The 54,963-nt window shown below is 71.0% G+C and carries 54 protein-coding genes (2 of these 54 cut by a window edge); 29 read left to right on the plus strand and 25 right to left on the minus strand.

Annotated features, from left to right (window positions below; genetic code table 11):
- The 5 genes in view from KAK03_RS09210 to KAK03_RS09230 are tightly spaced (each overlapping or abutting the next) and all read left to right on the plus strand, a layout consistent with a single transcriptional unit that may run on beyond the window.
- Nucleotides 1-1,617, plus strand: partial view of a sigma-54-dependent Fis family transcriptional regulator gene (locus KAK03_RS09210; RefSeq protein WP_210853636.1) — the 3' portion only. Its footprint begins 393 nt before the window's first position; 1,617 of the gene's 2,010 nt are visible here — the last part of the coding sequence; its start codon lies off the left edge, out of view; it ends in the stop codon at nucleotides 1,615-1,617.
- Nucleotides 1,550-2,230: a flavoprotein gene (locus KAK03_RS09215; RefSeq protein ID WP_210853638.1), complete on the plus strand. Its 681-nt coding sequence runs from the start codon at nucleotides 1,550-1,552 to the stop codon at nucleotides 2,228-2,230. Before KAK03_RS09210 ends, KAK03_RS09215 begins: the two co-directional genes overlap by 68 nt.
- Nucleotides 2,209-3,612 carry a DUF6513 domain-containing protein gene (locus KAK03_RS09220; RefSeq protein ID WP_210853640.1) on the plus strand — a complete coding sequence of 468 codons (1,404 nt, stop codon included), beginning with the start codon at nucleotides 2,209-2,211 and terminating at the stop codon, nucleotides 3,610-3,612. The genes KAK03_RS09215 and KAK03_RS09220 overlap by 22 nt, the downstream gene beginning before the upstream one ends.
- Nucleotides 3,605-4,180, plus strand: a complete 576-nt coding sequence (locus KAK03_RS09225) for a DUF447 domain-containing protein (protein WP_210853642.1) — start codon at nucleotides 3,605-3,607, stop codon at nucleotides 4,178-4,180. Before KAK03_RS09220 ends, KAK03_RS09225 begins: the two co-directional genes overlap by 8 nt.
- A complete protein-coding gene (locus tag KAK03_RS09230) occupies nucleotides 4,177-4,878 on the plus strand; it encodes a (5-formylfuran-3-yl)methyl phosphate synthase (protein ID WP_210853644.1) in 702 nt (233 codons plus the stop codon). The genes KAK03_RS09225 and KAK03_RS09230 overlap by 4 nt, the downstream gene beginning before the upstream one ends.
- On the opposite strand, the gene KAK03_RS09235 is transcribed toward KAK03_RS09230, so the two are convergent.
- From KAK03_RS09235 to KAK03_RS09245, 3 genes are read right to left on the minus strand one after another with little or no spacing between them, the layout of a single operon-like run.
- On the minus strand, nucleotides 4,869-5,450 hold the full coding sequence (locus tag KAK03_RS09235) for an amino acid kinase family protein (RefSeq protein WP_210853646.1): 582 nt from the start codon (nucleotides 5,448-5,450) through the stop codon (nucleotides 4,869-4,871). The two genes, KAK03_RS09230 and KAK03_RS09235, sit on opposite strands and share 10 nt — an antisense overlap.
- A gap of 11 nt (nucleotides 5,451-5,461) precedes the next feature.
- Nucleotides 5,462-6,523, minus strand: a complete 1,062-nt coding sequence (locus KAK03_RS09240) for a hydantoinase/oxoprolinase family protein (RefSeq protein WP_210853648.1) — start codon at nucleotides 6,521-6,523, stop codon at nucleotides 5,462-5,464.
- Nucleotides 6,516-7,472 (minus strand): ATP-grasp domain-containing protein, encoded by a 957-nt coding sequence (locus KAK03_RS09245; RefSeq protein ID WP_210853650.1) that lies wholly within the window; start codon nucleotides 7,470-7,472, stop codon nucleotides 6,516-6,518. The genes KAK03_RS09240 and KAK03_RS09245 overlap by 8 nt, the downstream gene beginning before the upstream one ends.
- 21 nt (nucleotides 7,473-7,493) lie before the next feature.
- Between KAK03_RS09245 and KAK03_RS09250 the strand changes: the two genes are divergently transcribed.
- From KAK03_RS09250 to KAK03_RS09295, 10 genes are all read left to right on the plus strand, one after another.
- Complete coding sequence (locus KAK03_RS09250) at nucleotides 7,494-8,237, plus strand: HisA/HisF-related TIM barrel protein (RefSeq protein ID WP_210853652.1); 744 nt, start codon at nucleotides 7,494-7,496, stop codon at nucleotides 8,235-8,237.
- Between the two features lie 208 nt (nucleotides 8,238-8,445).
- Nucleotides 8,446-9,624: a molybdopterin-binding domain-containing protein gene (locus tag KAK03_RS09255; RefSeq protein WP_210853654.1), complete on the plus strand. Its 1,179-nt coding sequence runs from the start codon at nucleotides 8,446-8,448 to the stop codon at nucleotides 9,622-9,624.
- On the plus strand, nucleotides 9,621-11,300 hold the full coding sequence (locus tag KAK03_RS09260; RefSeq protein ID WP_210853656.1) for a formylmethanofuran dehydrogenase subunit A: 1,680 nt from the start codon (nucleotides 9,621-9,623) through the stop codon (nucleotides 11,298-11,300). The genes KAK03_RS09255 and KAK03_RS09260 overlap by 4 nt, the downstream gene beginning before the upstream one ends.
- Nucleotides 11,297-12,208: a formylmethanofuran--tetrahydromethanopterin N-formyltransferase gene (gene fhcD, locus KAK03_RS09265; protein WP_210853657.1), complete on the plus strand. Its 912-nt coding sequence runs from the start codon at nucleotides 11,297-11,299 to the stop codon at nucleotides 12,206-12,208. The genes KAK03_RS09260 and fhcD overlap by 4 nt, the downstream gene beginning before the upstream one ends.
- A complete protein-coding gene (locus KAK03_RS09270; RefSeq protein ID WP_210853659.1) occupies nucleotides 12,205-13,023 on the plus strand; it encodes a formylmethanofuran dehydrogenase subunit C in 819 nt (272 codons plus the stop codon). Before fhcD ends, KAK03_RS09270 begins: the two co-directional genes overlap by 4 nt.
- 45 nt (nucleotides 13,024-13,068) lie before the next feature.
- Nucleotides 13,069-13,602 carry a formaldehyde-activating enzyme gene (gene fae / locus KAK03_RS09275; protein ID WP_210803350.1) on the plus strand — a complete coding sequence of 178 codons (534 nt, stop codon included), beginning with the start codon at nucleotides 13,069-13,071 and terminating at the stop codon, nucleotides 13,600-13,602.
- Nucleotides 13,589-15,505, plus strand: coding sequence for an aminodeoxychorismate synthase component I (pabB, locus tag KAK03_RS09280; RefSeq protein WP_210853661.1), 1,917 nt, complete (start codon nucleotides 13,589-13,591; stop codon nucleotides 15,503-15,505). Before fae ends, pabB begins: the two co-directional genes overlap by 14 nt.
- A 318-nt stretch (nucleotides 15,506-15,823) precedes the next feature.
- Nucleotides 15,824-16,261, plus strand: coding sequence for a hypothetical protein (locus KAK03_RS09285; protein ID WP_210853663.1), 438 nt, complete (start codon nucleotides 15,824-15,826; stop codon nucleotides 16,259-16,261).
- Between the two features lie 67 nt (nucleotides 16,262-16,328).
- Complete coding sequence (locus KAK03_RS09290; protein ID WP_210853665.1) at nucleotides 16,329-16,781, plus strand: GFA family protein; 453 nt, start codon at nucleotides 16,329-16,331, stop codon at nucleotides 16,779-16,781.
- A 51-nt stretch (nucleotides 16,782-16,832) separates the two neighbouring features.
- On the plus strand, nucleotides 16,833-17,507 hold the full coding sequence (locus KAK03_RS09295; RefSeq protein WP_210853667.1) for a hypothetical protein: 675 nt from the start codon (nucleotides 16,833-16,835) through the stop codon (nucleotides 17,505-17,507).
- 70 nt (nucleotides 17,508-17,577) lie between these two features.
- Here KAK03_RS09295 and KAK03_RS09300 read toward each other — a convergent pair whose 3' ends face one another.
- Nucleotides 17,578-18,186, minus strand: coding sequence for a response regulator transcription factor (locus KAK03_RS09300; RefSeq protein WP_210853669.1), 609 nt, complete (start codon nucleotides 18,184-18,186; stop codon nucleotides 17,578-17,580).
- 181 nt (nucleotides 18,187-18,367) lie between these two features.
- On the opposite strand from KAK03_RS09300, the gene KAK03_RS09305 reads away from it, so the two are divergent.
- The 3 genes from KAK03_RS09305 (at nucleotide 18,368) to KAK03_RS09315 (ending at nucleotide 25,033) form a co-directional block, all read left to right on the plus strand.
- Entirely contained in the window at nucleotides 18,368-19,141 is a 774-nt protein-coding gene (locus KAK03_RS09305) for a hypothetical protein (RefSeq protein WP_210853671.1), read from the plus strand.
- 17 nt (nucleotides 19,142-19,158) lie between these two features.
- Nucleotides 19,159-21,459: an ATP-binding response regulator gene (locus KAK03_RS09310; RefSeq protein ID WP_210853672.1), complete on the plus strand. Its 2,301-nt coding sequence runs from the start codon at nucleotides 19,159-19,161 to the stop codon at nucleotides 21,457-21,459.
- Nucleotides 21,460-21,565: 106 nt separating this feature from the next.
- A complete protein-coding gene (locus tag KAK03_RS09315; RefSeq protein WP_210853674.1) occupies nucleotides 21,566-25,033 on the plus strand; it encodes a coiled-coil domain-containing protein in 3,468 nt (1,155 codons plus the stop codon).
- 43 nt (nucleotides 25,034-25,076) lie between these two features.
- Here KAK03_RS09315 and KAK03_RS09320 read toward each other — a convergent pair whose 3' ends face one another.
- Entirely contained in the window at nucleotides 25,077-25,835 is a 759-nt protein-coding gene (locus KAK03_RS09320) for an IclR family transcriptional regulator (protein WP_210853676.1), read from the minus strand.
- Between the two features lie 103 nt (nucleotides 25,836-25,938).
- On the opposite strand from KAK03_RS09320, the gene KAK03_RS09325 reads away from it, so the two are divergent.
- From KAK03_RS09325 to KAK03_RS09340, 4 genes are read left to right on the plus strand one after another with little or no spacing between them, the layout of a single operon-like run.
- Nucleotides 25,939-26,925 (plus strand): Bug family tripartite tricarboxylate transporter substrate binding protein, encoded by a 987-nt coding sequence (locus tag KAK03_RS09325; RefSeq protein WP_210853678.1) that lies wholly within the window; start codon nucleotides 25,939-25,941, stop codon nucleotides 26,923-26,925.
- Entirely contained in the window at nucleotides 26,922-27,707 is a 786-nt protein-coding gene (locus KAK03_RS09330; RefSeq protein WP_210853680.1) for an enoyl-CoA hydratase/isomerase family protein, read from the plus strand. The genes KAK03_RS09325 and KAK03_RS09330 overlap by 4 nt, the downstream gene beginning before the upstream one ends.
- Before the next feature lie 5 nt (nucleotides 27,708-27,712).
- Nucleotides 27,713-28,936, plus strand: a complete 1,224-nt coding sequence (locus tag KAK03_RS09335; RefSeq protein ID WP_210853682.1) for a CaiB/BaiF CoA transferase family protein — start codon at nucleotides 27,713-27,715, stop codon at nucleotides 28,934-28,936.
- A gap of 39 nt (nucleotides 28,937-28,975) precedes the next feature.
- A complete protein-coding gene (locus KAK03_RS09340; protein ID WP_210853684.1) occupies nucleotides 28,976-29,944 on the plus strand; it encodes a phosphotransferase enzyme family protein in 969 nt (322 codons plus the stop codon).
- Between the two features lie 23 nt (nucleotides 29,945-29,967).
- On the opposite strand, the gene KAK03_RS09345 is transcribed toward KAK03_RS09340, so the two are convergent.
- Nucleotides 29,968-30,225, minus strand: a complete 258-nt coding sequence (locus KAK03_RS09345; RefSeq protein WP_210853687.1) for a MoaD/ThiS family protein — start codon at nucleotides 30,223-30,225, stop codon at nucleotides 29,968-29,970.
- Nucleotides 30,222-31,361: a glycosyl hydrolase gene (locus KAK03_RS09350; protein WP_210853689.1), complete on the minus strand. Its 1,140-nt coding sequence runs from the start codon at nucleotides 31,359-31,361 to the stop codon at nucleotides 30,222-30,224. The genes KAK03_RS09345 and KAK03_RS09350 overlap by 4 nt, the downstream gene beginning before the upstream one ends.
- 242 nt (nucleotides 31,362-31,603) lie before the next feature.
- Between KAK03_RS09350 and KAK03_RS09355 the strand changes: the two genes are divergently transcribed.
- A complete protein-coding gene (locus tag KAK03_RS09355; protein ID WP_210853691.1) occupies nucleotides 31,604-32,401 on the plus strand; it encodes a substrate-binding periplasmic protein in 798 nt (265 codons plus the stop codon).
- Nucleotides 32,398-34,521 carry a diguanylate cyclase domain-containing protein gene (locus tag KAK03_RS09360; RefSeq protein WP_210853698.1) on the plus strand — a complete coding sequence of 708 codons (2,124 nt, stop codon included), beginning with the start codon at nucleotides 32,398-32,400 and terminating at the stop codon, nucleotides 34,519-34,521. Before KAK03_RS09355 ends, KAK03_RS09360 begins: the two co-directional genes overlap by 4 nt.
- A 25-nt stretch (nucleotides 34,522-34,546) precedes the next feature.
- Here the strand turns inward: KAK03_RS09360 and KAK03_RS09365 are convergent, their stop codons facing one another.
- The 13 genes from KAK03_RS09365 to tsaE all read right to left on the minus strand — a co-directional run bounded on the left by KAK03_RS09365 (nucleotide 34,547) and on the right by tsaE (nucleotide 45,922).
- Nucleotides 34,547-35,092, minus strand: a complete 546-nt coding sequence (locus tag KAK03_RS09365) for a thioredoxin domain-containing protein (RefSeq protein ID WP_210861822.1) — start codon at nucleotides 35,090-35,092, stop codon at nucleotides 34,547-34,549.
- Nucleotides 35,089-35,931: a quinoprotein dehydrogenase-associated SoxYZ-like carrier gene (locus tag KAK03_RS09370; RefSeq protein WP_210853700.1), complete on the minus strand. Its 843-nt coding sequence runs from the start codon at nucleotides 35,929-35,931 to the stop codon at nucleotides 35,089-35,091. The genes KAK03_RS09365 and KAK03_RS09370 overlap by 4 nt, the downstream gene beginning before the upstream one ends.
- A 13-nt stretch (nucleotides 35,932-35,944) precedes the next feature.
- Nucleotides 35,945-36,934 (minus strand): MBL fold metallo-hydrolase, encoded by a 990-nt coding sequence (locus KAK03_RS09375; RefSeq protein ID WP_210853702.1) that lies wholly within the window; start codon nucleotides 36,932-36,934, stop codon nucleotides 35,945-35,947.
- Nucleotides 36,935-36,944: 10 nt separating this feature from the next.
- Nucleotides 36,945-37,487: an SRPBCC family protein gene (locus KAK03_RS09380; RefSeq protein WP_210853704.1), complete on the minus strand. Its 543-nt coding sequence runs from the start codon at nucleotides 37,485-37,487 to the stop codon at nucleotides 36,945-36,947.
- Nucleotides 37,487-38,473: a YncE family protein gene (locus KAK03_RS09385; RefSeq protein WP_210853706.1), complete on the minus strand. Its 987-nt coding sequence runs from the start codon at nucleotides 38,471-38,473 to the stop codon at nucleotides 37,487-37,489. Before KAK03_RS09385 ends, KAK03_RS09380 begins: the two co-directional genes overlap by 1 nt.
- Nucleotides 38,470-39,333, minus strand: a complete 864-nt coding sequence (locus tag KAK03_RS09390) for a quinoprotein dehydrogenase-associated SoxYZ-like carrier (protein WP_210853708.1) — start codon at nucleotides 39,331-39,333, stop codon at nucleotides 38,470-38,472. Before KAK03_RS09390 ends, KAK03_RS09385 begins: the two co-directional genes overlap by 4 nt.
- Before the next feature lie 8 nt (nucleotides 39,334-39,341).
- Nucleotides 39,342-39,704 (minus strand): hypothetical protein, encoded by a 363-nt coding sequence (locus tag KAK03_RS09395; RefSeq protein ID WP_210853710.1) that lies wholly within the window; start codon nucleotides 39,702-39,704, stop codon nucleotides 39,342-39,344.
- On the minus strand, nucleotides 39,701-40,465 hold the full coding sequence (locus tag KAK03_RS09400) for a hypothetical protein (RefSeq protein WP_210853711.1): 765 nt from the start codon (nucleotides 40,463-40,465) through the stop codon (nucleotides 39,701-39,703). Before KAK03_RS09400 ends, KAK03_RS09395 begins: the two co-directional genes overlap by 4 nt.
- 17 nt (nucleotides 40,466-40,482) lie before the next feature.
- Nucleotides 40,483-41,340 carry a substrate-binding domain-containing protein gene (locus KAK03_RS09405; RefSeq protein WP_210853712.1) on the minus strand — a complete coding sequence of 286 codons (858 nt, stop codon included), beginning with the start codon at nucleotides 41,338-41,340 and terminating at the stop codon, nucleotides 40,483-40,485.
- Nucleotides 41,337-41,735, minus strand: a complete 399-nt coding sequence (locus KAK03_RS09410) for a c-type cytochrome (RefSeq protein ID WP_210853713.1) — start codon at nucleotides 41,733-41,735, stop codon at nucleotides 41,337-41,339. Before KAK03_RS09410 ends, KAK03_RS09405 begins: the two co-directional genes overlap by 4 nt.
- Nucleotides 41,736-41,876: 141 nt before the next feature.
- Nucleotides 41,877-43,682, minus strand: a complete 1,806-nt coding sequence (gene xoxF, locus KAK03_RS09415) for a PQQ-dependent ethylene glycol dehydrogenase XoxF (RefSeq protein ID WP_210853833.1) — start codon at nucleotides 43,680-43,682, stop codon at nucleotides 41,877-41,879.
- Between the two features lie 408 nt (nucleotides 43,683-44,090).
- Nucleotides 44,091-45,440 carry an N-acetylmuramoyl-L-alanine amidase gene (locus KAK03_RS09420; RefSeq protein ID WP_210853714.1) on the minus strand — a complete coding sequence of 450 codons (1,350 nt, stop codon included), beginning with the start codon at nucleotides 45,438-45,440 and terminating at the stop codon, nucleotides 44,091-44,093.
- A complete protein-coding gene (tsaE, locus tag KAK03_RS09425) occupies nucleotides 45,437-45,922 on the minus strand; it encodes a tRNA (adenosine(37)-N6)-threonylcarbamoyltransferase complex ATPase subunit type 1 TsaE (protein WP_210853834.1) in 486 nt (161 codons plus the stop codon). The genes KAK03_RS09420 and tsaE overlap by 4 nt, the downstream gene beginning before the upstream one ends.
- 114 nt (nucleotides 45,923-46,036) lie before the next feature.
- Between tsaE and queG the strand changes: the two genes are divergently transcribed.
- Nucleotides 46,037-47,044, plus strand: coding sequence for a tRNA epoxyqueuosine(34) reductase QueG (queG, locus tag KAK03_RS09430; RefSeq protein WP_310738541.1), 1,008 nt, complete (start codon nucleotides 46,037-46,039; stop codon nucleotides 47,042-47,044).
- Here the strand turns inward: queG and KAK03_RS09435 are convergent, their stop codons facing one another.
- Entirely contained in the window at nucleotides 47,045-47,953 is a 909-nt protein-coding gene (locus KAK03_RS09435; protein ID WP_210853716.1) for an AEC family transporter, read from the minus strand.
- A gap of 131 nt (nucleotides 47,954-48,084) precedes the next feature.
- On the opposite strand from KAK03_RS09435, the gene KAK03_RS09440 reads away from it, so the two are divergent.
- Both KAK03_RS09440 and xerD read left to right on the plus strand, forming a co-directional pair.
- On the plus strand, nucleotides 48,085-49,062 hold the full coding sequence (locus KAK03_RS09440) for a tripartite tricarboxylate transporter substrate binding protein BugE (protein ID WP_210853717.1): 978 nt from the start codon (nucleotides 48,085-48,087) through the stop codon (nucleotides 49,060-49,062).
- Entirely contained in the window at nucleotides 49,059-49,964 is a 906-nt protein-coding gene (xerD, locus tag KAK03_RS09445; RefSeq protein WP_210853718.1) for a site-specific tyrosine recombinase XerD, read from the plus strand. The genes KAK03_RS09440 and xerD overlap by 4 nt, the downstream gene beginning before the upstream one ends.
- 94 nt (nucleotides 49,965-50,058) lie before the next feature.
- On the opposite strand, the gene KAK03_RS09450 is transcribed toward xerD, so the two are convergent.
- Entirely contained in the window at nucleotides 50,059-51,012 is a 954-nt protein-coding gene (locus tag KAK03_RS09450) for a porin (protein ID WP_210853719.1), read from the minus strand.
- 216 nt (nucleotides 51,013-51,228) lie between these two features.
- On the opposite strand from KAK03_RS09450, the gene KAK03_RS09455 reads away from it, so the two are divergent.
- Nucleotides 51,229-51,828 (plus strand): MarC family protein, encoded by a 600-nt coding sequence (locus KAK03_RS09455; RefSeq protein WP_210853720.1) that lies wholly within the window; start codon nucleotides 51,229-51,231, stop codon nucleotides 51,826-51,828.
- Between the two features lie 46 nt (nucleotides 51,829-51,874).
- Here the strand turns inward: KAK03_RS09455 and KAK03_RS09460 are convergent, their stop codons facing one another.
- The 3 genes from KAK03_RS09460 to KAK03_RS09470 all read right to left on the minus strand — a co-directional run bounded on the left by KAK03_RS09460 (nucleotide 51,875) and on the right by KAK03_RS09470 (nucleotide 54,437).
- Nucleotides 51,875-52,627 carry an amino acid ABC transporter permease gene (locus KAK03_RS09460; protein WP_210853721.1) on the minus strand — a complete coding sequence of 251 codons (753 nt, stop codon included), beginning with the start codon at nucleotides 52,625-52,627 and terminating at the stop codon, nucleotides 51,875-51,877.
- Nucleotides 52,628-52,657: 30 nt separating this feature from the next.
- Nucleotides 52,658-53,530 carry a basic amino acid ABC transporter substrate-binding protein gene (locus KAK03_RS09465; protein ID WP_210853722.1) on the minus strand — a complete coding sequence of 291 codons (873 nt, stop codon included), beginning with the start codon at nucleotides 53,528-53,530 and terminating at the stop codon, nucleotides 52,658-52,660.
- 103 nt (nucleotides 53,531-53,633) lie between these two features.
- Nucleotides 53,634-54,437, minus strand: a complete 804-nt coding sequence (locus KAK03_RS09470) for a ferritin-like domain-containing protein (protein ID WP_210853723.1) — start codon at nucleotides 54,435-54,437, stop codon at nucleotides 53,634-53,636.
- 100 nt (nucleotides 54,438-54,537) lie between these two features.
- Here KAK03_RS09470 and hslO point away from each other — a divergent pair, with 100 nt between their 5' ends.
- Nucleotides 54,538-54,963, plus strand: the start of a protein-coding gene (hslO, locus tag KAK03_RS09475) for an Hsp33 family molecular chaperone HslO (RefSeq protein WP_210853724.1). 531 nt of this gene lie beyond the right edge of the window; only the first 426 of its 957 coding nucleotides appear in the window; its start codon is at nucleotides 54,538-54,540; the stop codon falls past the right edge of the window.

Here is a 54,963-nt window from a genome sequence, read left to right on the forward strand (position 1 = left end):
ACCAACGGCATGGGCACCTGCCTGGCCTCGGGCGCACCGGTGTCGGTGCGCCGCGAAGACCACTTCTTCACCGCCTTCACCGGCCTGACCTGCTCGGCCGTGCCGGTCTATGACCCGGCGGGCGAACTGTGCGCGGTGCTGGACGTCTCCAGCCGCAGCTCGATGATGCAGCAGCACCTGCTGGTGCTGCTGGGCATGACCGCGCGGATGATCGAGAACCGGCTGATCGACCGGCGCTTTCGCAGCGCCCACCCGGTGCACTTCCACAGCCGGCCCGAATTCGTCTACACCCTGCACGAAGGCCGCCTGGCGGTGTCCGAGGACGGCCGCATCCTGGCCGCCAACCGCAGCGCGCTGTTCCAGCTGGGCATGACCTCGGTGGCCGAGATCCGCGCGCGCCGCGTGGAGGACCTGTTCCAGTCCAGCCTGGACGACATGGTGCAGCGCAGCGTGTCCTCGTCCTTCCACCCGATCGTCACCTACCGCGCCAATGCGGCGCACCGCTTCTTCGCGGTGGCCCGCCGCCCGGCCGAGGACGCCCGTGCCGGCGGGGCGATGACGGTGATGCCCGCACCCACGCCCGGTGCACGACCGGCCGCCGCGGCCCGTGCCGCGCTGCCTCGCCCGGGCAGCGGCGGGGTGTCCACCTTTGCTGATCCGCGCCTGGCCCAGCAGCTGGGCACGGCGCGCCGCGTGATCGGCCGCCAGACGCCCATCCTGCTGTGCGGCGAGACCGGCTCCGGCAAGGAGGTCTTCGCCCGCGCCGTGCACGAGGCCAGCCCGCACAGCGGCGGCGCCTTCGTGGCCATCAATTGCGCCAGCCTGCCCGAGAGCCTGATCGAGGCCGAGCTGTTCGGCTACCGCGCCGGCGCCTTCACCGGCGCGCAGCGCACCGGCCGGCGCGGCAAGATCCTGCAGGCCGACGGGGGCACGCTGTTCCTGGACGAGATCGGCGACATGCCGCTGGACCTGCAGGCGCGGCTGCTGCGGGTGCTGGAGGAGCGCCAGGTCACGCCGCTGGGCACCGAGGAGGTCCACGACGTCAATTTCCAGCTGATCAGCGCCAGCCACCGCAACCTGCTGGCCCTGGTCGATGAAGGCCTGTTCCGCGAGGACCTGTACTACCGCCTGGCCGGCGTCGAGCTGGACCTGCCGCCGCTGCGCGAGCGCAGCGACAAGCGCGAGCTGATCCGCAACCTGCTGCAGACCGAGGGCGGCACCGAATGCAGCCTCAGCCCCGAGGCCGAGCGTCTGCTGCTGAACCATCCCTGGCCCGGCAACGTGCGCCAGCTGCGCCATGTGCTGCGCTCGGCGGTGGCGCTGGCCGACGCCCAGCAGATCGGCGTCGAGCACCTGCCCAGCCTGCGCTCCCAGCGCGGTGCGCCGCCCGCGGACACCGTGGCGCAACCCGCGGTGCCGGTCGTGCCCGCCGAAGAGCCGGCCGACGAGCTGCCCCGCCTCAACCCGATCCAGGCCAACGAACGCCAGGTGCTGCTGCAGCTGCTGGAGCATCATCGCTGGAACGTCAGCAACGTCGCCAAGGCGCTTGATGTCAGCCGCAACACCCTCTACCGCAAGCTCCACAAGCTCCACATCCGGATCTCCCATCCCGGCTGAGGGCCGCGAGCGCATCGACGCCGTCGACGAGGCGGCCGGCCTGGAGGACGCGCCCAGGCGCTCGCGCTTTGCCTGGTGCGTGACCGGCTCGGGCCATTTCCTGGAAGAGTCGATGGCGCTGGCCGCGCGGCTGCCGCAGTGCGACCTGTTCCTGTCGGCCGCGGCCGAAGAGGTACTGCCCATCTACGGCTACCACCTGGACGCGCTGCGCCAGCGCCACAAGCTGTTCCGCGACAAGACCGCCAGCGCGGTGCCGGTGGGCGCGCTCTACACCGACGTCTACCACACGGTGATCGTCGCCCCGGCCACCAGCAACACCGTGGCCAAGTGCGCCTACGGCTTCAGCGACACGCTGCCCACCAACATGTTCGCCCAGGCCGGCAAGCTGGGCATTCCCGGCATCGTGTTTGCTTGCGATACCGAGCCGGTGGTGGTCACCAAGGCGCCCCATGATTGGGTCACGCTGCGGCCGCGGCGCGTCGAGCTGGAGAATGTCGAGCGCCTGCGCGGCATCGACCATGCGCAGGTGGTCTGCTCGCCCGATGAACTGGAACAGGCCCTGACCCGGCGACTGGCTGAACTGCACCTCGCGTGGAACACATCGTCTTCCTGACCGGCCACCTGGCCGAGGCCTCGCTGCAGCGGGTGCTGCAGTCCTTGAACAGCACCGCGGGCGAGGCGCCCTTCACCTGGGAAACGCGTGACGTGGGCGTGCAGGTGGCGGCGCTGATGACCGCCGACATGATCCGCCGCCGTGTGCCCGCGCCGCTGCCCGGCGCCGACCGCATCCTGGTGCCAGGCCGCTGCCGCGGCGATGTCGAGGGCTTGTCGGCCCACTTCGGCGTGCCGGTGCAGCGCGGCCCCGATGAGTTGAAGGACCTGCCGCAGCACTTCAAGCGAGCGGCCCAGGCGGTGGATCTGTCGAAGCACCGCACCCGCATCTTTGCCGAGATCACCGACGCGCCGCGCCTGAGCGTGGCCGAGATCGTCGAGCGCGCCCGCGCCCTGGTGGCCGACGGCGCCGATGTGATCGACCTGGGCGGCCTGCCGGCCACGCCTTTCGGGCACCTGGCCGAGTCGGTGCAGGCGCTGAAGGCCGAGGGCTGGCAGGTCAGTGTCGACAGCCAGGACACCGACGAGCTGCTCACCGGCGGCCGCGCCGGTGCCGACTACCTGCTGAGCCTGAAGGCCGACACCCTGTGGGTGGCCGACGAAGTGGCGTCCACGCCCATCCTGATCCCCCGCGAGCCGGCCGACGAGGCCAGCCTGGACGCCGCGATCGCCGGCATGCGCGCGCGCGGCCGGCCCTTTCTGGCCGACCCCATCCTCGACCCCATCCCCTACGGCTTCACTGCGTCCATCGTGCGCTACCACGCGCTGCGCCAGCGCCACCCGGAGGTGGCCATCATGATGGGCACCGGCAACCTGAGCGAGCTCACCGAGGCCGACACCAGCGGTATGCACGCGCTGCTGCTGGGCATCTGCGCCGAGCTGGACGTGGCCGCGGTGCTGACCACCCAGGTCAGTCTGCATGCCCGACGCGCGGTGCGCGAGGTGGATGCCGCGCGGCGCATCATGCACGCCGCCGCCACGCTGCCGGCGCTGCCCAAGGGCCTGAGCCCGCTGCTGGCCACGGTGCACGAGCGTCACCCCTGGCCCGACACCCCCGAAGAAATCGCCGCCACGGCGGCCCAGGTGCGCGACCCGAACTTCCGCATCCAGGTCAGCCAGCGCGGCCTGCACGTCTACAACCGCGACGGCCTGCGCGAGTCCACCGAGGCCTTCGCGCTGTGGCCGCAGCTGGGTCTGCAAGGCGATGGCGGCCATGCCTTCTACATGGGCGTGGAGCTGGCCCGCGCCGAGATCGCCTTCCAGTTGGGCAAGCGCTATGTGCAGGACCGGCCGCTGGACTGGGGCGTGGCCTGGCAGCCCACGATCGACAATGAGCAATGCGCCCCTGGCCCGACCCGGGTGAAGCGCGACACCGATGCCTGAACTGATCTACGAGTGCGTCGTCAGCACCACCGACGCCACCGGCCGCCCGCACCTCGCGCCCATGGGCGTGCGCTACCGCGCCGATGACCGCGTGCTGCTGATGCCCTTCAAGCCCTCCACCACGCTGGACAACATCCTCGCCACCGGCGTGGCCGGCCTGAACGTGCTGACCGACACGCGCGTCTTTGCCGGCTGCGTCACCGGCCGGCGCGAATGGCCGCTGCTGCCGATGCAGCGCCTTGGCGGCCTGCGCCTGCGCGCGGCGCTGCGCCACCAGGAGCTGCAGCTCGAGTCGGTCAGCGACGACCCGCAGCGCCCCGTGCTGACTCTGCACGCGGTCCACAGCGTGGACCACGCGCCCTTCCTGGGCCTGAACCGCGCGCAGGCGGCGGTGCTGGAAGGCGCGGTGCTGGTCAGCCGCCTGCACCTGCTGCCGGCCGACAAGATCGACACCGAGATGGCCTACCTGCAGATCGCGATCGACAAGACCGCTGCGCCGGCCGAGCTGGAGGCCTGGGGCTGGTTGCGTGAGGCGATTGCCGCGCACCGCGCCGGGAGCCTGGCATGACCCGGGTGCTGGTCAGCGTGCGCGATGCCGTCGAGGCGCAGGTGGCCGCTGCCGCCGGCGTGCCCTTCATCGACCTGAAGGAGCCCTCGCGCGGTGCGCTGGGCGGGCTGGACCCGGCGGTGATCGCGCCCATCGTGGCCCAGCTGCGCACCAGCGCGCCACAGGCGGTGGTCAGCGCCACGATCGGCGACTGGCCGGCCGAGGCGGCTGACGAGGTGGCAGCCCGTTGCCGCGCCGTGGCCGCCACCGGCGTGGACCACGTCAAGGCCGGCGTGGTGCCGGGTGGGGCGGCGCTGGCGCTGCTGCGCCAGCTCGATGCGCTGCGCCGCACCGAGGGCCTGCCGATCGTGCCGGTGCTGGTGGCCGACGATGGCGTGCCCTGGGCGCTGGTGGACGCGGCGCTGGCCGCCGGCTTCGAGCTGCTGATGCTGGACACCGTGGACAAGCGCGGCGGCAGCCTGCTGCAGCGCTGCGCGCTGGCCGATCTGCAGCGCTTTGTCGCTGCCAGCCGGGCGGTGCGCGCGCGTCCTGGCCTGGCCGGCGCACTGCGCGCCGAGGACTGGCCGCAGCTGGCGGCACTGGCGCCGGATTTCGCCGGTTTCCGCTCGGCGGTGTGCGCCGGCGACCGCGCCGGCACGCTCAGCGCCGAGCGCCTGTTGGCACTGCTTCGGATGTCCGCTGGGGCCGCTCAGGCCTGACCCAGCAGCAACCCGCGCGCCTCGGGCCACTGGCCCACGTTGAGCACATCGATCGGGAAGGCCACCGGCCCGAGCCGGTCCATGAAGCCCTCGTCGATCACCTCGCGGCGGTGCAGGCTGTCCAGGTCCTCACCGTCGATGTCGCAGCTCTTGACCAGCAGCAGGCGCTCGGCATTCAGGCGCAGCGCCAGGTCCAGCGCGATGCTGTCGCCGGTCACGGCCCAGTTGGTGTTCGCGTCAGGCACCTGGCGCACCAGCTCCAGCGGCGACCACACCACGGTGCGCGCCTGACGCAGCGTGCGCACGATGTCGGCCTCGCGCTCCACCAGTTGCAGCGCGGGCTGCAGGCCGCACATCAACCAGGCGTTCTGGGCCATCGCCAGCACCGCCATGTTGTGCGCCGGCAGGTCGTCGAACTGCCAATGCGCCTGCAGCCGGCGCACTTCCTCGGCCAGGCCACCGCCCCCGGGCACGATGATGACCCGGCCGCCCCCCAGCAGCGCCAGGCCATCCAGCCAGTCGCGCAGGCCGGCGCTTGCGTTGAGACTGCCTCCGAGCTTGACCACCCACATGGTGCTTCTCCTCAGGCGCCGGCCAGCAGGGCGGCCACGGCCACGCTGGGCGCGCAGACCGTGGCCCAGCCGGCCAGCGGCCCGGCCCGCGCCACGTCGCGCCCGTGATCGATCAGCGCGATGCCCACCGCGGCGTCGCCATACACCCGTCGCATCAGTGCGGCGGCCAGGAAGGCGCCGGCACCTGCCACCACCACGCGCTCGGGGCGCTGTGGCTGGACCTGCTGCCAGGCCTCGGCCAGACGGTTCAACTGGGCCTCGCGCCACTGGCGGGCCAGCTGCCGCCACTCCTCGGCGGTGGCGTCGCGCCGGTCGCAGCCCACCATGCGGGCCAGCCGCGCCTGGCTGCCGGCCTCGTCCTTCGGGCCGTTGTCGGCGCTGGGCTGCTGGTCGTGTGCGGGGTCGAGTTCGCCGGTCAGGCGGTAGACATCGGCAGTGGTGGCGAACCATTCGTTCATCACGCCCAGGCGCTGGCTCTGCAGCTGCACATGCGCGGCCAGCGCGCACAGCGGCGTGCGAACGACGCCCTGGTAGACCAGTTCGCCACTCGCCAGGCGGTCGCGGTCGCTGCGGCTGCGGGTGTCCGGGCGGCCATCGGCCAGGCGGATGATGTCGGTGGTGGTGCTGCCGATGTCCAGCAGCACGCCGTGGCCGAGGATGGCCGCCGCGTGCTGCGCCGTGGCCAGCCAGTTGGCCGAGGCCACGCGCTGCCACTGCGCCGCGGCCTGCGCGCTGTCCAGCCACAGCACGGCCGGCCCGGGCGCCAGCCGGGGCCCCGCATAGACCTGCACCGGCGCGTCCAGGCCGGCGCACATCGCAGCGGCCAGCCGGGCCACGCCATCGGCGCGGTCGTCGAACAGATCGGTCATCTCGGCGGTCATCGTCAGCGCGTGGCGCGCCCGCTGCAGGTCGGGCCAGCGCGCCCGGGCCAGCGCCATGGCGGCCTCCAACTGCGGCAGGCCCTGCCACACCGGGCAGGGCCACTGCGCCACATCCTGCACCTGGGCGTCGGCCCAGCGGCAGGCCTTGAGGTGGGCGCCACCCAGGTCCCAGCCGATCACCAGCTCAGACATGGGCCTGCTCCGGCAGGGCGGGCGACCACCACGGCGCCAGCAGCTCGGCCGCCAGCGGCCGGCCCAGCCGCTCGGCCAGGCCGATGAAGGCACAGGTCAGGCGCGCATTGACCTCGACGCACACCGGGCCCAGCTGCGGATGCCAGACCAGGTCCACGCCCACGTAGCCGCGCAGGCCGGGAATGGCCGCCCACACCGATTGCGCCACCGCCTCCAGCCGGCGCCAGCGCGGGTCGCCCGGCGCCACCGCGGCCGCCTCGGCACCCAGGAAGCGCAGTTCGCCGTCGTCGGGCGTGTGCAGCTGCTGGCGGTTCACGGCCAGCAGCCGGCAGCCGTCGGGCCGGCAGGCCATGGACAGGCTCAGCGGCTCACCGGTGATCCAGGGCTGGCACAGCACGGCTTCGCCGCGGGCGCGCCGCGCCGCCAGCATGCGCAGCGCCTGGGCCTTGCCGGACAGCCGCCAGCAGCCCTCGGCCCCTGCGCCCTGTTCGGGCTTGACGACCCAGTGCGCGGGCTGCACCTCGGCGCCGATGTTGTCCGGCGTGCGCAGCCCGGCGCCGGCCAGCGCGGCCAGCGTGCGCGGCTTGTGGCTGCTCACCTCCAGCGCTGCGGCGCTGCTGCCCACCCAGCGCTGCGCGCCCACCAGGCGCTTGCAGCGCAGCAGCCAGTTGTCGGACTCAGGGGCGATCACCCAGACCAGCTCGTGCGTCACCGCCAGGCGCCGCACGAAGGCCTCGGCCGCCTCGCCGGCATGCGCCCGCACCCCGCGGCCCTGATGGGCCGGGGCGGCGGGGCTGTCGGCCACGCTCAGCGTCAGGCCGGGCAGATCAGCCAGGGCCCGCGCCAGCGCGTCGCGCATGGCCACGCCCTGGTCCAGCAGGCGCGACTCGGCCGGGCCCAGCGGCAGCGCGCCGGCGCTGAGCAGTTCGTACACCACAATGCGGGTCATGCCGACCCCTCAGCGACGACCATGGAACTGATCCCGGTGCTGGACCTGCGTGCGGGCCAGGTGGTGCATGCCCGGCGGGGCGAGCGGGGGCGGTACGCGCCGATCGAGTCGGCGCTGTGCCCGGGCGCCGATCCGCTGGCCCTGGCGCAGGCGCTGGTGGACCTGACGGGGACCCGCACGCTGTACCTGGCCGACCTGGACGGCGTGCTGGACGGCCGCCCGCAGGCCGCGCTGCTGCGCCGTCTGGTGCAGGCCTGGCCGCAGTTGCGGTGGTGGATCGATGCCGGCTGGCAGCGCCGCGAGGACGCCTGGCGCCTGCGCGACGCGCTGGGGTCGGCGGGCGACGCCGTGGTGCCGGTGTACGGCACCGAGAGCCTGGCCGACCGCGCGGCACTGGAGGCGCTGCAGGATGACCCGCGCGCCGTGCTGTCGCTGGACCGCCGGGCGTCCCGCCCAATGGACCCCGCCGGCCTGTGGGACTGCCCGCAGCTGTGGCTGCCCACCACCATCGTCATGACGCTGGAGCGGGTGGGCAGCGGTGCCGGGCCTGACCTGCAGACCTTGCCGGCACTGCGCCGCCAGGCGCCGCAGGTGACATGCTGGGTGGGCTCCGGCGGCGTGCGCCACCCGGCCGACCTGGCGGCCGGCGCTGCGGCCGGGGCCGACGCCTGGCTGGTGGCCAGCGCCTTGCACACCGGCGGCTGGCCGGCAGGGCGGGTGTCGGGAAAGGAGCAGGCAACGGGCACGGCGGGGCGGCATTCATGAATCGTGCCACGGTGCCGACCCGCCCCGCCCGCCCCGGGCCGATCACGAAACGGAACAGTGTGTGCCGGCCTTGGGCCCGGGCATGCGCCGGTGCGCGGGCGCTGTCGGCCCCGGGCGCCGGGGCCTCGCCCGTGCGCGCCATCGGTGGCCACGCCGGCCGGCGCCTGCCCGGGGCGCAGGTGGCACGGTGATTGCGGTGCACGGGGCCATGCCTTCCCTTGAAACGGCCATGCCCTCGGCGGCATGGACCTGTCCCTTCTGCCCCCTGATGTGCGAGGCCGAGCCCGGCACTTCGCTCGCCTGTCCCCGACTGGACGCCCGCAGCGCCGCGCTGCCCGTGGTGACGCCCCTGCCTGATGATGTGCTGGACCAGCGCCTGGTCCAGGCTGTGGCCTGGCTGCGGGCCAGCCGCCAGCCGGTGTTCGGTGGCCTGGGCACCGACGTGGCCGGCGCCCGGGCGCTGCAGGCCCTGGCCGACCCATGCGGCGCGGTGGTCGACGGTGGCGTGGCCATGGCCCAGCCGCTGCGCGCGCAGCAGGACCGCGGCAGCTTCAGCGTCACGCTGGCCGAGGCCCGCGAACGCGCCGACCTGATCGTGCTGGTGGGCTCCTGGCCGATGCAGCGCGCACCGCGGCTGCGCGAGCGCCTGAGCGGCGGGCCCTTCGGCGAGCCCGCCTGGGTGGCGCTGGGCGCACCCCAGGCCGGGGCCGTGGATGGCATCGAGCGCATCGAGGCGCCCGACCTGTTCCGGGCGCTGAGCACCCTGGCGGCGCTGCTGGACCAGCGCCGCCTGCCCGCTGGCGTGCCGCAGGCCTGGCGCACCCTGGCCACTCGCCTGGCCGCCGCACGCTACGCCGTGCTGGTGTTCGAACCGGGGCCGCTGGGCCCTCAGGCCGGGCTGCTGATCGAGCGCATCAACACCCTGGTCACGCTGCTCAACCGCCAAGGCCGCGCCGCGTCCTTGTCCATCGGCGCCGGTCAGGGCCTGGGCACGGTGCAGCAGGTGCTGGCCTGGCGCACCGGCCTGCCGCTGCAAAGCCGCCGCGGGCCGCTGGGCCGCGAGCATGACCCGCTGACCCTGGACGGCCTGCGCCAGGTCCACGAGGGCAGCGCCGACCTGCTGCTGTGGGTGTCGGCCTATGGCGAGGCCATGCCGCCTTCGCGCCCCGGGTTGCGACGCATCGTGCTGGGCGCCGCCGACCAGGTCCATTTGTCTTTGCAGCCGGACACCCTTTTCTTCCCGGTGGGCACGCCGGGACTGGACCATGGCGGCCACCTGCACCGCACCGACGGCGTGGTGGTGCTGCCCCTGTTCGCGTCGCGTCGCAGCGCGGCCCCTGCGGTGGCGACGGTGCTGACCGCCTTGCTGGAGAGGCTGATGTCATGAGCCGCCTGACCTGCCTGCGCGGCGGCCTGGTCGTCGACCCCACCCAGAGCGGTGGCCCCACCGTGCGTGACCTCTTCTTCCGTGATGGCCGCATCGTCACCCCGGCGCCCGGCGAGCCTGCCGACGAGGTGATCGATTGCGCGGGCCGCACCGTGATGGCCGGCGGCGTGGACCTGCACAGCCACATTGGCGGCGGCAAGGTCAACCTGGCGCGGATGCTGCTGCCCGAGTTGCAGCGCGACGGCGCCAACCCGCTGCGCTGCACGCCGCACGAATCCGACCCCTGCAGCCTGGTCACGCCGGGCACGCTGGCCACCGGGCTGCGCTATGCGCAGATGGGCTACACCGCGGCCTTCGAGCCGGCGATGTTGCCCGCCAACGCGCGCCACGCCCACCTCGAGATGGGCGACACCCCCATCCTGGACCACGGCGCCTACGTGATGCTGGGCAGCGACGAGCTGCTGCTGCGCTGGATGCATGCCGGCGTGCCGTTTGAGCAGATCCGCGACTACGTGGGCTGGACCATCCACGCCAGCAAGGCGCTGGGCGTGAAGGTGGTCAACCCGGGCGGCATTTCGGCCTTCAAGTTCAACCAGCGCAAGCTGGACGTGGACGAGGCCCATGTCCACTGGGGTGTGACGCCGCGCCAGATCGTGCACACGCTGGCGCGCGCGCTGCGCGAGCTGCAGGTGCCGCACCCGCTGCACATCCACGGCAGCAACCTGGGCGTGGCGGGCAACATCGCCTCCACGCTGGAGACCATCGCTGCGCTGGAAGGCCTGCCCGCACACCTCACCCATGTGCAGTTCCACGCCTACGGCATTGAGGGCCCGAAGAAGTTCTCGTCGGCCGCACTGCAACTGGCCGAGGCGGTGAACACCAACCCCCACATCTCGATCGATGTGGGCCAGATCATCTTCGGCCAGACGGTCACCGCCAGCGGCGACACCATGCGCCAGCACGCCAACGCCGGCCTGGCCAACCCGCGCAAGTGGATCGGCGCCGACATCGAATGCGACGCCGGCTGCGGTGTGGTGCCCTTCCGCTACCGCGAGCAGAGCTTCGTCAATGCGCTGCAGTGGGTGATCGGCCTGGAGCTGTTCCTGCAGGTCAAGGACCCGTGGCGTGTGGTGCTGACCACCGACCACCCCAACGGCGGCCCATTCACCAGCTACCCGCACCTGATCCGCCTGCTGATGGACCGCTCGTTCCGGCTGGAGCAACTGGCCAGACTGCATCCCGAGGTGGCGGCGAACTGCGCGCTCAAGGACATGACGCGCGAGCTGACGCTGGAGGAGATCGCCATCATGACCCGCGCCGGCCCCGCGCGCCTGCTGGGCCTGGCCGATCGCGGCCACCTGCGCCCCGGCGCGGCGGCCGACATCGCTGTGTACCGCCAGGACGGCGACGCCGAGCAGCAGTTCACCGACCCGCCGCTGGTCTTCAAGGACGGCCTGCTGGTGGCCCGCGCCGGCCAGATCGTGGCGCAGCCGGTGGGCGCCACGCACATCGTCGAGCCCGTGTACGACACCAGCATCGACAAGCGCGTCCGCGCCGAGGCGCAGGCCCACGGCGGCACGCCGCCGCAGCCGATCAGCCACGACGAGCTGTGCAGCTGCTGCCGTGGCGGCCGCATCCTGCCGGTGGAATGCCTGGCGGCGGAGGAGGGCGCATGACGGTCGTGATCAACGGCACCGTCATCGACGACGGCTTTGCCGAAGCCTTCCCGATGAAGGCCACCCGCATCGTCATCACCGCGCACAACGCCACCTGGGCGCGCCACGCCGCGGTGGCCGCCAGCGGCTTTGCCACCAGCGTGATCGCCTGCGGCTGCGAGGCCGGCATCGAGCGCGAGCTGGGCCCCGATGAGACCCCCGACGGCCGGCCCGGTGTGGCCGTGCTGCTGTTCGCCATGAGCGGCAAGGAGCTGGTCAAGCAGCTCGAGCGCCGCGTGGGCCAGTGTGTGCTGACCTGTCCCACCACCGCGGTCTACGCCGGCATCGACGATGGTGAGGCGGTGGCTCTGGGCAAGAACCTGCGCTTCTTCGGCGACGGCTGGCAGATCGGCAAGCTGATCGGCGGCAAGCGCTACTGGCGCGTGCCGGTGATGGACGGTGAATTCGTCGCCGAGGAGACGACCGCGGTGGTCAAGGGCGTGGGCGGCGGCAACCTGTTGCTGCTGGCGCGCGACACCGCCAGCGCCCTGGCGGCGGCCGAGGCCGCCGTGGACGCGATGCGCGCGGTACCCGACGTGATCATGCCCTTCCCCGGCGGCGTGGTGCGCTCGGGTTCCAAGGTGGGCAGCAAGTACCCGGCGCTGGGCGCCTCCACCAACGACGCCTTCTGCCCCGCGCTGACCGGCCTGGCCCGCAAGACCGACCTGGACGAGCGCGTGGGCAGCGTGATGGAGATCGTCATCGACGGCCTGAGCGAGGCCGCGGTGGGCCAGGCCATGCGCGTGGGCATGGGCGCCGCCACCGCGCTGGGCGAACCGGGCGGCCTGCTGCGCATTGCCGCGGGCAACTACGGCGGCAAGCTGGGCCCGTTCCACTTTCACCTGCACAAGCTGCTTCCCGAAGCATGAACCGCTGGCACCTGCACCTGCGACACGCGCCCGAGGCGAGGCTGGACCTGCGCAGCATCGGTTCGCACCTGCGACTGGCGCCAGACACCGACGCCCTGGCCGCGCTGCCGCTGGCCTGCGGCCGCGATCTGCTGCCGCTGGGCACGCTGTTCGACATCGCACCGCTGAGCGAGGGCGACGCCGACCTGCGCCTGTCGGGCGATCTGTCGCGCGCCGACCGCATCGGCTGGCAGTGGAGCGAGGGCACGCTGGAGGTGATCGGCGACGCCGGCCACCACCTGGGCACTGCGATGAGCGGCGGCACGGTGCGCGTCAGCGGCGATGCGGGCGACGGCGCCGGCATCGAGATGCGCGGCGGCGAGTTGCGCATCGGCGGCAACGCCGGGGACTACCTGGCCAGCACGCTGCCCGGCAGCATGGACGGCATGCGCGGCGGCCTGATCGTGGTGGACGGCTCGGTGGGCGCGCGCTGCGCCGACCGCATGCGCCGCGGTACCGTCGTCGTGCGGGGCGACGCGGGCGATTTCCTGGGTTCGCGCTTGGTGGCCGGCACCGTGCTGCTGGGCGGCCGCTGCGGCGCCCACCCGGCCTGGGGCATGCGCCGCGGCACGCTGCTGCTGGCCGGCCCGGCCCCGGCCGACCTGGGCGATGGCTTCGTGCCCGACCACGCCGACCATGGCGTCTTCCTGGCGCTGCTGACGCGCGACCTGGCTCGCCACGGCGGTGTGGCCGCGGCCCTGGCCGGGCGGCCGGCGCGCTTCCTGCGCGGCGACCTGGCGGTCGACGGGCGCGGCGAAGTGCTGCTCTTCGCCTGATACCCTTCCGCCATTCCTGTTGTTTCACTCTTTCGGAGTTGTCCGATGACCCAGCCCTACACCTTCCATGCGGGCGAAGCCACCGTGCTGGCCGCCGACGGCCAGTTCACCGACGCCATGCCCGAGATCCTGATCGGCCGCGTCGACGGCCCGGTCGGCCAGGCCTTTGCCAACATGATGGCCCAGACCAAGGGCCACACCGCGATGTTCGCGATCCGCGCCTGCAACCAGCTGGTGCGCCCGGCCACGATCACCGTGCCCAAGGTCACGCTCAAGGACATGGCCAACATCGATCTCTTCGGCGGCGTGGTGCAAAGCGCCACCGCCGACGCGGTGATCGACTGCGTGATCGAGGGCATCATCCCCAAGGACGTGGCCAACGACCTGTGCATCATCAGCCTGGTGTGGATCGACCCGCGCTGCGCCACCCACGCCGAGCTGGACAAGAAGGACATGTACCGCACCAACTACGAGGCGACCAAGCTGGCCATCAAGCGTGCGCTGAACAACGAGCCCTCGATCGACGAGTTGATCGCCAACCGCCACACGATCAAGCACGACATGGATGACTGGAGCTGATCCAGACACCTCCGCCGTCGTCGCCCTGCTGGACGACGGCACGCCCGGCGATACCAGCCGCCACGGCAGCCGCCTGTACAGCGGCTTCTCGCACGAGCGCCGCTGCACCGACCCGGCCACGCTGGACGCCTGCTGGGCCGCCGTGGCCGCCGACCAGGCCCGCGGCCTGCACGCCGTGCTGCTGGCCGACTACGAATGGGGCGCCAAGCTCCAGCGCGCGGGCGGCCCGGTGTCCGAGCAGGCCGCGCTGCGCGTGCTGCTGTTCACCCAGCTGACCCCCCTGGACGAGGCCGGCGTGCAGGCCTGGCTGCAGGCCCAGGACGGCGGCGCCCAGCCGCCCACGCCCGCAGGCGCGATGGACCTGCAGCCCAGCGTGGACCAGGCCGCCTTCACCGACGCGATCGACGCCGTGCAGGCCGCGATCCGCGACGGCGAGACCTACCAGGTCAACTACACCTACCGCCTGAGTGGCCGCGCGCACGGCCACCCGGCCGCGCTGTACCGCCGCTTGCGCGCGCGCCAGTCGGTCAGCTTCGGCGCGTACATCGTGCTGCCGCCGGACGACCGCCCGGACGCGCCCACCCACATCCTGTCGCGCTCGCCCGAGCTGTTCCTGCGCCTGGCGCAGGGCCTGGTGACCGCCCGCCCGATGAAGGGCACGGCCAGCCGGCTGCAGGTGCCCGAGAGCGACAGCGAAGCCGCCCGCCTGCTGCAGCAGGACGTGAAGAACCGGGCCGAGAACCTGATGATCGTCGACCTGCTGCGCAATGACCTGGGCCGGATCGCCCAGGTGGGCAGCGTGCAGGTGCCCTCGCTGTTCGCGGTGGAGCCCTACGCCACCGTGTTCCAGATGACCAGCACCGTGCAGGCGCGGCTGCGCCCCGGCATCGACATGCCGGCCCTGCTGCGTGCCACCTTCCCCTGCGGATCCATCACCGGCGCCCCCAAGCTGCACACGATGGACCTGATCCGCCGCTTCGAGAGCACGCCGCGCGGCCTGTACTGCGGTGCCATCGGCTGGGTGGACGCGCCACAGCCCGGCGCCGCCTACTCGTCGATCGGCGACTTCTGCCTGTCAGTCGCCATCCGCACCCTCACATTGCAGGCACCCGACGCGCAGGGCGCCCGCGCGCTGTGCCTGGGCGTGGGCGCCGGCATCGTGCAGGACAGCGTGGCCGCGGACGAGTTCGAGGAATGCCGATTGAAGGCCCGCTTCCTGACCGCGCTGGATCCGGGCTTCGAACTCTTCGAGACCATGCTGGTGCCAGCCGGCGCGCAGCCGCTGGCCATCGCTGAGCGGGCCCGCCATCTGGCCCGCCTGCAGCGCAGCGCGCAGGCGCTGGGCTTTGTCCACGACCCCGTCGCCATGGAGCAGGCGCTGGACGCCGCACTGGCCGAGATCGCTGCCGCGGGGCAAGCCGCCCCCCTGGGCTGGCGCCTGCGCCTGGCATTGCGCTTCGATGGCCATCTGCACACGCGGCACGCACCGCTGACGCCGCTGGCGACGGACGGGCAGGGGCGTGTGGCGATCGGATGGGCCACGCAGCCACTGACGCCCAGCCCGCTGAGTGCCCACAAGACCACCCACCGCGCCCACTACGACGCGGCGGTGACCGAGGCCGAGTCGCGCGGCCTGTTTGACCTGGTCTTCTGCACCCCGGACGGCCGGGTCATCGAAGGTGGCCGGTCCACGGTCTTCGCGTTGATCGATGGCGAATGGGTGACACCGCCGCTGGCGCAGGGCGCCCTGCCTGGCGTGTGGCGCGAGCAGGTGCTGGCTGCGGGCTTGGATGGGCTGCCGGCGCGAGAGGCCCCGATCCTGGCCCACGATCTGACCACCGCCAGGTCGGTCGTCGTCGGGAACGCATTGCGAGGATCGCTCCAGGCGCGTTGGCAGCCCTAGCCTGCGGCGTGGGCTGTCATCGGCCGGGGCCATCGGCGCGCTGGGCGGTCGATCTCGCGCCAGGGCGCACGGCCCAGCTGCCAGCGCTTGTCACTGGAGAGGATCCCAGGCACAGTTGACTGAGGAAGAGGCCTCTGCTGACGGCGAGCCAATGTCGCAGGCGTGCATGGTCAACGGGTGTGACAGCGAACCCTGGTGCGGCCCGCCAGACCATGGATCTGACGACCCGACGGAGGCAGTCCGCATGGCGTCGCAGCAAAGCGGTCGCTCCTGTCCAAGTTGGCCACCAGATTCCTTCTCTTGACCTCAACCTCCACCATGTCCACGGCTCCGTTCCTCCTTTTCAGCGCTGCGCTCCTCTGCCCCAGCTTTTCAACGGCGCAGCCTGCAGCGGGCTTTGCCCAAGCGCAGTTGTCGGGGTGGTGGGCAGAGAGCTACAACACAGATCAAACCTGTGACCCGCAGAACCTGAGGGTACGCCACACGATCTCGCCCGAGGGCCGCCGACTGGTCATTCAGTTCGACCGGAAGTGGAAAACTGACCTTGGCGAGATGGATCGGATCGAAGCAACGATCATGTCCTCCACAGAGCGATCCCTCACGATTCGCTATGACGGCGAAAGTCGAACGAAGCGCAACGGTCAACCTGTCGAGTGGGAGTTGTCCATGGTTGCCCCGGGCGTCTATCGCTGGCGCGAAACGGAATGGCCGGCGGGTACGGTGAACACGGTCGTGGGAATCCGGTGCGCCAACTGAGGCCTATGGCCGCGCTCGACCTGATCCACGCCAGCCGGTAGCAATTTCCTTGTCTCTCGACACACCCATGCAGATCACAGGTCGATGCCATTGCGGCGCCATTTCATTCACTGCCCACGTTGACCCGGCCAAGGTGATGGTCTGCCACTGCACCGATTGCCAGCAGTTGTCAGGGGCACCCTTCCGGGCGGTGCTTCCCACGCGCGCCGAGGACGTCGTGATGTCGGGCCAGGCGAAGCACTATGTCAAGGTCGCAGACAGCGGCAATCGCCGAGTTCAGGCGTTCTGTCCCGAATGTGGCACCCAGTTGTATGCCACCGAGGCGGATGGACCTCCCAGGATGCTGAACCTGCGGCTGGGCTGCGTCAATGAGCGGGCTCAGCTGGTGCCCGTCACCCAGATCTGGGCGGCGTCGTCGATGCCGTGGCTCCAGCAACTGCAGAGCATCCCGGCACACAGCGAGGGCTTGTCGAGCGCGGCATGGCCTCCCGCAGCGGCGGACGGCACCTGTGCTGCGTGACGCGTCTGCGCCACCGGTTCGCTTCAGTGGTCAGCCTTCCTGGGAGCCTTGGTGACCATTCCTGATCGGCAAGAATCGGTCGACGAGCAACTCATTGCGGGTTCAGACAAGCTGGTCCTGTTGTTCGGCGGAATCTCAGGTGGACTCGGGGTTCCGCCCTTTGAGTTCTACAAGGCCGCGAACCTCCTGGATTGCAGCAAGATCTTCCTGCGAGACCTTCGTCAGGCCTGGTACCAGCGTGGTCTGCCAGGGGTGGGTGACGATGCACGCTCGATCGCGACGTACCTGGCGCAGAAGATCGATCAATCGGGCTGCTCCGACATCACCTTCATTGGAAACTCCATGGGTGGCTTTGCCGCCCTGTTGTTCTGCTCCATGATCGGACGGGGCCGGGTGATTGCGTTTTCTCCGCAATCCTTCATCAGCCCATCGAAGAGGCGCCTGCATGGGGATCGCCGCTGGGGCGAGGTGATAGGAGCCATCCATGCCCATCCAGCGGCTTCGGACGTTTACGATCTGAAGGACTGGATGCTTCAGGCCTGCCCGGACATTCAAGCAAGAGTGTTCTACTCCGACTCGGACCGGCTTGACGTGGTGCATGCGCAGGAACTGTCCGGCTTTCGGAACATCGCCCTCCATGGTTTCAGGGATGGCGGACATACGCTGGTCAAGAAGCTGAGGGACGAAGGCACTTTGGGCAGGATTCTGGCGGGGGGGGACGACTGATCTTCGCCAGCAGCGGTCGCCCTGATCACAACGGGCTTCCGCTCAGCCCCACAGGTGCCGCACCAGCCTCTCACTCCGCACTGTCAAACACCAACCACCCCGCCACGCTGGCCTGCGCCACCGCCTCGGCCCGGTTGCGCACGCCCAGGCGGATGAAGATCAGGCTCAGGTGGTCCTTCACGGTCCGCTCGGTCACGCCCAGGCGCTGGGCGATTTCGCGGCTGGGCAGGCCGCGCCCGACCAAGCGCAGCACTTCCAGTTGGCGGGCGGTCAGAGGCGCGTCGTCACCGCCGCTGGCGCTGGGAAAGCAGCGCTGGCCCTGCAGCACGCGGTGCAGGGCGTCGCTGATCTGTGGCGGGGTCCAGCGCTTGGGCAGGTAGGCGTCCAGGCCGCATTGCCGGGCGTGCAGGATCAGGCGCGGCTCGTCGGCCCCTGAGAGCAGCAGCCGCAGCGGCACCTGGCCGGCCAGCGTGACCAGCCAGGCCAGGCCTTCGCCATCGGGCAGGCGCTGGTCGGCCAGCACCAGGCGCGGCGACTGGGCCAGCGCCAGGCGCGCTTCGGCCAGGGTGCTGGCGGCCAGACAGTGCCAGCCGGGCAGGGTGGCCTGCAGCGTGTCCAGCAGCGCCTGGCGGTAGAGCGGGTGGTCTTCAACGACCAGGGCCACGTCGGCGGCGTTCATCGCGCGGGATCGTAGCAGCGCGCCCGAGCGGCGCCACCGGACGAAGGTACGGTGCGGACCCCCTGGCTGCTAGGGGTGGGGTGGACCGTCCCTTCGTCCGGTGGCCGGTGGGTGGGTGAACCGAAAAATCGGACCCAGTCCCCTGCGGGACCCGATCGTCAACCCACGCTGGAGAACCTCGATGAACCACCGCCTGCTCGCACCGATGCTGGCCTCCCTTGTTGCTGTCAGCGGCGCCGCACAGGCCGGCACCGTGCTGCTGCCCACGCTGACCGCGCCCACCGAACTGCAGCTGGGCCAGCACGACGAGTACACGCTGTCGGTCACCAACACCGGCAACGTGATCGGCAGCAATGTGGTGCTGCGCATGCCTTTCCCGAGCGGCCTGGTGCTGGCGCAGGCGCCCACGGGCTGCAGCGTCATCAGCAACGAGCCGCTCGGCGGCTCGGGCCCGAACACGCGCCAGGTCAAATGCCTGGTCGGCGGCCTGGGCATTGGCGTGACCAAGAGCTACTGGATGGTGGTGCGCGCGCCCACGCAGCCGCGCCTCGTGCAGCACCGCAACTGGGCGAGTGCCAGCAATGCGGCCTCGGCGCAGTCGGTCATCACCACCACCGACTACCGCCACTACGACGTCACCGTGCCGCCCGGCAGCACCTGGCAGCGCACGCTGTGCAGCGGTTACGCGCCGATCGATTTCGACATCTGCCCGCCCGGCAGCATCCAGGGCCCGGTCACGCTGGACCTGCTGGCCGGCGGCCAGGTGGCCCGCGGCGGACAGGTCAGCTCGATCATGGCCTGGTCGCAGGCCACGGCGCATGACCTGCGGGTGGACTGGTACCGGCCGGTGGCGCCGTTCGCTGATGTGATGCAGGCGCTGAACTCGCGCTGCTTCCGCGGCACGATCGAGCAGACCTCGACCATCTACACCGTGGTGCGCTACTGCCGCACCTGAAGGTGCCGCCACATGCCATGATCGCTGCGACCATGGCCGCCGCCACCGAGCCCCTGCCGCCGCTGGACGCCTTGCTGCGCGAGGCCTGGCAACGCATTGCCGAGCGCGCCGATGCGGCGCTGCCCTGGCTGCAGACCCAGGCCGACGCCTGGCGGGCTGACGCTCGTGCCCAGGGCTGGCTGGCGATGTTCGAGGCCCGCTCGCGCTGGACGCGGGGCGAGCGCGCGCTGGCCAAGACCACGCTGGCGCGGGCCCAGGCGCTGCTGGCCGACGACCGCGACGGCCAACTGGCCTGCCTGGACGCGCGCTGCTGGATGGCCTTCAGCGAGTCCAGCGACGACGAGCAACTGCTGGCCTGGCTGGCACCGGTGATGCCCACGCTCGGCGCCGACACGCCCGCCGTGCTGCGCCGCCTGTTGTGGGTGCGCCAGGGCGGTGTGCTGATGCGCCTGCAGCGCGAGGACGAGGGCCTGCGCGCCTTTCACCTGGGCCTGGCCGCGGCGCGTGAGGCGGGCATCCCGTCGCTGCTGGCCACCGCGCTGGCGTCGCTGGGCGGCGCGCACTGCAGCCTGGGCAACCCCGAGGAGGGGCTGCCGCTGTGCGAGGAGGCCTGGGCGCTGTGCCCGCAGCCGGGTGCCAAGGGGGCGGTGCGGCCCAACCTGATGTCGACCCTCAGCGCCGTGGGGCGCCATGACGAGGCGATCACGCATGCCCAGGCGCTGTTGGACTGCGCGCCCGGCGCCAAGGTGTTGGCGCTGTGTGCGCTGGTCTTTGATCGCGCCGGCCAGCCACAGCGTGCGGCGGCATTGCTGGAACAGGCCCAGGCCTCGGCTGAGGTGCCCAGCGAAACGCAGCACGAACTGGTCTGGCTGCAGGCCCGGCAGTGGCGTCAGCAGGGGAGGCCCGCCGACGCACTGGCCTGCGTCGAGCAGCACCTGGCGCACGGCGGCCGCGACAGCCTGTTTCCGGTGGACCGGCTGGAACTGCACCGCGAGGCTGCGTTGGCCGCCGAGGCCCTGGGCGACCTGCACCGCGCGCTGCACCACCAGCGCCAGTCCCACGAGGCGCAGGTGCAGTCGCTGCGCCAGGCGGCCATGGCGCGCCGCGTCAGTCTGCAGGTGCGGCTGGAGCTGGACATGGCCCATGCGCAGCGCGACGCCGCGCTGCAACGCGAGCAGGCGCTGGCCGTGCTGAACCGCGCGCTGCGTGAAGCCGGCGAGGCCAAGACTCGTTTCCTCGCCGCCGCCAGCCACGACCTGCGCCAGCCGGTGCATGCGCTGATCCTGCAGGCGGCGGCGCTGCGCCCGCAGCTGGATACGCCGCGCCAGCGCGAGATGCTGGCCGGCATCGAGCGCTGCGCCGCGTCGCTGGGCGGCCTGTTCGATGCGCTGCTGGACCTGGCGCGCCTGGACGCCGGCGCGCTGCAGCCGCGTCGCGAGGCGGTCAACCTGGGCCCGCTGCTGGCCGGCCTGGTCGAGGAGCTGCTGCCCCAGGCCGAGGCCAAGGGTCTGCGCCTGGCCCTGCGGCTGAGCAGCCGCGCCCCCGCCTGGGTCGACAGCGACCCGCACCTGCTGGCCACGGTGCTGCGCAACCTGTTGGGCAATGCGCTGCGCTACACCGCGCGCGGCGGTGTGCTGGTGGGCGTACGCGCGCGCCGAGGACCCGGCGGCGCGGCAGGCTGGTGCGTGCAGGTCTGGGACACCGGCGTGGGCATCGCGCCCGAGCACCAGGCCCAGGTCTTCGAGGAGTTCTTCCAGGTCGACAACCCGGCGCGCCAGCGCGAGCGCGGCATCGGCCTGGGCCTGTCCATCGTGCGGCGCCTGGGTACGCTGCTGGACATGCCGCTGCGCCTGCGATCGCGGCCCGGGCAGGGCACCTGCGTCGAGCTGCAGCTGGGCGCCTGGCTTGCGCCGCTGCCTGATGCCGCGGGCGGCAGCGGCCTTCCGGTGCTGCCGCCTGGCCTGAAGGTGGCGCTGCTGGAGGACGACCCCGAGGTGCGCGCCGCCACCGAGTCGCTGCTGACCGCCTGGGGCTGCCAGGTCCGCAGCGCCGACGGCGTGCGTGCGCTGCAGGCCGCGTGCACGGGCTGGCCGCCGGACCGGCTGCTGTCAGACCTCCGCCTGCCCGGGGTGCAGGACGGCGTGGCCGCGGTGGCCGCGCTGCGCCAGGCCTGGCAGTTGCCCGCCCTGCCGGCGCTGATCCTGACCGGTGACCTGGGTGCACCGACGATGCAGCGCCTGGCGGCCACCGACCTGGCCTGGCTGCCCAAGCCGGTGCCGCTGGCGCGGCTGGCGGCGTGGCTGCTGCGCGCGGCCTGAGCCCCGGCGCCGGGTGGGCGGTCGGTCCAAGGGATGTTGGTCTTGTTGCTGGCCTCTGCGCACGCTACGCTGCCAGCCCGGCCTCAACGCAAGGAGCGATCCCAGCATGACACTCGCCAACTACCCCGACGATCTCAAGCTTGGCACCTGGGAGAAGAAGAAGGGAAGCCTGCCCACCGACGGTGACCTGGCGGATCGGCTCAAGGCGCTACTCAAGATGCACACCGCCATCAAGTGGGGCCTGTTCGACAGCGGCTGGGTTGCCGAGGCCACCACGCGGGAGCAACTGGAGCAGGCTTTTGCGGAGCGCGATCGCCAGTTCCGCGGCACCGTCTTTCCGTTGAAGAAGGCGGCCCTGGAGACCGCTACCCTGGCACAGCGCCAGTCCAAGGAGAAGGGCGCCACCGAACTGGTGGTCAAGTCCTGCAAGGCCGTGGCCGCGGTGGCCAACACCCTGGCGGATGAGGTCGACCATGGCGTCGACGAGCTCAAGAGCGTGTTCGAGATGGCGCTGCGCAAGCTGCCCGAGGCCGAGCCTGGCGCTGACGAGCCGCCGGCGCTGCTGCTGGATCCCCGCAAGCTGGCCGCGCAACTGCTGCTGTGCCGCAAGGACCCTGCCCGGCGCGTCGCCTTTGCCTACGTGGACGGCAAGGAGAAGCAGGCCGCCGTTCTGGCCATGCATCCCAAACAGTCTAGCCGCAGCCTGTTCGGCAAGCTTTCCGAGACCACCGGCGTAAAGGCCGGCGCCCATGGGACGGCCTGGGTCGACGAAGGCACGCTGTTCCTGCAGATGGACAAACCGCTGGGTGGCCTGGCCAAGAAGGTGCGATCGCCACTGAAGGCCTGCGGCTTCCGTGTGCGCAGCGTCGTCATCTGGGACGAGAGCGGCCAACCCACGGAGTCCGACGAGGACCACGACGAGTCGGCGCAGGACGAAGTCGGCCTGAGGCCGCCCACGGGCGAGGACGGGCCCCAGGACAGCCCGGAACCGAGTGAGCCCGAGCCGACGCCCGACCAGCGGGCCGAGGGCGCCTTCCGCCTGCTGCTGCAGACACTGGAGCAGCGCTACGAGAAAGCGCTGCGCAGCGCGCCGGAGGCGGTGGGCAAGCTGGGCGCCCTGCTCGAGTTCGGTCGCAAGCAGGGGGCGGCAGGCGAGTACCTGAAAGGCATCGCCGGCTTGAAGAAGCTCGACGAGATGCTGCTGGCCGCGATGGGCAAGGAAGAGGCCGAGTGGGAGCGGCGGCACGAGGATGCCGAGCGCCAGCTGCAGCGGGCACTGCGCCAGATGCCCACCGTGGCCGGCCGTTTGCGGGCGGTGCTGGACCTGGCCGAGAAGCGGGCTGGTGAGCGCCAGTTCGTCCAGGCGTTGCAAGCGCTGCAACAGCTGGATCGGCTGGTGGACGAAGTCGGCGAGCAGCGCGAGCAGGAGTCGGCCCGGTTGCGGAAGGACTTCGAGCGTTGGCTGCCGGACCCTGCTGATGTGGATGACCTGGCCCACTTGAACCTGGAGGCCTTGCGCCAAGAGGCCCGCCAGGCGCTGGATGGCGACGTCGAGCTGGCGCGCGTGTTGATCGAGGTGCTGGCGCAGGAGTGGGGCAGGACCGAGAAGGCCGCTGCCGCGCTGAAGAAGGAACGCCTGCTGGCCCTGCAGCTGGCGCTGCAGGAGCTGCCGGACCCGCCCGGCCTGGCGCTGCTGAACAACGACCCGGTGGCCGAGGCGCGACGGGCCCTGCAGTCGGCGATCGACCGTGGCGCGGTGGAAGAGGCCGAAACGGCCCTGGAACGCCTGAAACAGGTCATCGAGCAGGCCATTGACGCGATCGCCGAGGAGACCTCCCGGCGCATCAACGCCTTCCTCGACCGGGTCGAGAAGCTCACCGATCCGGCCGACCTGGAGGAGGACGAGCGCCAGCGGCTGGCCGGCTTGCGCAGCGAGGCCTTGCGGCTGATCGCCGAGGGGATCCTGGCCGGACTGTCCGATGCGGTCGATGCGCTTGAGGGCGCCGTCAAGGAGGTGGAGAAGGCGGTCGCGGAGCGGCGGCGCCTGGCCGAGATCGCCCTGCGCGAGGCCTTCGAGCGCGTGGTGGTACCGGCAGGGGCCAGCACCGACGAGCTGGCGCCGGCCGAGGCGCCGCGTCTGCGGGTCGAGCAGGCTCTGCGCGAGCACCAGCCGGTGCCGGGCCAGCAGGCGCTGCGTGAATACGTGCTGGCGCTGCGAAAGGTGGCGCGCGAGGTGGCTCGGCGGCTCAAGGCCGAACGCCCGCCCGAGACCCTCGAGGAAACGCCGGCCATCGAGCAGGACCGGCAGCGCTCACGGGAGCTGCGCGCCTGGATCGAGACCCACATCTACATCCCCAACGCCAGCATCAAGGACAGCATTGGCCGGCTGGTCTCTGTGGACGACGCGGACGACGCCTTCGATCAGGACGCGCTGTCGCAGGAGCAGTACGACGATCTGATGCGGCGATTGGTCGATGGCGACCAGACGCGCATTGAGGACACGCAGCGGCGCATCGAGACCCTGCGCGATCCGACCAGTCAGCTCACCACCTTGAAGGAGAACCTCGCGAAGTCGATCAGGCTGTGCGAGCCCCTGAAGACCATGGCCGCGCCAAAGACCCCGCCGGGCTGGTCCGATCCGGACATGGCCAAGCTGGTGCATCAACCGGCGGACCGTCATCTGCAGGCGCTGCGCGCGGCGGCGCTGGCGGTGGACAATGCCTTGGCGGGCCTGTCGGATGACATCGACAAGCCCGATGGCGTATCGGCGGCGCAGGCGGTGCTGCTGACCCACACCGCCACGCGTCGTGCCTACCTTGACTGGCGCAAGACCCTCAGCCGGGATGACTCTGACGGTGGCCCGGCTGCGCTGCTGGAGTGCGCCCGGGTGGCGGTGGACAACGGTCTGCGCGTCAAGGTGGCCCAGAGCCGCCTGAACGTGGCGAAGCAGAACAAGCAGGTCGGCCTGGCGATGCTCAAGGCGCAGCTGGACGCGGACTACGAGGCACAGGCGGTGATCAAGGTCGAGGACCAGTTGAAGGTGCTGGGCCGATCGGGACGCTTCAGCGCACTGCCGCAGTTCCAGGGCCTGAACCTGCACCTGTCCCTTTTTGAGGGGGTGTACAAGGGTGGGCAACGCTGGCCGGCGGGTACCCCGAAGGACCTGAACAACGCTGCGCGGCAGAACAAGATCCTGGATGCCCTGATCGGCAGCGAGCGCGGCGGGATCCATGTCACGCTCGAATGGACCGGTGAGCAGGACAACGAGTGCAACCTGAAGTGCTACCGGGCGGGCACTGGTGCTGGCACCGACGTGATGTGGAACGCCGCCAAGGACGCCTACGGCAACTACGCGGCCGGCAAGACGGCCAAGAACGGCGCCCTGCGCAACGGCTTCCGCTCGGCCCCGGACACCGGCGCCAACTACCCGACCGAGACCACCGTGAAGACCCACTTGGCGCTGACCCTCAACAACATCATCGCAACGATGCGCACGCGCATTGTCGAAATGTGCGCCAACCGGGGTCTGACCAACGCGGAACGGACGTCCAACACCCGCGATCTGATCGAGTGACGGTGGCCGCCAGGCCATGGGGAGGCCGATGCCGCGCTGACGCTCAGAGGGTTGCCAGCACCGTGCGCCCCAAGGGCTCTACGGCGGCGCGCAGCGTCTGCAGCAGCAGCGTGCGTTCGCGCGCGACCTCCCGTTGCGGTCCGCCGACACTGAGGGTCAGCGGCGGGCGCTGGCGGCCTACCGGAATCAGCACCGCCAGCGCGGCGGCGCCGGGGACCGAGGTGCCGGTGGACTCGGCATAGCCCTCACGCCGGGCTTGGGCTACCTCAGCGAGCACGTGGTCGATGTCGGCGTGGCGGGCCGGGTCGGGCTCCAGCGCATTGGCCTTGCGCAGCAGCACGCCGATCTCGCGTGGCGGCAGCGTGGTGAGCAGCATGCGCCCGGCCGCACTGCCGAACAGGGGGCGCAAGGAGCCGGTCTTGGCGGTGAAGCGCCCCTCGTGCGTCGACTGCAGCACGTGCAGGTAGCGCACCTGCACGCCGCGGCGCTCGCCAATCATGACGGTGTGACCGGTGGCCTCACGCACTCCCTCCATCAGGCGCAGCAGGCTGTGCTCGGTGTACAGGTGCTCCTGCATCCAGGCGGTGGCCAATGCCACCCGCACGCCGGGCGCGAACAGGCCGCTGCGGCGGTCGTGGTCGACGTAACCGGCCTCGACGAGGCAGCGCAGCAGCACCGAGGTGCTCGACTGCGGCCAGTGCAGGGCCTGCGCCACCTCGCCCACGCTGGCGGGGCGCCGCTCCTCGGCGAAGAACTCGAGCAGCTCCAGCACCCGCAGCGCCGACTTGACCGGTGGACTCATCGTTCACATCCATGCTGATACATCATGAATGTGATGATAAGCCCGTGCCCCGATGATTGTTGCCACCATCGCTGCACACCTGCATCGAGACGGAGACAGCCCCATGACCCTGCCCCTTCTGCCGCGCCGCGCCTGCCTGCCTGTTCTGGCCGCGCTGGCCGCCCTGGCCCTGCCTGAGGCGGTCCGGGCCCAGGCCTGGCCTGAGCGCCCGCTGCGCCTGGTCGTGCCCTACGCGCCGGGCGCTGCCGCCGATGCGCTGGCCCGCGCCGTGGCCGAGCGCCTGGGGCCGCAACTGGGGCAGACGGTGGTGGTCGACAACCGCGGTGGTGCCGGCGGCACGCTGGGCGCCGACAACGTGGCCAAGTCACCGCCCGACGGCTACAGCCTGGTGCTGGGCACCGATGCCACCCATGCCACCAACCACCTGGTCGCGCGCAAGTTCCCCTACGACCCGGTGAAGAGCTTCACGCCGCTGGTGCCGGCGGCGGTGAACCACATCGTGCTGGTCACCCACCCATCGCAGCCCTTTAACACGCTCAAGGAGTTGATCGCCTATGCCAAGGCCAACCCGAAGAAGCTGAGCTTCGGCAGCTCCGGCCCCGGCTCGGCGCACCACCTGGCGGGTGAACTGCTGACCGAGCTGGCCGGCATCGAGATGACCCATGTGCCCTACAAGGGCGGCGGCCCAGCGATCACTGACCTGCTGGGTAACAACATCCCGCTGGTCTTTGCCAGTCTGGCCACCGCGCGACCGCACCTCGAGAGCGGCAAGCTCAAGGCGCTGGGCGTGGTCGAGGCGCAGCGCTTCCCGGGCCTGCCGCAGGTGCCCGCGATCGGCGAGACCGTGCCCGGCTATGCCATCCAGTCCTGGTTCGCGTTCTTCGGCCCGGCCGGTCTCCCGCCAGCAGTCACTGCCCGCCTGGTCAGCGAGCTGAACAAGGCGCTGGAGCAGCCGGCCGTGCGCGAGGCCCTGGCCAAGAATGGCATGACGCCCACCGGTGGCCGGCCTGAGGCCCTGGCGGCCTTCCTGCAGACCGAGATCAGCCAGCGCGCCCGCCTGGTCAAGGCCGCAGGGATCGAGTCCGAATGAGCACCGACACCACCGACGGCCTGCCGCTGCTGTCGATCCAGGGTCCGCTGGCGACGGTGCGCCTGAACCGGCCCCAGCGCCGCCATGCGCTGCGCCCGGTCGACCTGCAGCGGCTGCTGGCGATCTGTGATGCACTGAATGCCGACACCGCGGTGCGCGCCGTGGTGCTGGCGGCCGAGCCCGGCGATAGCGAGCGACCGGTGTTCTGCGCCGGCTACGACGTGGCCGGCTTTAGCGACCCGCAGCACGACCCGCGCCTGTTCGAGCGCGTCATCGACACGGTCGAGGCGCTGCGGCCGATCACCCTGTGCGCGCTCTCGGGCAGCGTGCACGGTGGCGCGACCGACCTGGTGCTGGCCTGCGACCTGCGCGTTGCGGTGCCGCAGGCCGCCTTCCACATGCCCGCCACGCAGCTGGGCCTGCACTACTACCCCAGCGGCCTGCGGCGCTATGTGTCGCGGCTGGGCCTGAACCTGGCGCAGCGCGCTTTCCTGAGCGGCCGTGCGCTGGGGGTGGACGAACTGCAATCGGTGGGTCTGTTCGACGCCGTGGTCGAGCCCGCGCAGCTGCCGGCGGCCGTGGCTGCCTTGGCGCAGCGCGTGGTGCAACTGGCGCCCTTGGCGGCACAGGGTACCAAACGCTCGCTGCACGAGATCGACAGCGGCCGTGCCGACGAGGCCCGCCTGCGCGAGCGCGAGGCCCGCGTGCTGGCCACCGCCGACTTTGCCGAAGGCCGCGCCGCCATCGCCGAACGGCGTGCCCCCCGCTTCGAAGGACGCTGAGACCGATGTTGTCCACCCCCGACACCGCCGCCGCCCGGCGGCCCCTGAGCGGCCTGCGCGTCATCGAGATGGCGCAGATCATGGCTGGCCCCACCTGCGGGATGATGCTGTCTGACCTGGGCGCCGACGTCATCAAGATCGAGAAATGGCCCTCGGGCGACGATGCTCGCCAGTACCAGAAGCCCGGCGACAGCGCGATGCCGCCGTCGTTCTGCATGATCAACCGTGGCAAGCGCTCGCTGGCCCTGGATGTGCGCACCGAGGCCGGCAAGGCGGTGCTCAAGCGCCTGGTGGCCCAGGCCGACGTGCTGACCGAGAACTTCCGCGTGGGCGTGATGGAGCGGCTGGGGCTGGCCTATGCCGATCTGCAGCCGATCAACCCGGCGTTGATCTACTGCTCGATCACCGGCTATGGCCGACACGGGCCGATGGCCACCACCGGCGGCTTCGACCTGATCCTGCAGGCCTTCAGCGGTCTGATCGCCGCCACCGGCGAGCCCGACCGCGACCCGGTCAAGCCCGGCGTGTCGATCGCCGACACCAACGCCGGCATCCTGGCGGCGCTGGCGGTGCTCTCGGCCTATGTGCACCGGCTGCGCACCGGCCAGGGCCAGCATGTCGAGACCTCGCTGCTGCAGGCGGCGATGCAGCAGACCTACTGGCTGGCGGCGAACTACTTCTCCACCGGGCTGGACACGCCGCGCCTGGGCACGGCGCATTCGCTGATCGCGCCCTACCAGGTGTTTCGCGCGCGCGATGGGCAGCTGGTGATCGGCGCCGGCAACCCCAAGGCCTGGCTGGGGGTGTGCCAGGTGCTGGGCCACCCGGAATGGGCCGCCGATCCGCGCTTCGATCACCCGCAGTGCCGGGTACAGCACCGCGAGGCGCTGGTGGCGCTGATCGAGGCCGAGCTGGCCAATGACGGCGTGGCCGCCTGGTGCGCCCGCTTCGAGTCCGCCGGCGTGCCGGCCGGCCCGGTGCAGCACGCTGGCCAGGCGCTGGAGCATCCGCAGACCCAGGCCGTGGGCATGGTGGTGGACGTGGACGACGGACAGGGCGGTCTGCAGCGAGGCCTGGGCTCTCCCATCACGCTCAGCGGTGGCTCATCGCCCAAGCTGAGTATGGCGCCTCGCGTGGGACAGCACAGCACGGAGGTGCTGCGGGAGTTCGGCTGGACCGAGCCCGAAATCGATGCGCTGTTGCAGCAGCAGGTGGTCTGGCAGGGCTGAGGCCCCGTCACCCTGGGGCGGCCGCGCACAATCGGGTCGGTGCACCCGCCCTTCATCGACACCGTGTTGCAGCGCCATGGCCTGCGTGCCCAGGCGCTGCGCTGCGTGGCCCGACTGGACTGCGAGGTCTGGCGCATACGGCCCAGCACTGGGCCGGAGCTGGCGCTGCGCCTGTACGCCGCCAGCCACCGGGACACCGCCGCGATCGAGACCGAGCTGGACTTTCTGGAGGCATCGGCCGCCGCCGGCCTGCATGTGCCAGTGCCGCTGCGCAGCCAGGATGGCGCGCGCTGGCACCGCCACCCGGATGGCCGTTTGGCGGTGCTGCTGACCTGGCTGGGTGGTCGCCAGCATGACCGGGGACTGAGCCCGGCGCGGCTGGCGGCGGTGGGCCGATTCACCGGCACGCTGCACCGGGTGGCCGACGAACTGCAGCATGCCGGCCGCGTGCGCCTGACGCGTCCGGCGGTGTCGCTGGACCTGCCGGCCTGGGCCGATGGCACGCGGGCCGGCCTGGCCCGCCTGACGCCTGAGCACCGCGCGCTGCTGGCCCGGGCGGCGGCCCGCTTGCACCCGATGATCGAGGGCTTCGGCCGGGCGCCCGGCACCTGGGGCCTGGTGCACGGGGACCTGCACCCGTGGAACCTGCTGTTCGTGCGCGGCGCGGCCGGCGCGATCGACTTCACCGACTGTGGCCTGGGCCACCGCGCCATGGACCTGGCCGCCACCTTGCAGTACTTGTGCCATCCACTGGCCGGCAACCACGACCACCGGCCGCAGTACGCGGCCTTGCACGATGCGCTGCTCGACGGCTACGCCGCCGCCACCACGCCGCCGCCCGACCTGCCACGGCAGGTGTCGCTGCTGATCACGGCGCGGCTGATCATGACGCAGGGCTGGATGCTGGACGACTGGCCCACGCTGGACCACCTGTCCTGGGGGCCCGGCTTTGTGCGCGGCTCGCAGCGCGCGCTGCGCGACTGGCTGGCCCAGCCCGAGGGGTGCTGAGGCGCGGCGGCGGCGCCCGTTCCTCAGCCGCCACTCAGCGCCAGCACCACCGCCACGTCATCGCCGGGCTGCAGCGCCTGGCCCAGGTCGCGCACGCAGCGGCCATTGACGAAGACCCGCATGTGCGGTCGCAGCTGGCGCTGCTCGTCCACCACCCGAAAGCGCAGGCCGGGGTAGCGCTGGTCCAGGTCGGCGAACAGCGCGTGCAGCGTGTCGCCCTGGGCCTCCACGGTGTTGGCGCCGGTGTAGCTGTACAGGGCGCCGGGCAGCAGGACCTTCATGCCAGCACCGCCGCCTCCACGGCGTAGATCTCGGGCAGGTGACGGGCCAGCAGTTCCCACTGCGCGCCGCCATCGCGGCCGATCCACAGCTCCCCGCTGGTGGTGCCCAGGTACAGCGCTGGCTGCGGCAGGGTGTCCACGGTCATGGCCTGGCGTTTGATCGTCCACCAGGCCTGTTCGCTGGGCAGGCCCTGGTCCTGGCGCTGCCAGCTGGCGCCTGCGTCATGGGTGACGTAGGCGGAGGGGCGGCCGGCGGGGGCGGTGCGGGGCCAGACGTCGGTGCCGTCCATCGGGAAGACCCAGGCAGTGTCGGCGTCGTGCGGGTGCACCACCATCGGAAAGCCGATGTCGCCCACTTCGGCGGGCATGGCGCGTCCAATGCGCTGCCAGGTGGAGGCGGGCCGGTCCAGGCGGTAGATGCCGCAGTGGTTCTGCTGGTACAGGCGGTCGGGCTGGGTGGGGCACTGGCGGATGCAGTGCGGGTCGTGGAAGGCCACGTTGCCGGGGTCGAAGCCGCCCACCACCTCCATGCCCTCGATCAGCGTGTGCCAGGTCTCGCCTTCGTCATGGGATTCGTGCACGCCGCCGCCGGACATGCCGAACAGCAGGTGGGTCGGGTCGCGCGGATCGACGATCAGCGAATGCAGCTTGGGGCCGTCGGGCGTGCCGTCCTGCACCGTGCCCATCCAGTCGCGGAACGTGGGGCTGTCGTTGATCGAGGACAGCGGCGTCCAGGTGTCGCCGCCGTCGTCGCTGCGGAACAGGCCCTGCGGCGAGGTGCCGGCGTACCAGCGGCCCGGCTGGCTGGCGTGGCCGGGCGTGAGCCAGAAGGTGTGGTCCACGCTGCGTGCGGGCAGGCCGTTGGTGGGCGCGGCAAAGGCGGGGGGGCGGCTGGCCTCCTGCCAGGTGGCGCCCAGGTCGGCGGAGCGGAAGATGGTGGGCCCCAGGTGGCCGGTGCGGGCGGCCGCCAGCAGGGTGCGGCCGTCGCGCGGGTCCAGCCGCAGGTGGCTGAGCGTGTGGCCCAGGAAGTGGGGGCCGTCGACGCGCCAGGTCTGGCGCTGCGGGTCGCCGTGATACAGCCAGGCGCCCTTGCGGGTGGCCACCATCAGCAGCAGTCGGGTGGGGGATACGGTCATGGGCTCACTCCTGGTCGGCCGCCCCGTGGCGGCTCAGGACAACGACGATCGGGCCGCCGTCGATTCGACACGCCGGCGCGCGACGGCAGTGTGGCATTGGCCGCAGCGGCTCGCCAGTCCGGCGCCCCGGTGGCTGCAAAGTGCCGAACAAGCGGATCGCTCAGGCCCTTCTCCGGGTTCCCCGGTGGGCACCTGGCGGCGCAGAATGGCTGATTCCTGCTGCTTGTTGTCCGGGAGCACCCATGGAGCGATTCGCGCGTTGGGCCGCTGTGCTGTGGCTGGCCCTGGCCGGCGCCGGCAGTGCCATCGGGGCCGAGTGCACCCGGGTGGTGTTGTCGGCCAACCCCGACTACCCGCCCTACCACTGGGCCGACGGCGAGCGCATCGTCGGCGCCAGCGTCGCGTTGACGGGGCGCATCCTGGACGAGCTGGGCGTGCCCTGGGAGGCCCGCCACATGGGGCCCTGGCCGCGGGTGCTGAAGTCGGCCGAGTTCGGCCAGATCGATCTGGTCGTCAGCCTCAAGCCCACGCCGGAGCGCGAGGTCTACCTGCAGTTCACCCGCTCACCGGCGTTCCCGAACCCGATGGCGGTGTTTGTGGCCCAGGCCCGGCCGCTGAAGTTCGACAGCCCCAAGGACCTGGTGGGCAAGCGCGGCGGGCGCACCAGCGGTGACCGTTTCGGCGACGCCTTCGACCGCTTCGCCGAGCAGTCGCTGACGCTGGAAGACGCCGACACCCTGGCGGTGAATTTCCAGAAACTGGCGGCGGGCCGCATCGACTACGTGGTCACCGGTCTGTACACCGGCCGGGCGCAGCTGTCGCAGCTGGGCCTGGCGCAGCGCATCGTGCCGCTGCCCAAGCCGGTGAACGAGGGCACGATCCACCATGGCTTCTCGCGCCGCAGCCCCTGCGTGTCCTTGCTGGACGCCGTGGACGCGAAGCTGGCCGAAGCCAGGCGCAGCGGCCTGGCCCATCGGCTGCTGGAAGAAGCCCTGGTGCAATGGCAGCACAGCGCCAGCGCGGGCGGCACGCGGCCATGAGACGCTGGTCCGGCATCGGACGCCTGGCGCTGCGGCAGACCCTGCTGGCCGCGCTGCTGGGCGTGCTGTTCGGCGCGGGCTTCAGCCTGCTGCAGGTGCAGCACAACTACCAGGTGTCGGTGGAGTCCGAGCGGCGCGAGATGCAGCAGCTGCTGGCGGCGATGCGCGAGCCCGCTGCCCAGGCCGGCTACCACCTGAATGTCCAGGCGGCGCAGGTGGTGGTGAACGGCGCGCTGTCCTATGTGCCGGTGGTGGAGGCCACCTTGCGCAGTGACTTCGGCGAGGTGCTGGCCCAGGGCCGCAGCCAGCGGCCCGAGGCGGCGCCCAGCCAGGCCTGGTGGACGCGCTTCATCGCCCCCACCCAGGCCTACAGCCTGCCGCTGGATTACGGCACGGCACGCCAACGGGTGGGCGAGCTGCATGTGGTGACGGCCCAGGCGCCGCGGGTGCAGCGTTTCCTCGACAGCGCCTGGCGCGACCTGGGCCTGAACGTGCTGCGCAGCCTGACCGTGGCGCTGGCCTTGGGCGCGCTGTCGTTTGTCACGCTGACGCGGCCACTGACCGCGATCGCCCGCCGCATCGGCCACGGCCCGCAGGCCGGGGGACCGACGCCGCTGGCCGAGGCGCATCGGCGCGACGAGATCGGCCAGATCGCCACCGCCTTCGAACGCTTCGAGCGCGAGGCCGATGAGCGCGCCGCCAGCCTGGAAGCCTCGGCCCGCGCGCTGGCGGCCAGCGAGCAGCGCTACCGGCGCATCGTCGAGACCGCGGGCGAGGGCGTGTGGCAGCTCGACGAGCAGGGCCGCACCACGCTGGCCAACGAGGCCATGGCGCGCATGCTGGGCACCCGGGCGGCGCTGCTGACCGGGCGATTGCTGTTCGACTTCGTGGACGACGAGGACCGCCCCGCGGCGCAGGCGCTGCTGCGGCGCCGGCTGGACCAGGACAGCGAGCGCCATGAGATCCGCTTCCGCCGGGCCGACGGGCGCACGCTGTGGGCCGAGGTGTCGACCTGTTCGTTCGCCGAGGCCGACGGCCAGGCCGCCGGCACCCTGGCCATGGTGACCGATGCCACCGATCGGCGCCGGCGCGACGAGGAACTGCGCGCCACCAACACCCGGCTGATCGCCATGGTCAGCGACCTGGAGCGGCACAAGGCCGACATGGCCTTGATCACCGAACTCAACGAGCTGCTGCAGTCGGCCCGCACCGAGGCCGAGGCCTACGAGGTGGTGGGCACCGCCGCCGCGCAGCTGTTTCCCGGCTGCGACGGCGGCTTTGCGGTCGCCCGCGGTGACGAGGACCTTGCCGTCGTCGGCACCTGGGGCGCGACGTCCTGTCTGCCCGAGCGCTACGAGCGCAGCGCCTGCTGGTCGATCCGGCGCGGCGGGCCGCACCTGTTGCTGGGGCATCAGGGCATCCGCTGCGCCCACCAGCCGCCCGGCCTGCAGGGGGTCATGCTCTGCACACCGCTGTACGTGGAAGGCGAGCTGCTGGGCGTGCTGCATGTGCACGCGCGCGAGACCACCGAGGCGGATGCGGTGCGCCAGCGCTCGGAGCTGTTTGGTGAGGTGGTCAAGCTCGGCCTGTCCAACCTGCGGCTGCGCGACTCGCTGCGCGAGCAGGCGCTGCGCGATGCGCTGACCGGCCTGCCCAACCGCCGCCTGTTCGACGAGACCCTGCCGCGCGAGCTGGCGCGTTGCGTGCGAGCGGGCCAGCCGCTGACACTGGCGGTGGTGGATGTGGACCACTTCAAGGGCATCAACGACAGCCACGGCCATGAGGTGGGCGACCGCGTGCTGCAGGCGGTGGCGCAGGCCCTGCAGCAGTGCATCCGCACCAGCGACCTGGCCAGCCGCTACGGCGGCGACGAGTTCATGTGCCTGCTGCCCGGCATGAGCGCCGCCGACGCCCGGTTGCGCTTCGAGCGGGCGCTGGAGCGCCTGTCGGCCGAAGGCGCGGCCGGTCTGCCTGGCGTGTGCGTGGGCTTCACGGTGGGCCTGGCCGCTGCACCGGTCAACGGCGGCGAGCCGCTGGCGCTGATGCGGGCGGCCGACGAGGCGCTCTATGCGGCCAAGCAGGCGGGCCGCCACCGGGTCGAGGTGGCTGCAGCGGCCTGAGCGGTTCGGGCGCCAGAGCGCCGGCTCACTCCTCCAGTCGCAGGATCTCGAGCTGCTCGGGCACGGTTTCGAACGTGCCGGCGCCGGCGGGCATCTGCATCAGCGGCTTGCCATCGGCCGACAGCACCCACACGCAGGGGTAGACCAGCAGGCGCGCGCGCTGGTCGCCGATGGCGCGCTGGAAGTCGGCGTACAGGCCCTGGTGGGCGTCGGTGCGCAGCTGCAGGCGCTTGGCGTCCACCTCGAGTCTGGCGGTCATCGTGGCCACCATCCAGCGCTCGTTGAAGTGCGGCACCAGGGCCTTGGCGTTGGCGGCCAGGAAGGCCTCGTAGCGGTGGCAGTAGTGGCAGTCGGTGGCGGTCAGGACGAGGTAGATGTCCTTCTTCAGCTGGCGCGCGCGGGCCTGGGCGGGGCGCAGGTCGAACAGCCAGGGGCCGCCGTCGCCCTGGGGCTTGTCGGGCTCGATGACCATCGGCGCATAGGCCGCCGGGATGGCGGCGCGCGCGGGGGCGGTCCAGGGCAGGGCGCCCAGGCAGGCGGCCTGCAGCCAGTGGCGGCGCCGCGGGTTCACGCAATGGCTCCGGTGGCCAGATCCAGTGCGCCGCGAAAGCGCTGCTCCTTGCTGTCCTCGACCTCGGCTTCCAGGCGGCCGCCGCCGTCGGCGCGCGGCTGGAACAGGAAGCGCCAGCTGGGGTTCTCGCTGATGGAGAAGTCGCAGTCCAGGTCGAACAGCAACCGGCCGTCGTAGCGCGCGCGGATGCTGCGCACGAAGTGCGGCGGGATGTACATCACCGTGACCTGGTTGAGCTCGAAGCCGGTGTCGTTGGGATGGATCACCGTGACCTCGCCCGGCGTGGCCTGGCCCGCGGGTTTCAGGCCCTCGGGCAGCTTGAAGCGGGTCTGGCCGATCAGCTGCGGCGCATCGCGGTTGGGCGGTGCGCTGCAGCCGCCCGACACCTTCACGTAGCGCGAGGACAGGTGCAGCGAGCCGTCGTCCAGCTCGGCGATGACGCGCATGTGGCCGTACTCGTCCACGCGCAGCCGGGTCTCGAACTCGGCGCGGACGATGGCCGGGCCGATGTTGAGCGTGGCGGCCACCGGCGACGGGTTCTTGTCGACCAGCAGCGTGTAGCGGCGCACGGCGCGACCAGGTACCTGGTCGCCCAGGCGGGGCACGATCTTCACCGGCACCGAGGCACCGTAGGCCGCGCGCAACGGCACCACCAGCTGCACCGCGCTGTCGGCCCCGGTGGCGATCGGGCGGTCGCCGAAGAGCTTGGCGCGCAGGCGGTCCCACTCGGGCGAGCCGCCGTCGTGGTCGATCACGGCAGGCAGGCCGCCCGGCGCGGCGGTGGCCGCCAGCGGCAGGCCGGCCAGGGCCAGCAGGGCGTGTCGTCGGGCGATGCTCATCAGGGCTCCTCGGTCAGCGCAGCAGCAGCGCGCGCTCCTGGCGCAGGAAGACGATCGACGCGTTGCGCCGGTGGATGGTGTCGGCCTGGTCCCAGTCAGCGAACTCGGGCAGCGTGGCCGCCTCGGCCACGTCCGACAGCGGCGTGCCCTGTGCCAACAGCACGGCGATGCGCTCGTCGAGCTGGTCCAGGTAGCGGCGGGTCTGGGCCACCAGGTCCGGCGCGGCCAGCGGGCCGTGGCCGGGCACGATGCGGGCCAGCGGCAGCGCCTGCAGCGCGGCCAGCGCGGCGCGCCAGCCCTCGGGGCGGGCGTCCTGCACGTCGGGGATGGTGTGTGCGTCCATCAGGCCGCCCGCGAACAGCGTGCCACTGGATTCGTCCAGCACCGCCAGGTCGCCTGGACCGCTGCTGTGGGCCTCCGGGCCGTGCACCAGCAGGCGCAGGCGCCGACCGATCAGCCCGGCCAGTTCGGTCTCGGCGGCGGGCAGGTCGGCCAGCAGGCGGTCCGGTCGGGCCACGCGGCTGCCGGCCATTTCATCCTCACCCAGCACACGCTTGAGGGTCTTGAGGCAGTTGTCGCAGCGCGCCGCCATCAGACGGGCGGCGGCCGGGTGCATCCACACCGGCACGCCGTGGTGCTGGAAACTGGTGGCGCCAAAGACGAACTCCTGGCGCACATGGGTCAGCAGCAGCGCGCGCACCGGCAGCGCCGTGATGCGGCGCAGGCTGGCCAGCAGGGCCTCGCCGTGGCGCGCTGACACGCCGCTGTCGATGACCACCACACCCGTGGGCCCGACGATGAAGCCGGCATTGCCGATACGGCCCCGGTTGGCCGGGTCGACCTCGCCGCCGGTCCCGGGCACCATGTACACGCCAGGGGCCACCTCCAGGGCCTGACCAAGCGTGGCCACCGGCGCAGCCGCGCAGGCGGCCAGCGGCGGCAGGCAGGACCAGGCCGCCCACTGCAGCAGGCGGCGGCGCTGGCGGCGAACCGGGTGGGGCATGCGACAGGGCCTACTTGCCCTCGACCAGGGACTTCAGGTTGGCCAGGCCGCTCTGGTAGACGCCGGTGACGGCGCGCACCGCGGCTTCGTCGTTCTGGTCCGGGGGCGGGTTGTTGTTGGGATAGCCGCGGTAGAAGGCGCCACGCCACTCCACGGTGGCCTTGCCCCCGTCTTCGGTGACGCGCAAGGTGGACGTGTAGTTGGTCACCGGCAGCGCGCCGCCGTCCTTGGCGCGGTAGGTGTACTTCATGCCGGCATCGTCCCAGGCTTCCAGGGTCTCGGTCAGCGCGCCGCCCCCCTTGAGCGTGAGCTGGCGGACCGAGCCGACCTCGTTGCCCTTGTCCGCCGGGCTGGATGCGACCGCCGGGTGCCAGGCCTGCAGCGCGGCGAAGTCCTTGATCCGGGCCCAGACGGTGGCCGCGGGGGCGTTGATGGTGATGGTCTCGGTCACCTTCTGGCGCGTCGGGCCGTGCGCGGTGGCGGCGCCGGACACGGCGGCCAGGGCCAGGCCGAGCAGCCACAGGCGGCGTGTCGGCGGGAGGGAGCGGGTCATCAGGGGGTCTCCTTGCGGGCGAGGGAAAGATCAGGTGGGGTGGCGATGAAGGCGCCAAAGCCGCGCGGGTTGCGGCCCAGCGGCACGCGGCTGATCAGCTGGCCGCTGGCGGCATCGAGCAGGCTGAGGTCGTCGTCCATCCAGTTGACGACCAGCACCTGCGCGCCGTGGGCGGCAATGCCTTCGGGGTAGCCAAAGCCGCGCAGCGTGGCCAGCGGGGTCAGGCGGTCGGCGTCGAAGACGCTGACGGTGTCGTCGTGCTGGTTGGTCACGTACAGGCGCCGGCCACTGTCGGCCAGCGCCGCGCCGTAGGGTGCCTTGCCCACCTTCAGCGTGGCCATCACCTGGCGGCTGCGGGTGTCGATGACGCTGACGTCGTCGCTCAGCACGTTCAGCGCGTACAGACGCTGGCGCGGTGTATCCAGCAGCAGCGCAAACGGGTGCTGGCCCACCGGCACCCGGGCGATCACCTCGGCGCGGGCCACGTCGACCAGGGCCACGCGGTTGTCGTCGCGCTCGGCCACCCAGGCCTGGGCGCCGTCGGGCAGGGCCGCCACGCCGGCCGGGGCGCGGCCCAGCGGCACGTCGGCGATCAGGCGGCGCGCGGGCAGGTCGAAGACCTTCAGGCGCTGGCGGTACCAGTCGGCGGCAAAGACGCGGCCGCCGTCGGCGCTGGCATCCACGCCCACCACGCCCTGGCCCACCGTCAGGCGGGCGAGTTCGCGCGGGGGCTGCATGGCCAGCACGGTGAGGGCGTCGTCGTCGGCGTTGCTGACCACCACCTCACCGCGTGCCGGCACCGCCACCACGCCGGCCGGCGAGCGGCCCACCGGCACCGTGGCCACCACCCGGCGGGTGGCGAGGTCGACCACCGACACATCATGGCTGCCCTGGTTGGTGATCCAGGCCAGCGGCGCCGCGGTGGCTGCCGCGGCAAGGGCCAGGCCGGCAGCGGCCAGCGCCCGGGCGGCCAGCAGCGGTGTCATGCGCCGCCCGTCAGCGTGGACAGCGCGGCCTCGGCGGTGAATCGGCGGGCGCGCGTGTCGGTGACCTCGGCGCGCAGCGGCGCGTCACCCTGCGGCACGAAGCGCAGGCGCAGGCTGGGGTTCTCGCTGAGGGCGAAGTCCAGGTCGGCGTTCAGCAGCAGCCGATCGCCCTGCCACAGGCGCAGTGAGCGGATGTACTCGGCCGGCGTGAACTGGCGCGTGTACTGGTCCATCGCCAGGCCCGAGTGGTTGGGGTGCAGCACCTGCCACTGCAGCGTCCAGGGCTGGCCGGCGGGCGGGCGCGGGCCCTCGGCACGGAACAGCATGCGGCCCAGCGAGGCGCGCTGAGCGGCCTCGTCGCCGCCCGGCGGTGCCGAGCAGCCGCCACTGGCCTTGACGTAGCGCAGCGCCATCAGGCGCCGGCCATCGGCGCGCTCGGCCACGGCACGCACGAAGCTGTATTCGTCCACCCGCACGCGGGTTTCCAGGTCGGGCAGGGCGCCGCCCTCGGGCAGCTCGAAGATGGCGGCCAGCGGCGACGGGTTCTGGTCGATGATCAGCGACAGGCGTCGGATGGCGGCAGCGCCCGCCGAGGGCACCGTGCGCCGGGTGGCCAGCGGTACGAAGGCCGGATCACCGGCACGCTTGGGCGCTGACAGGCTGAGTTCCTCGGGCGAGGCGAGCGCCGGCGTGCGGTCGTCGAAGTACTGCGCGCGCAGCTTGCGCCAGATCGGCGAATCGTCGGGGTTGCTGTCCTCGGCCGGCGGCGCGGCCCAGGCGGCCCAGGGCAGCGCGACCAGGCCCGACCAGCCCAGCATGCTGCGGCGTCGCGGGTGAAGGGGAGGCGGGCGGCTGGACATGGCGGCGTTCAGCGGATCACGAAGCAGGCCTTCTTGACCTCGGTCTGCAGCTTGCGGTAGCGGCGCACGCCGGTCTGCACGCCTTCGTTCTCGCGCAGGTAGGCGCCACGCTCACCGCCGATGGTGGTGGCGTTGGCCTCGGTGGACAGGGTCTCGTACTCGTCGAAGCTGATCTGATCGGCCAGCTTGTCCAGCGCGCAGGCGCACTTGTTGACCATCTCGAAGTGCGGGCCGGGGTGGTCGCGCATGCATTCGTGCACATAGAGCACGCGGGCCACCGTGGGGAAATCGTTGCCCGCGTGGGCGGGCAGTGCACCCAGCAGTGCCGCACCGGCGGCGGCGGTCGTGGTCAGCAGGCGAAGCAGCGTCATTGGACGGTCCTGACGGCGATGGGCGTGAACGGCTGCAGGGCCGGCACCGAGGCGCCGGCCAGGGTGAGCTGGTCGTCGGTCAGCGGCGTGGAGTCGGGCTTGGGCCCGGGCGTCAGCGTCTGCAGCGACAGCACCTGGCCGGGCACCGACTCGGACAGCACGAAGCGGTAGCTGCGCTGCACATACAGCGGGAAGCGGGCCTCGTTGGGATCGTTGACGTAGGGGGTGAGGATGATCTCGCGCGCCGCCACCGGCTTGCCCTGGTAGGTGGCCTGCACGTCGCGCAGCGTGCCCGCCTCGTAGAGGGCCATGCGGATGCGCTTGCGGAAGTAGTTGGCCGACCCCTTGGTGATCTTGTTCATCTGGCGGATGTCGCGCTCCAGGAAGTACAGCAGCACCGGGTTGCCCACCGGGCTCTGTACCTCGGGCAGCTGCAGCTTGCGCGCACCGCTGAGGAATTCACCCTTGGCCGAGCAGCAACTGCCGTCCTGGCGCTTGGCCAGCATCACCTTGGCGTCGTCCTCGAAGGGCTCATCGCCCTCGCCCTTGTGCACGTAGCGGTAGCTCAGCGTGGTGCCGGCCTTCAGGCCCTTGAGCTGCTCGGACATCAGCAGCAGGCGCTCGGAGGGCGAATAGTCCTTCTTGCCTTCGGCCGGCGCGGGGCCGGACGCTTCGGGGGCCGCCGGCACCTGGGCCTGGGCGGTGGGCAGTGCCAGCAGACTGGCCAGGGCCAGTGTGGCGAGCGTGTCACGGAGGGGCATCGGGGGGGAATCAGGGCTCAGCGGGAAGGGGCGGGCGCGTCCTCGAGCAGCGGCACGTTGTACGACTGCAGGATGGCGCGGATGTCCGGGCGACGGGCGTCGATCAGGGCCTCGATCTGGTCCTTCCAGGCCTTCTCGCCGTAGCGCACGCCCATCGCCATCTGGTAATCGAACCGCACACCGGGCTCGGAGGCCATCGGGATCACCACCAGTTGTGGCTGCTTGACCCGCTGGGCGAAGAAGCCCGCCAGCGGACCCCAGACGATGGCCGCGTCGATGCGGCCCTGGGCCAGCTCGTCCTCGATGATCTGGCCGGGGTAGCGGGCCGGGTCGGCGTCAAGCATCTTGTAGGGCACGCCCTGGTCGGTCAGGTCGTGGCGCGCCAGCCAGTCGGAGGCGGGCGAGCGGTCGAACACGCCGATGCGCAGCTTGCCCAGGCGGTCCTTGCCCAGCGCCAGGAAGTCGGCGGTGGACTTCACGCCATCCAGGCCCTTGCCCAGCGGGATCACCAGCGCATAGGTCGAGCGGTAGTAGGGCTTGGTCACCGAGACCTGGTCGAAACCGACCGGCACGCCCATCATCAGGTCGCAGCGGTAGTCCTCGCCCGGCAGCTTGAAGCGCAGCGTGTTGCGCACGAAGGCCATGCGCTGCGGGAACTCGTAGTACTGCACCGGCAGGCCCAGGGCCTTGCCGAAAAGCTCGGCCAGCTTGTTCTCGATGCCCTCGCCCGCGGTGTTGGAGAACGGCAGATTGTTCGGGTCCTGGCAGACCTTCAGCGCCTTGCGCGGCGCGTCGTCCTGGGCCGATGCGGTGGGCGGCAGCACCGCGGCCAGCGCGGTCACCACCAGCGCGGCCACGCTGCGCAGACAGCTCATTTGATCTCTTCCACCTTGGCGCGCGTGATGGCGCCGTCGGAGCGGCCCTTCAGGTAGGCGTAGAGGTGGTCGATGTTCTCCATCACCGTCGGGTTGGTGCCGAAGCTCTGCATGCCCTTGTCGAGGCGCCCGTTGGTGACGGTCTTGACGAATTCTTCTTTGCTCAGGGTCTTCAGGCTGTTGACCAGCGACGGGCCGACCATGCCTTCCTGGTTGGCGCCATGGCAGCGGTCGCAGGCCGCGGCACGCCAGGTGCGGAAGCCCTTCATGGTGTTGGCGTCCACCTTGTAGCCTTCCTGCACGGTGTAGAGCGGCTTGTCCTGGGCTTGGGCACCGACGGCACCAAAGGCGAGGACGAGGGGCAGGGCCAGGGCGGCGAGTTGCTTCACTTGCATGGTCTCCAGGTCGTGGTGATGTCTTGCCGGATGGACGATCCGGCCAGGGAATGGGGAAAGGAGAAGGGGCCAGCGTTGTTCACCTGTCAACGCTGGCCCCGGTCAGTCAGGCCAAGGGGTTTACCCTTGGCCGTTCGTCGCTCAGTTGGGCAGCGCGAAGACCGTCAGCGAGCCACCGAGTTCGGTGTACTGGCTCAGTTCACGGTAGCCACCGACAGCACCCAGGCCATCCTGGTCCTTCTCGAGGCCCGCGGCCATGCCGATGCCGGCCCAGCCACCAATGCCCGAGAACACGCCGATGTACTGCTTGCCCTTGTGCTCATAGGAGAACACGTTGCCGATGATGCCCGACGGCGTCTTGAACTTGAAGAGCTCCTTGTTGATGTCCTTCTTGTCCACGCACTTCAGGTAACCCTCGAGCGTGCCGTAGCAGCTGATACCACCCGCGGTGTTGAGCGCGCCGGACCAGACCGAGAACTTCTCGGGCTTGGACTGCACGATCTTGCCGTTGCCGGCATCCCAGGTGATGTAGTTGCCCATGCCGCCATGGCTGCCCGGCGCCGGGAACATCGACAGCGTCGCACCGACGTACGGCTGACCCGCGGTGTACTCGACCTTGAACGGCTCGTAGTCCATGCAGACGTGGTTCGTCGGCACGTAGAACAGGCCGGTCTCGGGGTCGAAGGCCGCAGGCTGCTGGTCCTTGGAACCCAGCGCCGCCGGGCAGATGCCCTTGGTGTTGACGTCAGGACCGTTCTGGGCGGTGGAGTACTGCTTCACCACCTGCGGACGACCGGTCTTCATGTCGACGTGCGTGGCCCAGTTCACCTTCGGGTCGTACTTCTCGGCAACCAGCAGGGCGCCGTTGGTGCGGTCCAGGGTGTAGGCGAAGCCGTTGCGGTCGAAGTGCACCAGCGCCTTGGTCTGCTTGCCCTTCACAGGGATGTCAGCCAGGATCATCTCGTTGATGCCGTCGAAGTCCCACTCGTCGAACGGGGTCATCTGGTAGACCCAGTTGACCTTGCCGGTGTCGACATCACGCGACCAGATGGACATCGACCACTTGTTGTCGCCAGGACGCTGCGACGGGTTCCAGGTCGACGGGTTGCCAGTGCCGTAGAACACGGCGTTCAGGCCCTTGTCGTAGCTGTACCAGCCCCAGGTGGTGCCGCCGCCGATCTTCCACTGATCGCCTTGCCAGGTCTTCAGCGAGGAGTTCGGGCCGACCGGCTTGACGGCGCCGTCCATCCAGGTGGTGGTCTTGTTCGGGTCGATCAGCATCTCGGCGTCGGGGCCGGTGGAGTAGCCCTTCCAGACCTGCTTGCCGGAGTTGATGTCGTAGGCGGCCAGGTAGCCGCGCACGCCCCACTCACCGCCCGAGATGCCGGTGATGACCTTGTCCTTGAAGACGTGCGGGGCGTTGGTGTTGACCGCGCCCAGCTTCGGGTCGCCGTTCTTGACGTCCCAGACCTTCTTGCCGGTCTTGGCGTCCAGGGCCACCAGCATCGAGTCGGCCTGCTGCAGGAAGACCTTGCCTTCGGCATAGGCCAGACCGCGGTTGACGGTGTCGCAGCACATCTGCGGGATCACCGCCGGGTCCTGCTTGGGCTCGTACTTCCACTTGATCTTCTGCGTGTCGAGATCGATCGCGAAGACCTTGTTGGGGAAGGGCGAGTGCAGGTACATCGTGCCGTCGACGACCAGGGGCGAACCTTCGTGGCCGCGCAGCACGCCGGTCGAGAAGGTCCAGGCGACCTGCATCTTGCCGACGTTGCCCTTGTTGATCTGGTTGAGCTTGCTGTAACGCTGGTTGTACATGTCACCAGCTTGCATCGCCCAGTTCTTGGGGTTGGCCGTGTTCTTCTCGACGTCGGCGTTGGCCATGGCGAGCGCCGGCAGCGCCAGCAGCGCCAGGGCGACGCGTTGACTGAGCTGCCGGGTCTTCATCCCGTGGAATCGCATGTGTGTCTCCTCGCTCGTGGGGTGGCTAGACAGATGGACGTCGGCCCCACCCGGAACCGACGCAACCGCTACGGATAGCAGGTGGCTTTCCGCAACTAGCGTGCCTGTCCCCTGAAGCCTGGGCAGCCGGTGCAGGCGTCATGCCTGCTGAACGGTGGCTGGCCCCGGAGGCGCTACAGAGGGAAAACTTCCCTGCCGGCCGCACTCATCGGCCCGAGCGCAGGGGCTGTTGATCAGGGAAAGTCCGCAGGCGCCGAGGGGCCTGCTGAACGCGTTTCGAGCGTGCTGCATCGCAGCATCCGACAAGCCCCCAGGATGGGGGACACAGATATGACGCACTGTGTGCCAGCCGCCCGGCGGACGTCTGGTGACACTGCCCTGAGGACGTGTCACTCAGGTGCTGCGTTGGCGTGACAGCGCTGGATTGCGGGCGAAGTAACGGCGGATGCCGCTGTACAGCGCCTCGACCAGGCGGGCCTGGTAGTCGGGGTCGCGCAGGCGGGATTCCTCCTGCGGGTTGGAGATGAAGGCGGTCTCGACCAGGATGGACGGGATGTCGGGTGCCTTGAGCACCGCGAAGCCGGCCTGCTCGACCTGGCGCTTGTGCAGGCGGCCGACACCGCCGATGCGCGACAGCACCTCCTGGCCCACCTTCAGGCTGTCCTTGATCTGGGCCGCCGTGCTCATGTCGAGCAGGGTGCGCAGCACCTGGGTGTCCTTGGCGGCGATGTTGACGCCGCCCACCAGGTCGGCGTCGTTCTCCTTGTTGGCCATCCAGCGCGCCGCGGCGCTGGTGGCGCCGCCCTGGCTGAGGGCGAACACGCTGGCGCCGCGCGCTTCGGGGGTGAAGAAGGCGTCGGCGTGGATCGAGACGAAGAGGTCTGCCTGCACCCGGCGGGCCTTGCTGACCCGTTCGTAGAGCGGCACGAAGAAGTCGTCGTCGCGGGTCAGCATGGCCCGCATGCTGGGGTGGGCATTGATGCGGTCGCGCAGCTGCAGAGCGATCTGCAGCACCACGTCCTTTTCCTTGAGCCCGCTGGGGCCGATGGCGCCCGGGTCCTCGCCGCCGTGGCCGGGGTCGATGGCGACGATCGTCAGCCGGTTGATGCGTTCGCGCTGGGCCGCGCTGACCTCGGGCGGCGGCGTGGTCTGGCGCGGGCGGGCGGGCGCCGGGCTGCTGGCGGCCGGCGCCTGGGCCACGACAGGCCCGCCGGGCAGCGGGCGCTCGAGCTGGCCGATGAACTCGCCCAGCGCGTCCTGGATGGCCTGGCCGGCGGCCCGCTCGGCCTGGTCGCGCTCCAGGATCATCGCGGCCAGCGGGTCGGCCGCCTGGGTGGGGTAGAGGTCGAACACCAGTCGGTGCTGGTAGGCCGCCACCGGCGGCAGCGCGAACTGCTGCGGCTTGACGGCCTGCTTCAGGTCGATCACCAGGCGCACCACGCGCGGCTGGTTCTGGCCGACGCGCACGCCGGCGATGAAGGGATCGTCCGGGCGCACCTTGCCCACGAGCTCGCGCAGGGCCGGGCTGAGCTCGAGGTTCTCGATGTCGACCACCAGGCGCTGCGGGCCATCGGTGAGGAAGTGCGCCGCCTGCAGGGCCTTGTCGGATTCGATGGTCAGACGCGTGTAGTCGCTGGCCGGCCAGACCCGCACCGCGACGATGCTGGCGCCGAAGGCCAGCTCGGCCGGGCCGAGCGCCAGCACCAGCGTGCCCAGGGTGGACAGGGCCTGGCGGCGCTTCATGCGCGGGCTCCCGCGGCGAGCAAGGCCTGGCCGATGACGCTGCCGGCCTGGGCGGTGACCCGGCGGCTGTCGTCGTCCTGCGGCTCGATGGCCAGGCGCAGGTCGGGCGGCGGCAGCATCGCGCGGGCCTTGTCGGCCCATTCGCTGAGCTTCAGGCCGGGGGCCGCGAACAGCTCGCGAAAGCCGGCGTCTTCCCACTCGCGCGGGTCGCTGAAACGGTAGAAGTCGAAGTGGGAGATCGCCAGGTCGCCGACCTCATAGGGTTCGACCACGGTGTAGGTGGGGCTCTTGATGCGGCCGCTGACACCCAGCGCGCGCAGCAGGTGCCGCACGAAGGTGGTCTTGCCGGCGCCCAGCGGGCCGTCGAGTTCGATGCCGGCGCGGCGCAGCGCGGGCTCGGCAGCCAGCGCAGCGGCGAAGCGTTCACAGGCCGCTTCGTCGGGCCAGGAGAAGGTGCGGCTTTCTAGAATCGGCGGATGGATCAAGACGGGCGTCAGCGACAGGGGCAGGTGGAGCCAAGGGCCCAGGCACTGGCGCAGCAGGTGGCGCAGGCGCTGCCGACGTGGGCCGCTGAGCTTGGATTTTCCCAGATCGGCGTGGCAGATGTGGATTTGCAGGCCGCCGAGCCGGGTCTGCAGGCCTGGCTGTCGGCTGGTTGCCACGGCGACATGGGCTACATGGCCCGCCATGGCCTGCTGCGCGCCCGGCCGGCCGAACTGGTGCCGGGCACGCTGCGGGTGATCACCGCCCGGATGGACTACCTGCCACGCAGCACGTCCGCCACCTGGTGCCCCGACGAACAGGCCCGGTTGGATCGCCCGGGCGAGGTGGTGGTGTCGCTGTACGCACGCGGTCGGGATTACCACAAGGTGCTGCGCCAGCGCCTGCAGCAGCTGGCCAGGCGCATCGAGGCCCTGGCAGGGCCCTTCGGCCACCGCGTCTTCACCGACTCGGCGCCGGTGCTGGAGGTGGAACTGGCCAGCCGCAGCGGCCTGGGCTGGCGTGGCAAGCACACGCTGGCCTTGTCGCGTCAGGGCGGCTCGATGTCCTTCCTGGGCGAGCTCTTCGTGGACCTGCCGCTGCCGCTGACCCCGCCCGACAGCGCGCACTGCGGGGAATGCAGCGCCTGCCTGGCGGCCTGCCCGACCGGGGCGATCGTGGCGCCGTACCGGCTGGACGCGCGGCGCTGCATCTCCTACCTGACGATCGAGCACGCCGGCCCGATCGACGAGCCGCTGCGGCCGCTGATCGGCAACCGGCTGTACGGCTGCGACGACTGCCAGCTGGCCTGTCCCTGGAACAAGTACGCCCAGGTGTCCTCGCTGCCGGATTTCGATGCCCGAGCCCCCTGGACCGCCCCGGCGCTGCTGCCGCTGTGGGCCTGGGACGAAGCGGCCTTCCTGCACCACACCGAGGGCAGCCCGATCCGCCGCATCGGCTGGGCGCGCTGGCGGCGCAACCTGGCGGTGGTCAGCGGCAATGCGCTGGCCGGCGGCCTGCCGCCCGCCGACGCGGCGGCGCTGCGGGCCGCCCTGACCGCTGCGCGGACCGCCGCCGACCCGCTGGTCGCCGAGCACATCGCCTGGGCGCTGGCGCGCGCCTGATCAGCCCGGCTGCGCCCAGCCCAGCGCGGCCAGCGCCAACGGCAGCCCGAGCATCGCGATCAGCGTGGACAGGCTGACCAGGCCGGCGACGAAGCCGCCATGACCGCCCATGCGGGTGGCCAGCACGTAGGCGCTGGAGGCCGTGGGCAAGGCGGCAAAAGCCACCACCACACTCTGTTGCGCCGGCGGCAGGCCGGCGGTCACCACCAGCGTGATCGCCCACAGCGGCAGCACCAGGTGGCGGATTCCCAGCAGGGCCGCGGCCAGGCGCGGGGCGTCCCGCAGGGCGCCCATCTGCAGGCCCGCGCCCACCGCCATCAGGCCCAGCGGCAGCGCGGCACTGCCCACCCGGGTCAGGGTGATGTTCAGGGCGTCGGGCAGGCGCAGGCCGGCCAGGTTGCACAGCAGACCCGCCACCGTGCCGATGATCAGCGGGTTGCGGGCCAGCTCGCGCCCGAAATGCTGCCCCGAGCGCCGCGCCAGCGGCCACACCGCCGCCACGTTGCACACCGGCACGCACAGCGCAATCAGCAGCGCGATCCAGGCGACGGCCTGCACGCCGCCCAGGCGCTCGGCCATGGCCAGCCCGACATAGGAATTGAAGCGGAACGCGGTTTGCGCGCCTGAGGCGTGGGTCAACGCGTCCACGCCCTGCAGGTGACCCAGTGCATAGGCCAGCGCGATGCCCAGGCCGACCACCGCCAGGCCGCAGCCGGCGAAGCTGAGCATTTCGCCGGCCTGCAGCGGCTGGCGCAGGATGGCCACGAACAGCAGCACCGGAAACAGCAGCCAGTAGACCAGGCGCTCCACGCCGTCCCAGACCGGCCGGTCCAGGGCGGTGTGGCGGCAGACGAGGTAGCCCGCAACGATCAGCAGGAAATCGGGCAGCAGCAGCAGGACCTGGGACATTCCCCGAGTGTGCCAGCGCCCGCCGTACGCAGTTTCCACAGCCCGGCCAGGGCCGGATGCGCTTCATCATGGCCCGGCGCTGCCTGGCGCGGTCACAATCAGTCATTGCCCCTTCTTGCGGAGACCTCCCGATGCGTTCACGCCCCCGTCTCGTCGTCCTGGCCGCGCTGATCGGCCTGCCGCTGTGGAGCCCGTCGCTGTGGGCCCAGTCCTACCCGTCCAAGCCGGTGAAGCTGGTGGTGCCGTTCGCCCCGGGTGGCACGACCGACATCGTTGCCCGCGTCGTTGCCGAAAAGATCTCGCCGGCCCTGGGCCAGACCCTGGTGGTGGAGAACAAGGCCGGTGGCGGCGGCTCGGTGGGTGCCAACGAAACCTCCAAGGCCGCGCCCGATGGCTATTCACTGGGCATGGCCACGGTGTCGACCACCGCGGCCAACCCGGCGATCAACGCCAAGATCCCGTACAACCCGCTGACCGACTTCACGCCGATCATCAACATCGCCGCCACGCCCAACGTGATCGCGGTGCATCCCTCGTTCCCGGCCAAGGACTACAAGACCTTCCTCGAGGTGGTGCGCAAGAACCCCGGCAAGTACAGCTTCGCGTCCTCGGGCACCGGTGGCATCGGGCACCTGCAGATGGAGCTCTACAAGAGCCTGGCCGGCGTGTTCATCACCCACATCCCCTACCGTGGTGCGGGTCCGGCGCTGAACGACACGGTGGCCGGCCAGGTGCCGATCATCTTCGACAACCTGCCCTCGGCGCTGCCCTTCATCAAGGACGGCCGGCTGGTGCCGATCGTCGTGGCCGCACCGCAGCGCCTGGCGGTGCTGCCCAATGTGCCCACCTTCAAGGAAGTCGGCCTGGAGCCGGTCAACCGCATGGCCTACTACGGCATCTACGGCCCCAAGGGTCTGCCCAAGGAGGTGGTGGACAAGGTGCATGACGCGGTCAAGCGCACGGCCGAGCTGCCCGAGGTGAAGAAGCGGATCGAGGACACCGGCTCGCTGCTGGTGCTGAACACCCCGGACCAGTTCCGCGAGCAGATCCGCGCCGAGTTCGAGGTCTACAAGCAGGTGGTGGTGCGTCAGAAGCTCACGCTGGAGTGAGTGCGCCCAGCGGCGGCGAGGCCGCCGTGATCCGCCGCTTCAGCGACGCGCTGTGGCTGGAGGACGGCCTCTCGGCCAACACCCTGGCCGCCTACCGCCGCGACCTGGCCGCGCTGTCCGAGTGGCTGGTCGCGCAGCGCCAGACCGGCCTGCTGACGGCCGCTGAATCCGACTTGCGTGCCTACGCCGCCGCGCGTCATGCGGGCACGCGGGCGACCACCGCCAACCGGCGGCTGTCCACCTTTCGTCGTTTCTACCGCTGGGCGCTGCGCGAGCGGCTGCTGAGCGCCGATCCAACGCTTCGCCTGGACGCCGCCCGCCAGCCGATGCGAGTGCCACACACCCTGAGCGAGGCCCAGGTCGAGGCGCTGCTGAACGCCCCCGACACCGACACCCCGCTGGGTCAGCGCGACCGCTGCATGCTGGAGCTGATGTACGCCAGCGGCCTGCGCGTCAGCGAGCTGGTCGGGCTGCAGAGCCTGCACGTCGGACTGGCCGAGGGCGTGCTGCGGGTCACCGGCAAGGGCAGCAAGGAACGCCTGGTGCCCTTTGGCGAGCAGGCGCAGCAGTGGATCGAGCGCTACTTGGTCGAGGGGCGCTGCCAGCTGCTGGGCGCACGCGCCTCACCCGCCCTGTTCGTCACGGTGCGCGGCGGGCCGATGACACGGCAGATGTTCTGGCGCCTGGTCAAGCGCTACGCGCTGCGCGCCGGGATCACCGCGCCGCTGTCGCCCCACACGCTGCGCCATGCGTTCGCGACACACCTGCTCAACCATGGGGCCGACCTGCGCGTGGTGCAGCTGCTGCTGGGGCATGCCGACATCTCGACGACGACGATCTACACCCATGTGGCGCGCGAGCGGCTCAAGCAGCTGCATGCGCGGCACCACCCGCGGGCCTGACATCGGCGCGGCGGCCAAGCGGCCATGAAAAAGGCCACCCGAAGGTGGCCTGCTTGATGCACAGGGGCACCCCGTGCGGGGTGCCGCGCCGTGATCAGAAGTTGTGGCGGACGCCCAGAGCCAGCGAGCTGACGTCGGCGCCAGCGGCACCCGACACGTAAGCAGCGGCGGTCTCGTTGTTGACCTTGGTGTAGAAGCCGTAGACCTTGGTGCGCTTGCTCAGGTTGTAGTTCACGCCCAGGGTGACTTGGGTGGCGTCGGTGTTGGCCACGCCGCCGATTTCACCGGCCTTGCCGTAGTTCAGGTGCAGCTCGGTGGCACCCATCGTGTACATGCCCGACAGACGCCAGGAGGTACGGTCAGCGCCAGCCACACCAGCGATGTCGTTGTTGCGGATGTAGTACGCGCCAACGGTGACGGCACCGATGTCGTAGGCGCCACGGACGCCCAGTTCACGGTGATCGCCGTCCTTCTCGTAGGAAGCGCCCAGGTGCAGCGGGCCACCTTCGTAGTTGCCGGTCAGCACCACGGTGCGGCCCAGGTCGCCAATACGCTTCTCGGCGACTTGCGCGTCGATGGTCAGACCACCCAGCGCCGGCGAGGTGTAGGCAATCATGTTGCTGCCACGGCCGGGGTACAGGTAGAACGCATCCGACGAGATGCCGGTGTCGTGGTTGTGGTTGCTGATGTAGTCAGCGGTGGTGAAGTAGGCCATCGTCGGGCCCATGTTGCCCAGACGCAGCTTACCGAAGCTGCCAGCCAGCCACACGTTGCTCTCACGGCCCCAGAAGGTGCCGGCAGCGGTGCCGGTGGCGGGGTTGAAGCCGTGCTCGATCAGGAAACCGGCCTTCAGGCCGCCACCCAGGTCCTCGACGCCCTTGAAGCCGATGCGCGACGAGTTGTTGAACACGCCCTTGTCGGTGTCGGCGCCGATCTTGCGGCTTTCGACGGTGACGTTCAGGCGGCCATAGACGGTGACCGAGCTCTGAGCGAAGGCGGGCGCCACGGTGGCGGCGGCCAGGGCGGTCAGGATGAGAGTCTTCTTCATAAGTACCTTGTACGGAAGAGAGTTGAAAACCACGCCGGTGCGGGTCACGCCGGGCGGCGCAGGCGCTCTGAAGGCGTCGTGGCCTGATTTTAAGGGGGCGGAACCGGGGGACGTGCACTGCCACCCCCACCGGCCCCCCCGAGGAGCCCCAGACCGTGGCGCCGGCGCAACTGATGACGGGAATCCCGGGCGCGGCCGGCTGGGCACAATGGCGCCATGGACCATACCTTCGCCTCGGCCCTGGTGCTGCTGCTGCTCGTGCTCGACCCTTTCGGCAGCCTGCCGATCTTCATTTCCGTGATGCGGGGCGTGGCGCCCGAACGCCGGCGCGTGGTGGCGCTGCGCGAGGCCGGCATCGCCTTTGGCGTGCTGCTGGCCTTCATGGTGTCGGGTCAGGGCTTTCTGAGCCTGATGCACCTGTCCGAGCGCTCGCTGGAGGTGGCGGGCGGCGTGATCCTGCTGATCATCGCGATGCGGATGATCTTCGCATCAGGGGGGGAGATCTACGCCACCGACGGGGCCCGTGAGCCGATGATCTTCCCGTTGGCGGTACCGCTGCTGGCGGGCCCCTCGGCGATGGCCACGGTGCTGCTGCTGGCCTCGCGCCAGCCCGAGAAGCTGTGGTCCTGGGTGGGCGCGCTGACGCTGGCGATGGTGGTCAGCACGGTGGTGCTGATGTCGGCCGAGCGCATCCGCAAGCTGATCGGCACACCGATGGTCTCAGCGCTGGAGAAGCTGATGGGCCTGGTGCTGACGGCGATTGCCACCGAGATGGTGCTGGCTGGGCTCAAGCGCTACTTCTTCGACAGCCCCTGAAACAGCACAGGCCGCCCGGGGGCGGCCTGTGCGCGGCGGTGGCGGCTCAGCGCCCGCGCAAATGGGCCGGCGCTTCCAGACGCTTGGCCAGCGTGGACAGCACCAGCGTCAGCACCAGGTACATCGCCGAGATCGCCAGGTAGGGCTCCCAGTAGCGCGAATACGCGCCCGCCACCGTGCGTGCCGCCAGGGCCAGTTCGGCCAGACCGATCGCCGAGACCAGCGACGAGTCCTTGATCAGCGTGACGCCTTCATTGACCAACGCCGGCACCATGCGGCGGAAGGCCTGGGGCAGGATCACGAAGCGCATCGCCTGGCCATGGGTCAGGCCCAGGCTCCAGGCGGCCTGGGTCTGGCCGCGGTGGATGCTCTCGATGCCGGCACGGAAAATCTCGGAGATGTAGGCGCCGGCGTTCAGCGACAGCGCCACCGCGCCCGAGAAGAAGGCGCCGTACTCCTGGCGGAACTCGCGGGCGGTGTCGCCCGACAGCAGCAGGCCGCCATCCGGGTGCACCAGTGCGGGCATCACCGCGAAGTGCACCAGCAGGATCTGCACGAACAGTGGCGTGCCACGGAAGAAAGTGACATAGGCCAGCGTGACGCCGCGCAGCGCCCGCAGACCCCAGTCGACGGCCAGCGACTTGGGGCGGGGCGCGTCGCGCGAGCTGCTGACCAGCCCGAACAGCGCGCCCAGCACCAGGCCGACGGCAATCGCCACCACGGTGATCTTCACCGTGGTGACCAGACCGTCCATGAACAGCGGCCAGTAGCCGCTGAGGATTCCCCAGCGCAAGTCCATGGACGGCGTCTCCGGCGTGCGACCTGTCGATCAGTTCGACGCGGCGGGGGCCGGAGCGGCCGGAGCGGCAGCCGGCGGCTCGGTGCCGAAGGTCTTCTTGTAGATCGCCGCGTAGGTGCCGTCGGCCTTCACCGCAGCCAGGCCCTTGTTGACCATGGCCAGCAGTTCGGCATTGCCCTTCTTGACGGCGATGCCGTACTGCTCAGGCGCGAAGGACTTGGTGTCGGCCACGGTCTTGAACTTGGCGCCCGGGTTGTTGGCCACGTAGTGGATGACCACGCCGTTGTCGGCGACCACGGCGTCAACGCCACCAGCCTCCAGCTCCTTCAGGGCCAGCGGGGTGGACTCGAAGCGCTTGGTGGTGCTGGCGGTCTTGCCCTGCAGCTTGGTCACCACCTCGTCACCGGTGGTGCCAGTCTGCACGCCGACCTTGGCCTTCTTCAGGTCGTCGAACTTGGCGACTTTGGAGCTCTCCTTCACGGCGATCAGCTGGATCGCGTCGAAGTAGGGGTCGGAGAAGTCCATCGTCTGCTTGCGCTCGTCGGTGATGGTGATCGAGGAGATCAGCAGGTCGCGGTCGCCCTGGCCCAGCGCGTTGAAGATGCCTTCCCAGGGGGTGTTCTGGAACTTGACCTGGAAGCCGCCCTTTTCAGCGACGGCGGTCAGCAGGTCGACCGAGAAGCCGACGATCTCGCCCTTCTCGTTCTGGTACTCGAAGGGGGCGTAGGCGGCATCGGTGCCCACCACGTACACCTTGGGCGCCGGAGCGGCGGCGGACGCGGGAGCGGCGGCCGATGCGGCCGGGGCCGGCGGCGCTTCCTGCTTGCCGCAGGCGGCCAGCACCAGCGTGGCCAGCAGGGTGCCGGCAGCCTTCAGGAAGCGACGGGTGTCGTGTTGGGCCATGAGATCCTCGTTTGCCGTGTGTCCGGCGTAGCGGTGAAACGATCAGTTTACGGCGCAATCCACCGAATGGAATGCGGTTTCTCCCGCGGAGCTGTCGCAAGGCTCATGCCCGGCTGTCGGCCTCCAGACGCACCAGTTCGGCGTCGCTGAAGCCGGCGCGGCGGCGCGCCTCCAGGTTCAGCGGTGCACGCAGGCGCGGGGCCTGGTAGCGCTGCGCCAGTTCGGGGTAGAGCGTCAGCGCGTCCAGCCCGCGTTGCTGGCACAGCCACAGGTACCAGTGGTTGCCGATCGCGACATGGCCCACCTCGTCGCGCAGGATGATGTCCAGGATGGCCACCGCGGCCTGGTCGCCGGCCTTGGCCAGCCGCGCCTGGATGGGCGGCGTGGCGTCCAGGCCGCGCGCCTCCAGGGTGCGCGGCACCAGGGCCATGCGGGCGACGATGTCATCGGCGGTGGCGGCGGTCATGCGCCACAGGCCGTCGTGGGCGTCGAAGTCGCCGTAGGCGTGGCCCAGCGTGGCCAGGTGATCGCGCAGCAGCCGGAAGTGCAGCGCCTCCTCGGCCGCCACCTGGAGCCAGTCGCGGTAGAAGTCGGGCGGCATGCCGGCGAAGCGCCACACCGCGTCCAGGGCCAGGTTGATGGCGTTGAACTCGATGTGGCAGATCGCGTGCAGCAGCGCCGCCCGACCGGCCACGGTGTGGACCGAGCGCTGCGCCACCTGGGTGGCGGTCACCAGCCGCGGCCGCTGCGGACGGCCGGGCAGGGTGGCGTCATCGGCGCTCATCGTCGCCTGCGGGTCGGCGGCAGCACCTTGCAGCACCGCCTGGTACAGGGCGGTGACCGCGACACACTTGGCCTCGGGATCGGTCAGTTGCAAGACCCTCAGTGCTTCGGCGCGGACATCCATCCGTAGAATTATCCCCATCGCGCCCCTGGAAATCCGCCCCGGGCGCCCCACCTGAGCATCCGGCCGCCGCTGCCCCTTTTCGCAGCCGGCGGCCTTTTCCATGAGCGAACTCCACAAATTCATCTTCGAAGGCCTGCCGGTGCGCGGCATGCTGGTGCGACTGACCGACAGCTGGCGCGAGGTGCTGGCCCGCCGCCAGGAGGCCGGTGCCTTCCCGCCCGAGGTGCGCACGCTGCTGGGCGAGATGGCCGCCGCGGCCACGCTGATGCAGGCCAACATCAAGTTCAACGGCGCGCTGATCCTGCAGGTCCTGGGCGACGGTCCGGTCAAGCTGGCCGTGGCCGAGGCCAACAGCGAACTGGGTTTTCGCGCCACCGCCAAGGTGGTGGGCGAGGTGCCCGCGGGCGCGCAGCTCGAGGCGATGCTCAATGTGCACGGCCAGGGCCGCTGCGCGATCACGCTGGACGCCAAGGACCGCCTGCCCGGGCAGCAGCCCTACCAGGGCGTGGTGCCGCTGCATGGTGAC

Origin of the sequence: Ideonella alba, from assembly GCF_018069845.1 — a bacterium.
GTDB lineage: Bacteria > Pseudomonadota > Gammaproteobacteria > Burkholderiales > Burkholderiaceae_C > Ideonella > Ideonella alba.

Coding starts and splice junctions, on each gene's coding strand:
- KAK03_RS09215 (WP_210853638.1), top strand. CDS start 1,550: ATGTCAGCCGCAACACCCTCTACCGCAAGCTCCACAAGCTCCACATCC.
- KAK03_RS09225 (WP_210853642.1), top strand. CDS start 3,605: ATGCCTGAACTGATCTACGAGTGCGTCGTCAGCACCACCGACGCCACC.
- KAK03_RS09230 (WP_210853644.1), top strand. CDS start 4,177: ATGACCCGGGTGCTGGTCAGCGTGCGCGATGCCGTCGAGGCGCAGGTG.
- KAK03_RS09235 (WP_210853646.1), bottom strand. CDS start 5,450: ATGTGGGTGGTCAAGCTCGGAGGCAGTCTCAACGCAAGCGCCGGCCTG.
- KAK03_RS09240 (WP_210853648.1), bottom strand. CDS start 6,523: ATGTCTGAGCTGGTGATCGGCTGGGACCTGGGTGGCGCCCACCTCAAG.
- KAK03_RS09245 (WP_210853650.1), bottom strand. CDS start 7,472: ATGACCCGCATTGTGGTGTACGAACTGCTCAGCGCCGGCGCGCTGCCG.
- KAK03_RS09250 (WP_210853652.1), top strand. CDS start 7,494: ATGGAACTGATCCCGGTGCTGGACCTGCGTGCGGGCCAGGTGGTGCAT.
- KAK03_RS09255 (WP_210853654.1), top strand. CDS start 8,446: ATGCCTTCCCTTGAAACGGCCATGCCCTCGGCGGCATGGACCTGTCCC.
- KAK03_RS09260 (WP_210853656.1), top strand. CDS start 9,621: ATGAGCCGCCTGACCTGCCTGCGCGGCGGCCTGGTCGTCGACCCCACC.
- fhcD (WP_210853657.1), top strand. CDS start 11,297: ATGACGGTCGTGATCAACGGCACCGTCATCGACGACGGCTTTGCCGAA.
- KAK03_RS09270 (WP_210853659.1), top strand. CDS start 12,205: ATGAACCGCTGGCACCTGCACCTGCGACACGCGCCCGAGGCGAGGCTG.
- fae (WP_210803350.1), top strand. CDS start 13,069: ATGACCCAGCCCTACACCTTCCATGCGGGCGAAGCCACCGTGCTGGCC.
- pabB (WP_210853661.1), top strand. CDS start 13,589: ATGACTGGAGCTGATCCAGACACCTCCGCCGTCGTCGCCCTGCTGGAC.
- KAK03_RS09285 (WP_210853663.1), top strand. CDS start 15,824: ATGTCCACGGCTCCGTTCCTCCTTTTCAGCGCTGCGCTCCTCTGCCCC.
- KAK03_RS09290 (WP_210853665.1), top strand. CDS start 16,329: ATGCAGATCACAGGTCGATGCCATTGCGGCGCCATTTCATTCACTGCC.
- KAK03_RS09300 (WP_210853669.1), bottom strand. CDS start 18,186: ATGAACGCCGCCGACGTGGCCCTGGTCGTTGAAGACCACCCGCTCTAC.
- KAK03_RS09305 (WP_210853671.1), top strand. CDS start 18,368: ATGAACCACCGCCTGCTCGCACCGATGCTGGCCTCCCTTGTTGCTGTC.
- KAK03_RS09310 (WP_210853672.1), top strand. CDS start 19,159: ATGATCGCTGCGACCATGGCCGCCGCCACCGAGCCCCTGCCGCCGCTG.
- KAK03_RS09315 (WP_210853674.1), top strand. CDS start 21,566: ATGACACTCGCCAACTACCCCGACGATCTCAAGCTTGGCACCTGGGAG.
- KAK03_RS09320 (WP_210853676.1), bottom strand. CDS start 25,835: ATGAGTCCACCGGTCAAGTCGGCGCTGCGGGTGCTGGAGCTGCTCGAG.
- KAK03_RS09325 (WP_210853678.1), top strand. CDS start 25,939: ATGACCCTGCCCCTTCTGCCGCGCCGCGCCTGCCTGCCTGTTCTGGCC.
- KAK03_RS09330 (WP_210853680.1), top strand. CDS start 26,922: ATGAGCACCGACACCACCGACGGCCTGCCGCTGCTGTCGATCCAGGGT.
- KAK03_RS09335 (WP_210853682.1), top strand. CDS start 27,713: ATGTTGTCCACCCCCGACACCGCCGCCGCCCGGCGGCCCCTGAGCGGC.
- KAK03_RS09345 (WP_210853687.1), bottom strand. CDS start 30,225: ATGAAGGTCCTGCTGCCCGGCGCCCTGTACAGCTACACCGGCGCCAAC.
- KAK03_RS09350 (WP_210853689.1), bottom strand. CDS start 31,361: ATGACCGTATCCCCCACCCGACTGCTGCTGATGGTGGCCACCCGCAAG.
- KAK03_RS09355 (WP_210853691.1), top strand. CDS start 31,604: ATGGAGCGATTCGCGCGTTGGGCCGCTGTGCTGTGGCTGGCCCTGGCC.
- KAK03_RS09360 (WP_210853698.1), top strand. CDS start 32,398: ATGAGACGCTGGTCCGGCATCGGACGCCTGGCGCTGCGGCAGACCCTG.
- KAK03_RS09370 (WP_210853700.1), bottom strand. CDS start 35,931: ATGAGCATCGCCCGACGACACGCCCTGCTGGCCCTGGCCGGCCTGCCG.
- KAK03_RS09375 (WP_210853702.1), bottom strand. CDS start 36,934: ATGCCCCACCCGGTTCGCCGCCAGCGCCGCCGCCTGCTGCAGTGGGCG.
- KAK03_RS09380 (WP_210853704.1), bottom strand. CDS start 37,487: ATGACCCGCTCCCTCCCGCCGACACGCCGCCTGTGGCTGCTCGGCCTG.
- KAK03_RS09385 (WP_210853706.1), bottom strand. CDS start 38,473: ATGACACCGCTGCTGGCCGCCCGGGCGCTGGCCGCTGCCGGCCTGGCC.
- KAK03_RS09390 (WP_210853708.1), bottom strand. CDS start 39,333: ATGTCCAGCCGCCCGCCTCCCCTTCACCCGCGACGCCGCAGCATGCTG.
- KAK03_RS09395 (WP_210853710.1), bottom strand. CDS start 39,704: ATGACGCTGCTTCGCCTGCTGACCACGACCGCCGCCGCCGGTGCGGCA.
- KAK03_RS09400 (WP_210853711.1), bottom strand. CDS start 40,465: ATGCCCCTCCGTGACACGCTCGCCACACTGGCCCTGGCCAGTCTGCTG.
- KAK03_RS09405 (WP_210853712.1), bottom strand. CDS start 41,340: ATGAGCTGTCTGCGCAGCGTGGCCGCGCTGGTGGTGACCGCGCTGGCC.
- KAK03_RS09410 (WP_210853713.1), bottom strand. CDS start 41,735: ATGCAAGTGAAGCAACTCGCCGCCCTGGCCCTGCCCCTCGTCCTCGCC.
- xoxF (WP_210853833.1), bottom strand. CDS start 43,682: ATGAAGACCCGGCAGCTCAGTCAACGCGTCGCCCTGGCGCTGCTGGCG.
- KAK03_RS09420 (WP_210853714.1), bottom strand. CDS start 45,440: ATGAAGCGCCGCCAGGCCCTGTCCACCCTGGGCACGCTGGTGCTGGCG.
- KAK03_RS09435 (WP_210853716.1), bottom strand. CDS start 47,953: ATGTCCCAGGTCCTGCTGCTGCTGCCCGATTTCCTGCTGATCGTTGCG.
- KAK03_RS09440 (WP_210853717.1), top strand. CDS start 48,085: ATGCGTTCACGCCCCCGTCTCGTCGTCCTGGCCGCGCTGATCGGCCTG.
- KAK03_RS09450 (WP_210853719.1), bottom strand. CDS start 51,012: ATGAAGAAGACTCTCATCCTGACCGCCCTGGCCGCCGCCACCGTGGCG.
- KAK03_RS09455 (WP_210853720.1), top strand. CDS start 51,229: ATGGACCATACCTTCGCCTCGGCCCTGGTGCTGCTGCTGCTCGTGCTC.
- KAK03_RS09460 (WP_210853721.1), bottom strand. CDS start 52,627: ATGGACTTGCGCTGGGGAATCCTCAGCGGCTACTGGCCGCTGTTCATG.
- KAK03_RS09465 (WP_210853722.1), bottom strand. CDS start 53,530: ATGGCCCAACACGACACCCGTCGCTTCCTGAAGGCTGCCGGCACCCTG.
- KAK03_RS09470 (WP_210853723.1), bottom strand. CDS start 54,437: ATGGATGTCCGCGCCGAAGCACTGAGGGTCTTGCAACTGACCGATCCC.